46 protein-coding genes and 6 pseudogenes (1 of these 52 cut by a window edge) are annotated in these 57,036 nt (G+C 70.7%); 19 read left to right on the top strand and 33 right to left on the bottom strand.

Going from position 1 to position 57,036, the window contains the following annotated elements; translation table 11 throughout:
* The 3 genes from ACIRYZ_RS23520 to ACIRYZ_RS23510 form a co-directional block, all read right to left on the bottom strand.
* Nucleotides 1–398 carry the 5' portion of a hypothetical protein gene (locus ACIRYZ_RS23520; RefSeq protein ID WP_402947147.1) on the bottom strand. 79 nt of this gene lie to the left of the window's left edge, so the window shows 398 of its 477 coding nt (coding positions 1–398); it begins with the start codon at nucleotides 396–398; its stop codon lies off the left edge, out of view.
* A gap of 275 nt (nucleotides 399–673) precedes the next feature.
* Entirely contained in the window at nucleotides 674–1,738 is a 1,065-nt protein-coding gene (locus ACIRYZ_RS23515) for a DUF3710 domain-containing protein (protein ID WP_402947144.1), read from the bottom strand.
* Nucleotides 1,739–1,770: 32 nt separating this feature from the next.
* The gene (locus ACIRYZ_RS23510) at nucleotides 1,771–2,361 is read right to left on the bottom strand and encodes a polymorphic toxin-type HINT domain-containing protein (RefSeq protein WP_402947422.1); all 591 of its coding nucleotides are present in this window, start codon (nucleotides 2,359–2,361) and stop codon (nucleotides 1,771–1,773) included.
* 111 nt (nucleotides 2,362–2,472) lie between these two features.
* Between ACIRYZ_RS23510 and ACIRYZ_RS23505 the strand changes: the two genes are divergently transcribed.
* Nucleotides 2,473–3,033 carry a hypothetical protein gene (locus ACIRYZ_RS23505; protein WP_402947141.1) on the top strand — a complete coding sequence of 187 codons (561 nt, stop codon included), beginning with the start codon at nucleotides 2,473–2,475 and terminating at the stop codon, nucleotides 3,031–3,033.
* Between the two features lie 76 nt (nucleotides 3,034–3,109).
* Here the strand turns inward: ACIRYZ_RS23505 and ACIRYZ_RS23500 are convergent, their stop codons facing one another.
* Genes ACIRYZ_RS23500 through ACIRYZ_RS23480 form a run of 5 tightly spaced genes read right to left on the bottom strand, consistent with a single transcriptional unit; the run spans nucleotide 3,110 to nucleotide 7,825 of the window.
* On the bottom strand, nucleotides 3,110–4,675 hold the full coding sequence (locus tag ACIRYZ_RS23500; protein ID WP_402947138.1) for an AAA family ATPase: 1,566 nt from the start codon (nucleotides 4,673–4,675) through the stop codon (nucleotides 3,110–3,112).
* Between the two features lie 58 nt (nucleotides 4,676–4,733).
* Nucleotides 4,734–5,315, bottom strand: a complete 582-nt coding sequence (locus ACIRYZ_RS23495) for a hypothetical protein (RefSeq protein WP_402947136.1) — start codon at nucleotides 5,313–5,315, stop codon at nucleotides 4,734–4,736.
* Nucleotides 5,316–5,335: 20 nt separating this feature from the next.
* Nucleotides 5,336–5,521 (bottom strand): hypothetical protein, encoded by a 186-nt coding sequence (locus ACIRYZ_RS23490; RefSeq protein WP_402947134.1) that lies wholly within the window; start codon nucleotides 5,519–5,521, stop codon nucleotides 5,336–5,338.
* Entirely contained in the window at nucleotides 5,518–7,308 is a 1,791-nt protein-coding gene (locus ACIRYZ_RS23485) for a hypothetical protein (RefSeq protein ID WP_402947132.1), read from the bottom strand. Before ACIRYZ_RS23485 ends, ACIRYZ_RS23490 begins: the two co-directional genes overlap by 4 nt.
* Nucleotides 7,309–7,348: 40 nt before the next feature.
* A complete protein-coding gene (locus ACIRYZ_RS23480; RefSeq protein WP_402947129.1) occupies nucleotides 7,349–7,825 on the bottom strand; it encodes a hypothetical protein in 477 nt (158 codons plus the stop codon).
* A gap of 196 nt (nucleotides 7,826–8,021) precedes the next feature.
* On the opposite strand from ACIRYZ_RS23480, the gene ACIRYZ_RS23475 reads away from it, so the two are divergent.
* Complete coding sequence (locus tag ACIRYZ_RS23475; protein ID WP_402947127.1) at nucleotides 8,022–9,914, top strand: caspase domain-containing protein; 1,893 nt, start codon at nucleotides 8,022–8,024, stop codon at nucleotides 9,912–9,914.
* Between the two features lie 7 nt (nucleotides 9,915–9,921).
* Here the strand turns inward: ACIRYZ_RS23475 and ACIRYZ_RS23470 are convergent, their stop codons facing one another.
* From ACIRYZ_RS23470 to ACIRYZ_RS23450, 5 genes and pseudogenes are all read right to left on the bottom strand, one after another.
* Nucleotides 9,922–14,103: a CHAT domain-containing protein gene (locus tag ACIRYZ_RS23470; RefSeq protein WP_402947125.1), complete on the bottom strand. Its 4,182-nt coding sequence runs from the start codon at nucleotides 14,101–14,103 to the stop codon at nucleotides 9,922–9,924.
* Nucleotides 14,100–14,753: an RES family NAD+ phosphorylase gene (locus ACIRYZ_RS23465; protein WP_402947122.1), complete on the bottom strand. Its 654-nt coding sequence runs from the start codon at nucleotides 14,751–14,753 to the stop codon at nucleotides 14,100–14,102. The genes ACIRYZ_RS23470 and ACIRYZ_RS23465 overlap by 4 nt, the downstream gene beginning before the upstream one ends.
* A 4-nt stretch (nucleotides 14,754–14,757) precedes the next feature.
* The gene (locus ACIRYZ_RS23460) at nucleotides 14,758–15,420 is read right to left on the bottom strand and encodes a hypothetical protein (RefSeq protein WP_402947120.1); all 663 of its coding nucleotides are present in this window, start codon (nucleotides 15,418–15,420) and stop codon (nucleotides 14,758–14,760) included.
* Nucleotides 15,417–16,568, bottom strand: a complete 1,152-nt coding sequence (locus ACIRYZ_RS23455) for a hypothetical protein (RefSeq protein WP_402947118.1) — start codon at nucleotides 16,566–16,568, stop codon at nucleotides 15,417–15,419. Before ACIRYZ_RS23455 ends, ACIRYZ_RS23460 begins: the two co-directional genes overlap by 4 nt.
* A gap of 263 nt (nucleotides 16,569–16,831) precedes the next feature.
* A pseudogene (locus ACIRYZ_RS23450) lies at nucleotides 16,832–17,671 on the bottom strand (IS5 family transposase).
* A gap of 1,078 nt (nucleotides 17,672–18,749) precedes the next feature.
* Here ACIRYZ_RS23450 and ACIRYZ_RS23445 point away from each other — a divergent pair.
* A complete protein-coding gene (locus tag ACIRYZ_RS23445; RefSeq protein ID WP_402947116.1) occupies nucleotides 18,750–19,640 on the top strand; it encodes a tyrosine-type recombinase/integrase in 891 nt (296 codons plus the stop codon).
* A gap of 239 nt (nucleotides 19,641–19,879) precedes the next feature.
* On the opposite strand, the pseudogene ACIRYZ_RS23440 reads toward ACIRYZ_RS23445, so the two are convergent.
* Nucleotides 19,880–20,079 (bottom strand): annotated as a pseudogene (locus tag ACIRYZ_RS23440) (DUF255 domain-containing protein); the annotation flags it as partial.
* Here ACIRYZ_RS23440 and ACIRYZ_RS23435 point away from each other — a divergent pair.
* The 3 genes from ACIRYZ_RS23435 to ACIRYZ_RS23425 all read left to right on the top strand — a co-directional run bounded on the left by ACIRYZ_RS23435 (nucleotide 20,035) and on the right by ACIRYZ_RS23425 (nucleotide 22,911).
* Entirely contained in the window at nucleotides 20,035–20,304 is a 270-nt protein-coding gene (locus ACIRYZ_RS23435) for a DUF6192 family protein (protein ID WP_402947113.1), read from the top strand. The pseudogene ACIRYZ_RS23440 and the gene ACIRYZ_RS23435 overlap by 45 nt on opposite strands.
* A 161-nt stretch (nucleotides 20,305–20,465) precedes the next feature.
* Nucleotides 20,466–21,632, top strand: coding sequence for a serine hydrolase domain-containing protein (locus ACIRYZ_RS23430; protein WP_402947110.1), 1,167 nt, complete (start codon nucleotides 20,466–20,468; stop codon nucleotides 21,630–21,632).
* 115 nt (nucleotides 21,633–21,747) lie between these two features.
* Nucleotides 21,748–22,911, top strand: coding sequence for a serine hydrolase domain-containing protein (locus ACIRYZ_RS23425; protein ID WP_402947108.1), 1,164 nt, complete (start codon nucleotides 21,748–21,750; stop codon nucleotides 22,909–22,911).
* A 99-nt stretch (nucleotides 22,912–23,010) separates the two neighbouring features.
* Here ACIRYZ_RS23425 and ACIRYZ_RS23420 read toward each other — a convergent pair whose 3' ends face one another.
* Both ACIRYZ_RS23420 and ACIRYZ_RS23415 read right to left on the bottom strand, forming a co-directional pair.
* Nucleotides 23,011–23,712, bottom strand: a complete 702-nt coding sequence (locus ACIRYZ_RS23420; RefSeq protein ID WP_402947105.1) for a response regulator — start codon at nucleotides 23,710–23,712, stop codon at nucleotides 23,011–23,013.
* A complete protein-coding gene (locus tag ACIRYZ_RS23415; RefSeq protein ID WP_402947102.1) occupies nucleotides 23,709–24,938 on the bottom strand; it encodes a sensor histidine kinase in 1,230 nt (409 codons plus the stop codon). The genes ACIRYZ_RS23420 and ACIRYZ_RS23415 overlap by 4 nt, the downstream gene beginning before the upstream one ends.
* A gap of 342 nt (nucleotides 24,939–25,280) precedes the next feature.
* Between ACIRYZ_RS23415 and ACIRYZ_RS23410 the strand changes: the two genes are divergently transcribed.
* The gene (locus tag ACIRYZ_RS23410; protein ID WP_402947100.1) at nucleotides 25,281–27,530 is read left to right on the top strand and encodes an MMPL family transporter; all 2,250 of its coding nucleotides are present in this window, start codon (nucleotides 25,281–25,283) and stop codon (nucleotides 27,528–27,530) included.
* Between the two features lie 387 nt (nucleotides 27,531–27,917).
* Here ACIRYZ_RS23410 and ACIRYZ_RS23405 read toward each other — a convergent pair.
* From ACIRYZ_RS23405 to ACIRYZ_RS23395, 3 genes and pseudogenes are all read right to left on the bottom strand, one after another.
* A pseudogene (locus ACIRYZ_RS23405) lies at nucleotides 27,918–28,856 on the bottom strand (transposase); the annotation flags it as partial.
* A 58-nt stretch (nucleotides 28,857–28,914) separates the two neighbouring features.
* Nucleotides 28,915–29,826, bottom strand: a complete 912-nt coding sequence (locus tag ACIRYZ_RS23400) for an NADP-dependent oxidoreductase (RefSeq protein WP_402947097.1) — start codon at nucleotides 29,824–29,826, stop codon at nucleotides 28,915–28,917.
* Between the two features lie 119 nt (nucleotides 29,827–29,945).
* The gene (locus ACIRYZ_RS23395; RefSeq protein WP_402947095.1) at nucleotides 29,946–31,490 is read right to left on the bottom strand and encodes an MFS transporter; all 1,545 of its coding nucleotides are present in this window, start codon (nucleotides 31,488–31,490) and stop codon (nucleotides 29,946–29,948) included.
* A gap of 200 nt (nucleotides 31,491–31,690) precedes the next feature.
* Between ACIRYZ_RS23395 and ACIRYZ_RS23390 the strand changes: the two genes are divergently transcribed.
* Nucleotides 31,691–32,380, top strand: coding sequence for a TetR/AcrR family transcriptional regulator (locus ACIRYZ_RS23390; RefSeq protein ID WP_402947093.1), 690 nt, complete (start codon nucleotides 31,691–31,693; stop codon nucleotides 32,378–32,380).
* A 280-nt stretch (nucleotides 32,381–32,660) separates the two neighbouring features.
* Here the strand turns inward: ACIRYZ_RS23390 and ACIRYZ_RS23385 are convergent, their stop codons facing one another.
* The 5 genes from ACIRYZ_RS23385 to ACIRYZ_RS23365 form a co-directional block, all read right to left on the bottom strand.
* On the bottom strand, nucleotides 32,661–34,898 hold the full coding sequence (locus ACIRYZ_RS23385) for a GDSL-type esterase/lipase family protein (RefSeq protein WP_402947090.1): 2,238 nt from the start codon (nucleotides 34,896–34,898) through the stop codon (nucleotides 32,661–32,663).
* Between the two features lie 524 nt (nucleotides 34,899–35,422).
* Nucleotides 35,423–36,631 carry a DMT family transporter gene (locus ACIRYZ_RS23380; RefSeq protein WP_402947088.1) on the bottom strand — a complete coding sequence of 403 codons (1,209 nt, stop codon included), beginning with the start codon at nucleotides 36,629–36,631 and terminating at the stop codon, nucleotides 35,423–35,425.
* Nucleotides 36,628–36,993: a hypothetical protein gene (locus ACIRYZ_RS23375; RefSeq protein WP_402947085.1), complete on the bottom strand. Its 366-nt coding sequence runs from the start codon at nucleotides 36,991–36,993 to the stop codon at nucleotides 36,628–36,630. Before ACIRYZ_RS23375 ends, ACIRYZ_RS23380 begins: the two co-directional genes overlap by 4 nt.
* A gap of 60 nt (nucleotides 36,994–37,053) precedes the next feature.
* Nucleotides 37,054–37,479: an organic hydroperoxide resistance protein gene (locus tag ACIRYZ_RS23370; protein ID WP_402947082.1), complete on the bottom strand. Its 426-nt coding sequence runs from the start codon at nucleotides 37,477–37,479 to the stop codon at nucleotides 37,054–37,056.
* A gap of 125 nt (nucleotides 37,480–37,604) precedes the next feature.
* Complete coding sequence (locus ACIRYZ_RS23365; RefSeq protein ID WP_402947080.1) at nucleotides 37,605–38,654, bottom strand: hypothetical protein; 1,050 nt, start codon at nucleotides 38,652–38,654, stop codon at nucleotides 37,605–37,607.
* 190 nt (nucleotides 38,655–38,844) lie between these two features.
* Here ACIRYZ_RS23365 and ACIRYZ_RS23360 point away from each other — a divergent pair, with 190 nt between their 5' ends.
* The 3 genes from ACIRYZ_RS23360 (at nucleotide 38,845) to ACIRYZ_RS23350 (ending at nucleotide 42,528) form a co-directional block, all read left to right on the top strand.
* A complete protein-coding gene (locus tag ACIRYZ_RS23360) occupies nucleotides 38,845–39,831 on the top strand; it encodes a helix-turn-helix transcriptional regulator (protein ID WP_402947077.1) in 987 nt (328 codons plus the stop codon).
* A 247-nt stretch (nucleotides 39,832–40,078) separates the two neighbouring features.
* Nucleotides 40,079–40,981: an MBL fold metallo-hydrolase gene (locus ACIRYZ_RS23355; RefSeq protein WP_402947075.1), complete on the top strand. Its 903-nt coding sequence runs from the start codon at nucleotides 40,079–40,081 to the stop codon at nucleotides 40,979–40,981.
* Nucleotides 40,978–42,528, top strand: a complete 1,551-nt coding sequence (locus tag ACIRYZ_RS23350) for a carboxylesterase/lipase family protein (protein WP_402947072.1) — start codon at nucleotides 40,978–40,980, stop codon at nucleotides 42,526–42,528. Before ACIRYZ_RS23355 ends, ACIRYZ_RS23350 begins: the two co-directional genes overlap by 4 nt.
* Before the next feature lie 41 nt (nucleotides 42,529–42,569).
* Here ACIRYZ_RS23350 and ACIRYZ_RS23345 read toward each other — a convergent pair.
* Both ACIRYZ_RS23345 and ACIRYZ_RS23340 read right to left on the bottom strand, forming a co-directional pair.
* A pseudogene (locus ACIRYZ_RS23345) lies at nucleotides 42,570–43,169 on the bottom strand (fatty acid desaturase family protein); the annotation flags it as partial.
* Nucleotides 43,170–43,490: 321 nt separating this feature from the next.
* Nucleotides 43,491–44,435: an SDR family oxidoreductase gene (locus ACIRYZ_RS23340; protein WP_402947069.1), complete on the bottom strand. Its 945-nt coding sequence runs from the start codon at nucleotides 44,433–44,435 to the stop codon at nucleotides 43,491–43,493.
* Nucleotides 44,436–44,546: 111 nt separating this feature from the next.
* Here ACIRYZ_RS23340 and ACIRYZ_RS23335 point away from each other — a divergent pair, with 111 nt between their 5' ends.
* Together ACIRYZ_RS23335 and ACIRYZ_RS23330 are read left to right on the top strand one after the other, a co-directional pair.
* The gene (locus ACIRYZ_RS23335; RefSeq protein ID WP_402947066.1) at nucleotides 44,547–45,113 is read left to right on the top strand and encodes a TetR family transcriptional regulator; all 567 of its coding nucleotides are present in this window, start codon (nucleotides 44,547–44,549) and stop codon (nucleotides 45,111–45,113) included.
* Between the two features lie 81 nt (nucleotides 45,114–45,194).
* Entirely contained in the window at nucleotides 45,195–45,500 is a 306-nt protein-coding gene (locus ACIRYZ_RS23330) for a hypothetical protein (protein ID WP_402947064.1), read from the top strand.
* A 197-nt stretch (nucleotides 45,501–45,697) separates the two neighbouring features.
* On the opposite strand, the gene ACIRYZ_RS23325 is transcribed toward ACIRYZ_RS23330, so the two are convergent.
* Nucleotides 45,698–45,883 carry a hypothetical protein gene (locus tag ACIRYZ_RS23325; protein WP_402947061.1) on the bottom strand — a complete coding sequence of 62 codons (186 nt, stop codon included), beginning with the start codon at nucleotides 45,881–45,883 and terminating at the stop codon, nucleotides 45,698–45,700.
* Nucleotides 45,884–46,109: 226 nt separating this feature from the next.
* Complete coding sequence (locus ACIRYZ_RS23320; RefSeq protein WP_402947058.1) at nucleotides 46,110–47,003, bottom strand: NADP-dependent oxidoreductase; 894 nt, start codon at nucleotides 47,001–47,003, stop codon at nucleotides 46,110–46,112.
* Between the two features lie 70 nt (nucleotides 47,004–47,073).
* On the opposite strand from ACIRYZ_RS23320, the gene ACIRYZ_RS23315 reads away from it, so the two are divergent.
* A complete protein-coding gene (locus ACIRYZ_RS23315; RefSeq protein WP_402947056.1) occupies nucleotides 47,074–47,649 on the top strand; it encodes a TetR/AcrR family transcriptional regulator in 576 nt (191 codons plus the stop codon).
* A gap of 243 nt (nucleotides 47,650–47,892) precedes the next feature.
* On the opposite strand, the gene ACIRYZ_RS23310 is transcribed toward ACIRYZ_RS23315, so the two are convergent.
* From ACIRYZ_RS23310 to ACIRYZ_RS23295, 4 genes are all read right to left on the bottom strand, one after another.
* Nucleotides 47,893–48,405 (bottom strand): DinB family protein, encoded by a 513-nt coding sequence (locus ACIRYZ_RS23310; protein WP_402947053.1) that lies wholly within the window; start codon nucleotides 48,403–48,405, stop codon nucleotides 47,893–47,895.
* A 243-nt stretch (nucleotides 48,406–48,648) separates the two neighbouring features.
* Nucleotides 48,649–50,259 carry a DHA2 family efflux MFS transporter permease subunit gene (locus tag ACIRYZ_RS23305; RefSeq protein ID WP_402947050.1) on the bottom strand — a complete coding sequence of 537 codons (1,611 nt, stop codon included), beginning with the start codon at nucleotides 50,257–50,259 and terminating at the stop codon, nucleotides 48,649–48,651.
* A gap of 523 nt (nucleotides 50,260–50,782) precedes the next feature.
* Nucleotides 50,783–51,127 carry a VOC family protein gene (locus ACIRYZ_RS23300; RefSeq protein ID WP_402947047.1) on the bottom strand — a complete coding sequence of 115 codons (345 nt, stop codon included), beginning with the start codon at nucleotides 51,125–51,127 and terminating at the stop codon, nucleotides 50,783–50,785.
* Nucleotide 51,128: 1 nt separating this feature from the next.
* The gene (locus tag ACIRYZ_RS23295) at nucleotides 51,129–51,305 is read right to left on the bottom strand and encodes a ribbon-helix-helix domain-containing protein (RefSeq protein WP_402947045.1); all 177 of its coding nucleotides are present in this window, start codon (nucleotides 51,303–51,305) and stop codon (nucleotides 51,129–51,131) included.
* Between the two features lie 56 nt (nucleotides 51,306–51,361).
* Here ACIRYZ_RS23295 and ACIRYZ_RS23290 point away from each other — a divergent pair, with 56 nt between their 5' ends.
* From ACIRYZ_RS23290 to ACIRYZ_RS23270, 5 genes and pseudogenes are all read left to right on the top strand, one after another.
* Nucleotides 51,362–51,835, top strand: a complete 474-nt coding sequence (locus ACIRYZ_RS23290; RefSeq protein ID WP_402947042.1) for a cupin domain-containing protein — start codon at nucleotides 51,362–51,364, stop codon at nucleotides 51,833–51,835.
* Between the two features lie 246 nt (nucleotides 51,836–52,081).
* Nucleotides 52,082–52,663: a PadR family transcriptional regulator gene (locus ACIRYZ_RS23285; RefSeq protein WP_402947039.1), complete on the top strand. Its 582-nt coding sequence runs from the start codon at nucleotides 52,082–52,084 to the stop codon at nucleotides 52,661–52,663.
* Nucleotides 52,639–52,869: pseudogene (locus tag ACIRYZ_RS23280) on the top strand (FAD-dependent monooxygenase); the annotation flags it as partial. The gene ACIRYZ_RS23285 and the pseudogene ACIRYZ_RS23280, both read left to right, overlap by 25 nt.
* A 25-nt stretch (nucleotides 52,870–52,894) precedes the next feature.
* Nucleotides 52,895–54,868 (top strand): IS630 family transposase, encoded by a 1,974-nt coding sequence (locus ACIRYZ_RS23275; RefSeq protein WP_402947419.1) that lies wholly within the window; start codon nucleotides 52,895–52,897, stop codon nucleotides 54,866–54,868.
* Nucleotides 54,796–54,990: pseudogene (locus ACIRYZ_RS23270) on the top strand (zinc-binding dehydrogenase); the annotation flags it as partial. The gene ACIRYZ_RS23275 and the pseudogene ACIRYZ_RS23270, both read left to right, overlap by 73 nt.
* A 207-nt stretch (nucleotides 54,991–55,197) precedes the next feature.
* Here the strand turns inward: ACIRYZ_RS23270 and ACIRYZ_RS23265 are convergent.
* Nucleotides 55,198–56,115, bottom strand: coding sequence for a glutaminase (locus ACIRYZ_RS23265; RefSeq protein ID WP_402947036.1), 918 nt, complete (start codon nucleotides 56,113–56,115; stop codon nucleotides 55,198–55,200).
* Nucleotides 56,116–57,036: the final 921 nt, after the last annotated feature.

Below are 57,036 nucleotides of genomic sequence, written 5' to 3'. Positions count from 1 at the left end.
GGGAAGCTCCCGGTCATCCCGACCACCAGCAGAGTGCTGCGGTCCGACCCGGCGGACCCGTAACCCGCCACCGACACCTCCCGGTAGCGGCTCAACGCGGTCAGGTTCTTCTGGAGGCGGCCACGCTCCGCCGCGACCACCCCGTCGTCCGGCATCCGCTGCTCGTCGCCGATCCGGTCCGCCAGGACGATCCGGTGCGCGGGCGGGGCTCCCGCACCGGTCACGGTGGCCACGGTCAGCGCAGTGAACAGGGAAACGACCACCGCACCCGCGATCCACGCCTTGCGGGGCACCCTGCGGTACCAGGGCAGCGGGGCCGCCGGCTCCAGGGTATTGGCCCAGATCGCTCGGAGGCCGCTGGGCTTCTCGGACGGCTGCTCGGTCTCTGTATCCGCCATGTCACCTCATTCATAGAAAAGGTCCAACAGATTGCCGGACAGTACGCCAGCACTGCGGCCTGGCCGAAGAGCGAGTCCTCGGCCAGGCCGCAGCGCTGTCAGGCGGGAGGCTGGACCTCCCGCGCGGCCCTACACGGAACTTCGGCGGGCGTGGGCGTGGTCGCGGACGCTGCCCCGGCAAGCCTCAGAGCGCACCAGGACCTGAACCCGAGCCTCCTGGGCGCCCGGCGCGCAAGGCGTGTACGCCTTCCAGGTTCCTCGTGATCGGGCGGTGACTACCCCGGTAGGGACAGGGGCAGGGGCAGGGGTGTGCGGGGTGCGCGGGGATCGGAACCGAGGACCACGACCACCTCGGCAAAGAGCCGGTCCGCCAGCTCACGGCTCGCTGGGGAGAAGACGTCCTCCCCAGTGACGTCGGCCTTGCAGAACCAGCCCGGCCCATCAGCCCCCAGCACGCGCCGGAGATGGAGCTTCCGGACGCCGTCCTCCTCGAACGGGAACTGGAGCCAGACTTCGGGCCCCGCAGGACCGGAGGCCTCTTCCAACAGGCTTCCGCGTTCCAACACCGTGGGGTTCTGGATCAGACCGGACCTGATCCGGTCCCAGCGGTCCTCAGCGCCGGCTGCGCTGAACGCCGAGAGCGTGACCTCGATGCCACCGACGACCAGCGCGACGGAGGTGATGACCCCGCCGTGTCGGAAGGGCCGGATCTCCATCCCCTCCACCACTGGGACCAGCAGGGCGCCCAGGTCCAGCCGGCCCTGTCGGGGCTCGGCCAGTTCTGTGACGTCCCATGGCCCGGTGGCGGTCCCGCGTTCGGCGGCCTCCGCCTCGGGGACCGCCTTGCCGGGGTCGCCGGGGCGCATCGGGTACGGGAGTCCCGCGCGGTGCGCCGAGAACCGCTCGACGTCGGTGATCAGGTCGATCAGTTCTGCGTCCGACAGCTTCAAGTCGTTGACGAGGCCCAGGAACAGGTAGAGCTCGTAGGTGACGAGCTCGTGGTGCGAGGGCTTCGCCACGGCTCCGTCGTCGGCGTCGCCTGCGGCCCACAGGATGACGGAAACCGCCTTGTCCGCTGAGTACTTGACGTAGTTCCGACTCGATTCCAAGGGCCATGGGCGCTTCCGCGCCATGAACTTGAGGATCTGCCGGAGCTTCACGGACCGGCCGAACCTCCGCTCGACGATCCGGCGGAACGCTTCCTCCAGCAGGTCTTGCCAGGTTTCGCCTTCCTGCGCATCCTGCCGGAGTTCGGAGGACCAGCGCTCGTAATCCTCGTCATCCCCCCGGGTGAAGGCGTACAGCATCCGCCCGTTCGCGGTCCGTGGACCGAATTCCATGATCGTCCTCCGCTTCTCTGTCACCGCCCGCCTCAGCCCCGCTTAAACTTGCTGGCGAATGCCACGACCGAGATGGCCAGTTCGAGGATTCCGCCCACGCTGGCGTGCTCCTTCCCTTCCGGCAGCGAGGATCCCGTGTCCTTCAGCACAGTCCCGATCAGACTGTCGGCACCGTCCACGCGCTTCCCGGAGTCATCCGGTTCGTCCTTGAACTTCTCCGCCGTCGCATCGCCGGGCTTCGCGCCCTTCTCCTCGACCTTAGTGTCGGGGTTCTTCTCCGGCCAGGTGCCCGGCAGACGGGTGAAGTCGGTCGGGCCGGGCGCCTCCTCCGCGCCCTCTCCCGGCGGGCAGTTGTGCACGAGCACCGGGGTGTCGTCGGTGACCACGTAGTAGGTGTGGAGGTCGTCGACGCTCAGGTTGTCGGCCGTCTGCGGCGGAGTGTCGTAGGTGCGGCCGGAGACGACGGTGACGTGCCCGTGGTCCGGGGTGGTGAGCTGGTCTCCGGGCCGGAGGTCTTCCGCCGCAGTCCAGCGGTGGGTGGTGTCGTCCCAGTAGGGGTGGTGGGCGGTGGAGGTGAGCTCGGTCTCCGGGCCCGGGGTTCCGTTCCCGTCGTCCTTGGCCAGAGGTCGGCGTCGGCTTGTGGACCCAGATGGTGCCCGAGGTGATCAAGGAGAGTTCTGGAACCTGCGGGGACGGATCAACACCTTCACCATAGCCACCGACGACACCATCCCGTGGAGTCGCTCCATCCCCTGGCTCCGGGGAGCTACGAAGGGTTTCTGATCGAGAGTTTCCCGGTCCTGCGCCGTGCCCGCGGCCAGGGCCGGGCCCGGTCCCTGCGGCTGGACACATCGAAGTTCGTCGTCTCGTCCAGGCAACCCGCGACCGCGCTCAACGAGTTCGCCTCTATCCAGAGAATCATCGGACCCGGCGAGGTCATCGACCGTCTGCCGGACCTGCTTGAGGCGATCGGCACGGGAGAACTGGGGATAGCCCACTTCGCCTGCCGCAACTCCTACCGCCCAGACTCCGGGTCGAGCATCGACCTGGCCGGCGGACCACTCATACCGGAGTTGCTCAACAGTGCAGCCGCCCAGCGCAGTCTGGCCCGCAGCAACCCGCTGGTCTTCCTCGACGCCTGCCGTTCCTCGGGAGCCTCCCCGGACTTCACCCAGATGATGGGATGGGCCCAGCAGTTCCTCACAGCCGGCGCCGGTGCCTTCATCGGCACGCTGCGGGCGGTGCGCAGCGACAAGGCCACTTCCTGGCTACGACACCGCATCCTCCTCGCCTGAATCACGAACAGTTACCACCGATTACGGGACAGAGCCGTTCAAAGTACAGACCCCTGGCGCACGCATGGGCTGGCGGTTACTCGCTCATGAAGACGACGCGGCGGGGTGTACCGGAGGTGCCGGACGTCGTGGTGGTCGTGGTGCGGCCGGCCGGGACGGCTCGGTCGCGGCCCCAGGTGCGGATCTCCTCGATCTGTTCGGGGTTGGTCCGGCTGAGCGGCGTGGTGTTGGCGAAGGTGTCGAGCACGAACGACGGGAGCAGCTTGGCGGCTCCGCCGTTGAGGTGCACCTCGGCGCCGACCTCGTGGAGGGCGGCTTCGATGTCGGAGCCGGCGAATCCCTCGGAGAGGTCGATGAGACGGTCCACCTGGTTCGGGTCGGGCTCGACCTTGACGTACTTGCGGTAGTAGAGATCGATGATCTCCTTGCGGTCCTGCGCGTCGGGGAGGTCGACGAAGAAGAGTTCGTCGAAGCGACCCTTGCGGAGGAGCTCGGGCGGGAGGCTGCGGACGTCGTTTGCGGTGGCGACGACGAACGCGCGGGAGTCCGACTCCTGGAGCCAGAAGAGGAACTGGCCGATGATGCGCTGCGGCACGCCGGACATGTCGTGGCTGCCGGCCAGCCCCTTCTCGATCTCGTCGATCCACAGGATGCACGGCGCCACCCGGTCGGCGGTCTCCAGCGCTTCCCGCATCCGGCCCTCGGACTCGCCGAGGTACTTGCCGTGGATGCTCGCCATGTCGAGTCGGTAGAGCGGGAGTTGCCACTGCGAGGCGATGGCCTTGGCGGACAGCGACTTGCCGCAGCCGGGCACGCCGACCAGCAGCACGCCGCGCGGCGGCCGCAGGTCGGTACCGCGCAGATCGGCGTGCATCAGTTCGTGCTTGCGCTGGAGCCATCCCCGCAGGCTGCTCAGGCCCCCGACGGAGTAGTCCGAGGCCTTGAGCTGGACCCGCTCGAGGCCGGCGAGGTCGCTGAAGATCCGGTCCTTGGCCCGGGCCAGCGCGAGGACGTCGTCGCGCTGGACCGATCCCTTGGCGACGATGGTGGCCATCAGGTTGACCGCTTCGGCCTCGGTCACGCCGAGCAGAAACTCCGAGGCGCGGCGCGCGTCGTCCTCGTTCCATTCGATCGGCACCACGCCGTGGTGGTCGTCGAGGAAGCTCTTGATGGTGCCGTACATCTCGTCGGCGTCCGGCAGTTCGAGCTGCAGGCTCATGCCGAGCCGTTGCAGTCCGCTCCAGATCGGGCTGTCGGTGATCAGGACGATGCTGCCGGCGTTGGCGTCGGCCAACCGGGCGAGTTCGGCGACGTGCCGGGTGAAGTGGGTGTCGGTCTCCAGCCCGTCCGGGTCGACCAGGATCAGGGTGGCCTGCGGGCGGCTGGTGAACTGGGCGGCAGCGAACTCCATCGCGCCGGTCAGGGAGCGGTCGTCCTGGACGGTGGCGTTGGAGCGCAGGTCGCGCAGGCCAGTGGCCCTGGTGTAGATCCAGAACGGCTGGCTGCTACGGCGCGACCGGGTCGCCACCTCCTTCACCAGCCGCAGCGCCCGCTGCTGCTCGATGGTACGCAGGCCGATCACCGGTACTCGCGCGGTGAGGTAGTTGTCGAGGTCGTCTCGACTCTCGGCGTAGTTGGACATCTGGGCCTCGGGTCTCGGTTCGGCGGGACGGCGGCAGGACGGCGGGTCGAAGACGCGGTCAGCCCGGGACGATGCGGCGGCGCGGCCCGTCGGCGGGGTCGTAGGACCAGCCGCCCGGGTCGGCCGGGGGCGTGGCGGTGATGACGGCGGTGAGCGGGTTGTCGCGCAGGGTGCGGCGGCGGGCGTCGACGGCCTGTTGGTCGTGCTCGCGCGACGCCCGGCGCTCCAGCTCGCGTTCCAGGTCCTGCTGGGCCCGGCGGGTCTGCTCGTCGATGATCGCGGTCAGCTTCTCCCTCAGGTCGGCCGGGAGCTGCGGGTGGCCGGCGAGCGCCCGGATCCGGTGCAGCCCGGTGCGTGCCTGGGCGAGGGCGCGGCCCGCGGCGAACTCGTCGTCGGCCGCGTTGACAGCCGCGACGAGCGCGTCCGCCCAGGCCTGGAGGCGCTGTTGGAGCGCTTCCCTGATCCGCGCCCCGAGCCGCTGCCAGGTGTCCTCGGGGAAGTCGGTGGGCGTGAGCGCGGGCAAGCCGGTGTCGTCGACCGGCTCGCCCGCCGACCAGCGTTCCAGGAAGTCGGCCCAGGCGTGGTACGGGCCGCCGAGTGGTCCGGGTGTTCGTACTGCCTGCTGCCTGGCCGGTGTCACGCGCCGCCGCCAGGCCGGTGTCACAGCCCGCTTCCGGGGCGGCGCACCGTCACCTCGCCGGGCGGCAGCGGTTCCCAGTCCGGCAGGCCCTCGACGATCCGGCGCCGCCGGCTGGTGGCCCGCTCCGTGGTGGGCTTGGGACTGGCCGCCCACGGGGAGGCGGCGGGGCGACGCGGTGGTGGCGGGGCAGGGTAGGGCGTGGTCACTGCGTTCCTCCGGACTGCGGCGTGGCGGCGGCGGGTCGGACGGTGCGCCCGTCGAACGGGCTGTGGGCGTGGCCGGCGGCGGCCAGTGAGCCGATGAACTCGCGGGTCCGGGTCTCCACCTGGTCCGCGTTCCGGTAGGCGGTCTTCCAGTCGGTGTACTCGGCGCACGCGCCGCGCAGTTGGTGGATGGAGTCGTTCTTGGCGCGCGCCAGCAGTTCCTTGGCCGAGTCCGTGGCCTTCCGGGCGGCCTCGGAGCGGGTGTACAGCACCCCTCCGCAGATGCCGCCGGCCAGGACCGCCAGGCCGAGGGCGACCGCGATGTTCATCGGGCCGACGACGAACAGCAGCAGCGCGAGCGCGCCGCCGAGCATGACCAGCTGGCGCTGCAGCGGGTAGGCCAGCGAGGCCAGGAAGGGGGCGGTGTGCTGGTCCCAGTGCTGGGCGAGCGACTGTTCCAGGGCGGGGAGCGGGGTGTTGAACGAACCTGCCCACTGCGGCAGGTTGAAGACCTGGGCCCCGACGGTGTGGCTGGTGGCGAACACCGCGTGGACGTCCGGCGGTTCGGCCATCCGGTAGTCCCGGCTGAAGCCGGCGTGGGCCTGCGCGAACCACTCGTGGCAGGCGGCGACGGCGAGCCGCTGGGTGGAGGCCGAGGCACCGATGGCCGAGGGGTTGAGTGCCGCGGTGGACTGGATGGTGAGGTAGTCGAGCGTCTCCTCCAGCGAAGCGGAGTCCACGTCCACGGCCTGCCTGGCGGCGTCCAGGTCGCCGTCGCACGCCACCACCGCCTGATTGAACGCCAGGTCGCGGCGGAGCGGCAGCTCCTCGTTGTCGTACTCCGAGACCAGCCGGTCCAGGATGTCGTCGATGGCGTCCTCGAGCCGCTCGGACGGGAGGGACTCGCCCGCCATCATCGCGGTGTACTTGGCGAGGATCGCCTGCTGGGCCCGGGCCGAGGCGAGTACGGCGTCCAACTGCGGCCACTGCGGGGACACCTGGGAGAGCCGGGGGAACTCGCCGGCGGCCGATGGTGCGCGCAGGCTGTCGATCTCCGCACGCCACCGACGTACCTGGGCGGCCCGGGCCTCGTCGTCGCCGAGCAGGGTCTCGCGCCACCGCCCGAGCGTCTCGTGCAGCATCTCGCGGCCGCCCGCGCCGAAGGCCCCCTGCGAGATGGACTCCAGGATGACCGCGAACTCCCGACCGAGCGCGGCCGGGTCCTGGGCGACCAGGTAGTGCCGCAGCCACCGCACCGCGGCCTGCTGGCGGCCCTGTCTGCGCAGCACCAGCGCGAAGAGGAGCGAGGTGCGCTCCGGTGAGCGCCGGAACGCCTCGTCCACCGCCCGCTCGCACAGCGCCGGGTCGTCGGCGGACCAGGCCGCGAGGGCGACCAGGGCGGGCGCGAGCCAGTAGCGCGGCGTCTGGATCATCAGCTGCTCGCTCACCGAGGTCACCGTCGCCTCGGACACCAGGCCGAGGTCGAAGGCCTGCAGCATGCCGACGGCGGTGCGCCGGACCACCTTGTGGTGGCCGAACTCGTGGTCGACCTTGTCCTGGATGACACCGATGCGGGTCTCGGCCCGCTGCACGTTGGCGGTCAGCTGGGACTGGTGGACGAAGGCCAGGAAGTCGGCGCGCAGTTGCTGCAATTCGCTCTGGGTCTGCTGCTGCGCGATGCCGACGGCGGAGACCTGACCGGACACCTGGCCGACCTGCTCGGAGAGCCGGTTCACGAGTCTGTCGACCTGCGCCACCTGGTTGCGCAGGACGTAGTCCACCTCTGTCATGCGGGTCTCCGTTCACGGTGGAGCAGTCGGCGGGGCGGGTTCACGGGCGTACCACGCTGCCGTCCGGGAGCACCGGCAGCACCAGGCCGCCGTCGTACACCTCGACGAAGGCGTAGGCGCCGGTGCGCACCAGCATCCGGGCGGCCGCGAAGGGGTGGGGCATCGGATCCCCGGGGGCGAAGTGGTCCACGATCGAGTGGAAGAGGTTCAGCTGATGGTCGACGTACGGTGCACCGAGGTAGCAGGTGGCGAGGAAGCCGAGCGGGACGTCGCCGAACTCGGTGGTGTAGTGCTCCTTGAGCCAGTCGGCCAGCTCGCTGCAGGCGGCCGGGTCGAGTCCGGCGTCGAGTCGGCGTACGGCGTTCAGGAAGCCCACCGGCCTCGCGCGCAGCCGGTCCGCCCCGACGCGGGTCTGTGGCGGTCGCCCGCCGGTGGCCGGACCGCTCGCCGCAGCCCGACCGGGCGCGGTCGCCTGGCCCGGTCGCACGACGCGGCGGGGCTGCTCAATGAAACCCATGAATCCCCCGATGACCATGGAGTGACACCGCGCTCACACCGCGCGGTCGAGAAGGGAAGGATAGTGATCGCACTGCCATATTGCGAAGCCGTGCAGGTGATCGCACGCGCATGGCCGGATGACGACCTGTTCCCGCCCACCATTCGCCCGGTCGACCGGACCGCCGGGGCGGTGTCCGCCTGGAACACTTCTGCCCATGAGGACGGTTTTTGCACTCCTGGTGGGGATCAACGACTACTCGGCGCTCGGCCGCGCTTCGCTCCAGGGGTGCGTCAATGACGCGGCTGCTGCTGAGCATTGGCTGGACGCGAAGGTGACGGAGCCGGTTGTGCGGACGCTGCTCGACACCGACGCCACCGTGCGTGCGGTCACCGACGGCATCCGCGGGCATCTCGGGCAGGCGGGGCCACAGGACACCGCACTGCTCTGGTTCTCCGGCCACGGGACCGAGTTCGACGCCACGGCCGAGCAGCTGAAGGTCGAATCCACCGGCTGCTGCCAGGCCCTGGTCTGCGCCGACGGGCCGTTGCTGGACAAGGAGCTGGGGGCCCTGCTGGACGAGGTCGCCGCCCGCGGCGCCCATGTCGTCGCGGTCCTCGACTGCTGTTTCTCGGGCGGCGCGACCCGGGACGCCGAGGGCAGCGCGCGCTTCCTTCCACCGGATCCGTCCTGGGGGGCGCTCGCGACGGCCCGCGACGTCACCGGTCCCGCGGCCGGGCCGGGTCACGTCCTGCTGGCCGCGAGTCGGCTGAACCAGCCCGCGTTCGAGGACTGGTTCGACGGACGCAGGCACGGCGTGTTCACTCACGCACTCCTCGGCGCGCTCGGCGAGCAGGGCGGCCCGGAGCTGAGCTACCGTCGGCTGATGGCGGCCGTGCAGTGCCGGGTGCAGGGCTCGGGTGAACGCCAGCACCCGGTCCTGCTCCCCCTGGAGGCCGGTGGCCCTGCCGACCGGCCGTTCCTCGGCGGGGCCGTTCGCGCCCCGAGCCCTCACCTGCTCCGCCACGGTGCTTCGGGCTGGGAGGTGGACTGTGGAACCGTCCACGGGCTGCGCGGCGGCCCGGACGCCGGCGGTACCGAGTTCAGCGTCGAGCCCGGGCCCGGCAGCCAGGACCGGCACCTGCTGACCGCCCGGGAGGTCAGGGTCGACCGGACCCTGGTGGAGCCGTCCGGCTGGTCACCCGATCCGGCGCTCAGCTACCCGGTGACGCTCTCCGCGCTGGCCCTGCCGCCGGTGTCGGTACTGGTGGAGGCACTAGAACGCCCCGCGGTAGCTGACGAGTTGACCGACGCCCTGCGCACCGCCCGCTCGCCGCTGCTTCGCCTCGTGGACGATCCGCGGGACGCGCCCGGGACGCTGCTGCGGGTCGTCCTGGACCGGGCGGAGGCCCGGGTGCTGTTCCGGGACGGATCCCCCGCCGTCCCGGCACTGCCGTGGGACGGTACCGCCGACGCCCGGCGGATCGTCGACTGCCTCGTCCACCTGGCCGGTTGGCATCAGCTGCGCGACCTCGCCAACCCCGATCCCTCGCTCGGATCCCACGTCCGGGTCGAGGTGACGCCCTGGGGCAGCGGTGGCCCGATCATGCCCGAGGGCTCCGGTGAGATCGTCTGCAGTTACGGTCGCGGGCCGGGCGGCTGGCAGGAGCCGAGGGTGTCCGTCCGCATTCACAACCGTTCGACGGGCAAGACCCTCTGGTGCGTCCTGCTGAACCTCACGGACAGCTACGCCAGCCGATCGGTCCTCTTCCCCGGGGCCTTCATCGCCCCCGGCGGCACCGGTTACGCGCTGGACGGCGATCCGGTTCACCTCAGTCTCCCGTCCACCCGACCGGTCCGGCCCGGCGCCTACGTCCGTGACTGGCTCAAGCTGATCGTGGCGGAGGGCGAACTGAACACCGTGCCGTTCCAGTTCGGGCCCTGGGACCCGACGCTGCCCGCGGACCGGCAGACCGGCCGGTCGACGGACGGCGTGTTCCGCCCGCTCGCCCAGGGCGGCAGCCGGGACATGCTGCCCGGCCGCCCAGCGGCCTCCCCCGGCCGCTGGGCGGCGCTCACCCTCCCGCTCCGCACGGTCGTCCCGGACTGATCCGCCGTCACTGCCCCAGGTGGGTGAAACCGGCCCAGGCCGAGAGGTCGTCCGGCTCCACCGCGGCGGCGCGGGCGGCCAGCGCGCCGGGCATACCGGGCGGCAGCCGGCGGTCCGGGTCGAGCATCCACAGCTGGGCCCGGCGCAGTGCCCGGCCCGCCTGTTCCTGCTCCCGGCGCAGGAAATGGTGCGTCATGAACATCAAGACCGAGGTGGCGTCGTCGGGAACCGGCCACAGCGAGCCGATCACCGATCGGGCTCCGGCCACCAGGAACGCCGTGGCAAGGCTGTACGCCTCGTTGTGGCCGCGCCCGGACACGTGGCTCCGGCAGGCCGCCAGGACCACCAGCTCCAGCCCGTCGCCACCCCGCCCGGCCGCCTCGGTCAGCTCCTCGGCGGCCAGCTCACCGCCGCTGAAGGAGAGGTACGAGCTGTAGCGCTGGTTGGCGGCCACGGTGGCATGGCAGGCCAAGTGCAGGACGCCACCACCGCCGCGGCGCAGCCAGGCGAGCACCTCGGCCGGCGTGCCCGGGCCGTCGGCCTCGCCCGCCGCGCGCCGCCCGAGGAAGCTGCCCCGCGGGTAGAAGGCCCGCTGCACCGCGTCCGCCTCCTCGCCGGCGTAGCGCAGGTCCCCCGTCGGATTGCCGACCACCAGGGCGGCGCCGGTGTGCGGTGTGGACGGCCGGGCGGCCACGTCGCACAGCAGCCGGGCCGAGGCGGCGTACGAGATCTCGGCCTGCTCGACGGCGTACCGGCGGCGTCCGGTGGCGTCCGGCTCCGACCAGGCCGCGTGCCACGGCACCACGCCGAGGGCGCCCATGGGCACCAGGATCAGCGACGGCGGGCGGGTGCGGCCGGGTGGTGGCACGAGCATGTCCAGCAGTGGCTTGACCGCCGCGTACCAGGCCCAGGAGCACAGCCGGTCCAGTTGCCGGCGCAGCGAGGTTGAGTCGGGTGCGGCAGCGTGCGGGGCCGGCCCCATGTCCCGGACGGACCGGCCGGCCGGGGTGTAGGCCCGCAGGGGTCCGGCGTCCTCCTTCAGCAGCGGCAGCGGCAGCCAGTGCGCGCCACCGTCTGCGGTGACCAGGACCGCCGCCCCGCCGCGGTCGTCGGAGGCGGGCATCAGGTACACCAGGGCGTCCGCCCGGCAACTGCGCAGCGCCTCGCCGATCTCTGCGGGGGCCGGGGTGCCCAGCAGCCGGGCCGACGGCCCGCCGTCCGGGCCGAGGGCGGTCAGCGCGGTCAGGACGCGGCGGCGCAGTTCGCTCGGGACGCCGCCGGACCCGGTCAAGCCGTCCGCTCCGCCGGGCGGTTCGGAGCCGCCCGCGGCCCGCCACTCCTCCGCCAGGTCGGGCCGGCCGGTGGCGGTCAGCAGCTGGGGCACTGTCATCGCGGTGTTCGCGGCGTGCAGCACCAGTCCGCGGCAGGCGTCCAGTGCCTGGACGGCGGCGTCGGGGACGTCGTCGGCCAGGCACCAGGCGGCCACTTCCAGGGCCGCGGCGGTGGCCTCGGCCGCGCCCTCGGCGGCGTGCCCGGTGCCGGACTGGAGCAGCGCCGCCCAGGAGTGTCCACGCAGCGACTCGAGCCCGGCGAGGCGTCCCCGGCGGCGGTCGTCGCGGGCCGGGTCGGCGCGCAGTCGGTAGGCCCGGCCGAGGGTCAGGCTGCACACCGCCCACAGCCGGTGTTCGGGGCCGCCGGCCAGCCGGGCGGCCCGCTCCAGCAGGTCGATGCCAGTCCCCAGCTCGCGGCGGTCGCCGCTCCGGGAGGCCTTGGCGCAGTGGGTGCCGCCCAGCGTGAAGGCGTAGCGCAGCCAGTCGTCGCTTCCCTCGTCGGACAGGTCCAAGGCCTCCCGGAGCAGGGTCATTCCTTCGTCGAGAAGCCGGGGGTCGGGCCGGTCCATTGCCCGTGCGGTACGGGCGATACCCGCGTCCCCCAGCACCCAGGCACGGCGGTCGCGCGGCAGCCGGGCCGCTTGGCGGCGCAGTTCGTCGAGGGTGGCACCGCCGTGGGTCGCCATGGCGGCAGTCGGCAGGCCCAGGTTCCTGGCGAGCTGGTCGCGGCCCATCCGGGCGTTCTCCAGCATCGTCCACAGCTCCCCGCGGGCGGGGTCGTCCGGGTCGAGCGCGCCGTGGACCTCGGCGAGGCGCGCGATGGCCCGGTCGCTGCCGGCCAGGTCACCCTGCCGCGCGTACCGAATGGCCTCGATGCCCGCGACCTGGCCGTCGATGAGCGACCGGAGGTAGGGGGTGGTGCCGGGCCGGTCGCGCAACCGGGCGATGGCACTCCCGGCCGTCTCCACCTCGTCGAGGCCGCCGCGCAGCTGACCTCGGTGGCCCTGGACGAACGAGCGCAGCAACTCGATTCCGTCGGTCGTCCGCCCGTCCTGGCCGGTGCGCAGGTCGCGGGCCGCATCGAGGTGCTCCAGCGCCCCGTCCAGGCTCGACCCGTCTCCGGCCGTCGCCTCGTTCAGGCCGATCCAGCCGGCGATGGCGTGGAGGCTGCTCAGCCCGGCGGCATCGCCCTTCCGGTGCTGCAACGCGGCTTGCAAGAGCGCGGTCTTCTGCTCGGTGGTGACGTGCGTGCCGTGCGGATCGAGGAACGGCACCATGCCGAGCAGGAACGCGGCCGACTCGCCCGACTCGCGGCTGTCCGGGTCCGCTCCGCGCCAGGTCCGGTACAGCCGGTCGAATTCCGCGGGCAGCCGGTCGAGGCCGCCGATGTCGTTGGCGAGCCCGTTGAACTCCTGATCGCTGAAGTTCAGGAAGGCCCCGCCGTGTTCGACGTCCGCCATCGTCCCCATGGTGGCGCGGTGGGCCTCCTGGAAGAGGGCGTCGACCTCGGGGCCCGCCTCGGCAAGGCCCTGGCGCACCAGCTCGTGTCTGACCCAGCCGTGGCACATGACGGCCATCCGCCGGAACTCGGCGCCCTGGCTCTCGTCTTCGAGGGCACGCCCGCTGGCCGCGGCGAGCACCGGCAGGCGCGCCGGGTCGCCGTCCGCCCGGTAGCGGGCCCACTGGAGAGTCGCCACCAGCAGGCCCAGCGGTGCGGCCGAGCCGCCGTCGCGTTCGGGCTGCCAGCAGTCGAGAGCCCGCTGCAGCAGGTGGAGCGCCCGGTCTCGTCCGGCGTCGTCGTCGCGCTCGGTGGCACGCTGGTAGAGCAGCCGTCCGAAGCAGTCCAGGTACGTGGGCAGCAGTTCGTCGACGGCATCCGGCTCGGCGAGCAGTGGCGCCAACTCCGCCTCGGCGGGCCCGATCTGGGTGCTGTCGTCCCAGTGCCACCACAGCATCGCCCGGATGTAGACCATCCGGGCCATTGCCTCGCGGCCCCACCACGGTCGCCCCGCGGATCGCTCGCCGGCCTCGACCAGCGCTCGGCCGAACTGGGTCCGGGCCTCCGTCAGCAGTTCCCGGTCCCGGGCGCGCTGGCCGTGCACCATCTGGGCGGTGGCGAGTCCGTAGCGCAGCAGCGGGACGTCGCTGTCCGGCGTGGCCGCCTCGAGAGCCGCGCGGTAATGCCGGACGGAGGCCTGCGCGTCGGGCAGGTCACCGCCGGTCCGGTACCGCTCGTGGTGCAGTGCACCGGCCTCCCCGTGCAGTTCGGCGGCCTCCGGGCTGCCGGGTGCGTGGTCGTCGAGCGCGGCGTCGTACCGGCGCAGCGCCTCGGAGAGCAGAGCCGCCCGTTGCGGGGCGGGCCGGTCGTCGGCCTGCACCCACCGCAACCGGGCGAGCCGGGCCACCAGGTACCTGCCGAGCACCCTGAGGTGCTCGAACGACGACCCGGCGACCGGTTCGGCCAGGCCATCGACCAGCAACGCCCAGGCCCGGTCGAGCAGTTCGGGTTGCGGCCGGTCGTCGTACCGGAACAGCAGCACGCGAGCGCGGAGGATCCGCCAGGCGTCCCAGATCTCCTCGTCGTCGATCTCCTCGTCGCCGGGCCGGGCGAAGGCCCGCTCGAACGCCTCGTCCGCCAGGTCCAGGTCCTCCGGGCGTGCCTGCCGCAGGAAGAGCTGGTAGCTGAAATCCCCGGCGACCGCCCACGCCGTCGGCGCCTGCGGGTCGTCCGCCCGCAGACCCGCCAGCTGCTCCAGCAACTCGTCCCGCTGGGCGCGCAGTTCGTCGTCGGAAACCTCGTCCGGGTCCGGGTCCGGGTCCCGGTCCCGGACCGGGTCCATCGCCCCCTCCGGCGTCACGGGGCGATCCTCGCGTGGTAGGGCTCCAGCAAGGAGTTGAGCCGCCTCTCCCCCTCGGCGGTGTCGAAGTCGACCGGCGGGACGCCCGTCTCCTCGATCACGTCCGGCACGCAGCGGTCACCGAACAGGACCACCACCCGGTCGCCGGGCTCGCGCTTGGACGGCCAGAGGAAGCCCTGCGCCCACGGGTCGGTGTGCTCACGGATCCAATGACCCCAGTCACGGGTGAACGGGTACTCGCCGGCCTCCGCCTGGACCAGCCAGGAGTCCTGGGCGACACTCGCCAGCTCCCGGCCGGTCACCAGGGACACCACGTCCAGCTCTGCGGCCAGCCGCAGGAAGGACAGCCGGCGGCCGCGCATCGCGACCCTCGGCACCAGCCGCGGCGTCCCGCCCGGATCGAACGGAACCGACCGCAGCAGCGACTCGCACACCGCCGACTCGGCGGTGAGCCCGGCGTAGAGATAGCCGAACGGGTCGCACCTGGTCGCGTCGAAACGGCCGCCGCCGTAGAGGCAGTGGGCGGGTACGGGATTGAACGCGGTCGCCGGGTGGCGGGCCGCGTGCAGCCGGTACAGCGGGGTGCCGGCCGGCAGGGTCAGCTTGGCGGGCGTGCCCGGCAGCACCCGCGGGGGCCTGGTGTTCGCCATCCGGTTACTCCTCCTCCGACAGGTACCGTGCCGCGTCCACGAGTTGGCCGTCCCGCCCGGCGCCGAGCAGGTCGGCGGGGTTGCCGCCCAGCCAGCCATTGGCCGACAGCCACCAGTCCGCGACGCCCCACGGGTCGCGTTCGGCGTCCAGAACGGTGTTGACCTCCACCACCGTCGGCAACGGCGTGCCCGCGACGCCGAACTGGAAGCCGGGCAGCCGCAGCCTCCCGCCGGGCCCGGTCAACCTCAGCAGCCCGGCAGCGCCAGGATCACCGCCCAGCAGCCGCACCTCGTCGGGGTCGAGCGCCGGTACGGCCAGGATCCTCGCCCGGATCGGGCCGAGCACCGGGCCGACCATGCGGTGGCCGTCGAGCACCAGCACGGCCAGGTCGTCCGCATGGAAGCCGAGGTGCGACCGGTCCTGCGGGTCCCCGGCAAACCGGGCACCGGACGCGTCGTCGAGCCGTCCGGACTCGGCGTCCGGCAGCGCTTCCAGCAGCAGCCGGGCCGCCTCCTCGGCCGCCTGCAGCCGGGCTGGCCCGTCCTGCTCGGCGGATCTCAACGCCTGCAGCCGCGCCTCCAGTTGGCGGCCCGACACGGGTTCCATCAGGCCGGCCAACCGGTCCCAGTCGGCGGCGGCGGCCGCAAGCACCTCGTACGGGTTCATCGGGTCCTTCCGGCGACGGCCTTCACGACGGCGAGTTGACGTTCAATCAGGTCTGCGGCGGCGGGCCGCCGCACCACGAGGTGCACCTCCCACTGCGCACCGCGGATCAGTTCGGCCTCCACCGCGGCCCAGAGCATGCCGAGACTGACCTCGTACGGCAGCCCGCCCCGGCCGGAACCGAGCAGCGGAAGACAGATCGAGCGCAGCGGAGGATCGAACTGCCGGCGTTCCTCGGCGAGCACGGCGAGCGCCCGGGCGACCGCCCGGGTCACGTCCGCCGGCAGCACGTCGTAGTCGTTCGTCCCGAGGCGCGGGACCGCCACCGCGGCGTGATAGATCCGCCGAACGCCCTGCTCCACCAGCGCCCCCGCCCCGACCGCCGCCACGGTTCCCGGCAGGACCGCCCGGCCCGGCGCCCCGTGCCGGACGGCCCACCTCCGCAACTCCTCGTGCACCAGGTCCTCGACGAGCTCCCCGGTCGACCCGCGCAGCGCTCCCACCCGCCGAAGCGACGCCGACACCGACGACTTGTACGGCTCCGGCAGCGCCAGATAGGTGTTGGTCGGCGAGACCACGACGTCCACATCGCGCAGCAGATCGACGGGGTGGACGTGCACCGTCACCAGCGCGGTCCGCTCGCCCACCCGGACCCGCAGCGACCGGTGACCCGACGACGCGGGTGAGAGCGGCCCGACATCCCCCGCCTCCCCTGCCTGGTCCGCCTGGCGCGACTGCGCTGCCCGATTCGGCTGCCCCGCCCGCGCGGCCATCCGGATCACCTGCTCGGCGACCTCACCCAGCACCAGCGCCTCGTGGTGCTTGCGGAATCGCTCCACGCTCACCCCGTACACGCCCGCGGCATGCTTCCGACGGTCGGCGGGCGGCCAGTCGCGAGTGCCCTGGGCCAGGCCGAGGCTGTACTCGGCGGCCGTGTGAAGGTTGCCGGGATCGATTCGCGTCACCGCCAGCCGCAGCAGCCGCTCCACAGCGGCGGGCCGCGACTCCCGCCCGTCCGGCAGGTCGATCATGTCTGCGGCCCGGGCCAGCGCCGGGAGCTCCAGCTCACGCAGCCGTACCAGGCCGACTCGCCGCAATTCCCGCACCTCCCTGAGAACTGACGTGTGGTCCGGCAGGTCGCTGTGCAGCATGCCCGAAAGGATCGCACCGTGCCGACGGCGGCGACAAGCTGGATCCGCCCTCCCATCCAACCACCCCGCCCGGGCGGCTTCGGGTCGCTTTCCGGGCGCACCTCGGGCACCCGCCGGACAACGGCACGCGGATCGCTCCGCGGGTCGAAGCCGATCTGCAGAGCCTCTGGTGATCGACGGCAGCGTCCCCGGGCCGGATGCCGACATGGTGGGGCCGTCGACGGCGGCGAGGCTAGTGGGCGTTTCGTCCGTGTTTCCGGGGTTCAGGTTCCGCGCCAGGTGGGGGCGGTCTCGCCGGTGAGGCGGCGGGTCATGAGGCCGATCATCGCAACGTGGACCATGGCTTCGGAACGGGCCGGTAGGGCTTCGTAGTCGCGGGCCAGGTGTCGGTGGTTCATCAGCCAGCCGAAGCTGCGCTCGACGACCCAGCGGCGGGACTGGACCACGAACCCCCTGGCGGCGGGGTCGCGGCGGACGATCTCGACGTCGATGCCGAGGGCGGCTCCGTGTTCGATGACGGCGTTCTTGTAGCCCATGTCGGCCCAGGCTTTGGTGACCGTCGGGTGGTCGGCGGCCACTTGGGTCAGCAGCTACCGGCCCGCGGTGCCGTCGTGCACGCCGGCGGCGGTCACCAGCACGGCGAGCAGGAGGCCGAGGGTGTCGGTGACGATGTTCCGCTTCCTGCCGACGATCTTCTTTCCGACGTCGATGCCCTGGGTGGAGACGGGGACGTTCGTGGAGGTCTTGACGCTCTGGGAGTCGAGGATGCAGGCGGTGGGCTCCGGGTCGCGGCCTTCGGCGGTGCGGACCAGCCGCCGCAGGAGGCCGTTGAGCTGCTCGAACACTCCCTCGCGCTGCCAGCGGGCGAAGTAGGCGTAGACCGTTTCCCAGGGCGGGTAGTCGTGTGGGAGGTAGCGCCAGGGGATGCCGGTGCGGTCGACGTACAGGATCGCGTCCAGCAGGTCGCGCAGCTCGTGCTCGGGCGGCCGGCCGAACGCGAGGGCGCGTTCGGTGCGGGCTTTTCGCCACGCGGTCAGCGTGGGTTCGACCAGCGCCCAGCGGGCGTCGGACAGGTCGCTCGGATACGGTCGGCGATCCGTCATGATGACGGCATACTGCGCGATTGCCGCTTTGACCAGAGACCGCGGCGCCCGGCGGACAAGCACGACTCGACCCGGCATCCTGGGATGAGACAGGAGGAACGGCGCAGTTCCGGCGGACATTCGTGCAGTGGTGGCGCTGCTGTCCCAACAGCCTCCGGAGCCACCGCAGGCGGCTCGACTGAACGGTGCGGAATCCAGTATCAACCAGCTCCCACACGGACAAAACGCCCAGGTACTGGGCGTTTCACCCTGATTCCGAGGTTCATCTTCCGCGCCAGGTCGGTGTGCTCTCGCCGGTGAGTCGGCGGGTCATGAGCCTGATCATCGCGACGACCACTCCCGCACCCACCCGGAAAGGCCCGCAGCACACCGGCCCGTGCCACGAGGACGCTTGAAGGAACGTCACAGTGGCACCACGCCGATAGCCGAGCCGACGACCACCCAACGACCACCAACGGAAAAGGCCGTTTCCACCATCCGGTGGAAACGGCCTCCGACCTGCGAAAATGCTGGTCGGGACGACAGGATTTGAACCTGCGACCCCTTGACCCCCAGTCAGGAAAGGCTCCCATATTCCTGCCTGAAATGCGCTCGCACACACGTCGTGCATGTGCAGATGAGCATGTTTCGCGCACCTCGTGCGGCAGCACGCATGACGTGTGGTCCCCAGCTGGTCCCCAGATCAGGGGCTTGACAGCCGCCACACCCACCACTCCCACAACTCTGGACACGCCATCACCACTTGATCCTAGGAGGAGTCCCATGACGCAGCGTCCCAAGCGGGGCAGGGTGTACCGGCGGTGCGGGTGCACTGAGGAGAACAGCAGGAAGCAGTTGAGTCCGCGGTGTCCACAAGTGGCCGCCGACACCGCGCATGGCCGGTGGACGTACGCGGTCGACCTGGCGCCCTAGGACGGCAAGCGCCGGACTCGGCGGCGGGGCGGGTTCGCCAGCCGGACGGAGGCGGCCCGGGAGATGGCGCGGGTACTGGATGCCGAGTACCGGGGCGTGTACGAGGACCGCACGCTGCGCCCCGAACACCTGGGCGGGCTATCGGGCCTGTATCGAGCGCGACCTGGTGCCCGCGTTCGGCGGCACGCTGCTCGTCGACCTGCGGCCCAAGCACATCGACGCCTGGGTGGGCGCGCAGCTCGCCGGCGGCCGCGGGCGCACCACCGTTCACCATGCGGTGGCCATGCTGCACAATGCCCTGAACCACGCGGTGCGGACGTGGCGCCTGCGCTACAACCCGGCCAAGCACTCTGTCCCCGCCAAGCCCCGCGCTGCTGCCCGCAGCTGCTGGACCCCCGACCAGGCCGCAGCCTTCCTGCGACACAACACCGAGCACTACGCCGACCGGCTCACCGACCTGTTCGAGGTCATGCTCGGCACCGGCATGCGCCGCGGTGAGATCCTCGCCCTGCACTGGTCGGACGTGCATCTCATGGACCGTCAGCTCTACGTCTGCTGGACCCTGACCGCCGTGAACAACGGGAAGATCCACCTCGGCGAGCCCAAGACCGAGGCCAGCCGCGCCTGGATCAGCCTCTCCCCCAGGGTCATGGCCGCCCTCCAACGTCAGGCCGCTCTCCAGATGGCGGCCCACCCGGAGGGCAGGCTCGAAGGCCTGGTCTTCGCCCGCCCGGATGGCGAGCCGCTGCGCCCACAGTGGGTCCTCGACCAGCTCCGCAAACGCACCGCCGAACTCGACCTGCCGAAGATCGGCCTGCACGACCTCAGACGCACCGCGGCCAACATCATGATCGCCGCCGGCATCCCCCTCGCCGTCGTCTCCAAGACCCTGCGCCACTCCAACCTCGCCATCACCGTCGACCTCTACGGCCACCTCCTCAAAGACTCCGCCGACGATGCCGTCAAAGCACTCGCCTCCGCACTCGACCGGGCGGACGCCGAGGTGGCCTGCCCGGCCGGTCGCTCGGCCCGCCACGGCTTCGGCAAGGCGGCGTGACCGGACCGGGCGTCAGGTCCCTTCGCGGGTTTCCGGTTGGAGGAGGTCAAGCAGCAAGTCCTGTGCTGCCCGGTCCGGAAGGGCGAGCGCGACGGGGACCGGAAGCGCGCACGCCGGTATGGACCGGACTGCCCGTGCCGGTCCTGGCGACAGCGGGCGAGGTCCAGCGATCGAGTGTCCGCGCAGACATCACCCACCGACGAACCAGCTCCGACCGGATCGACCTCGGCCAGCCAGGGGTACAACTCGTGCGCCATCACGTGACACCAGCGAATTCCCAGAAGCATAAGTGGCAGGACGCATAGCCCACACTCAAGAGGATGGGCACGTCCCGCCGCTTGGCTTCATTGATCGCCTCCTCTCCCCATGGACACCAATCCACCGGGTTGGAGGCGTGCTGGAGCAGGTACGGCGACGTCGCGTTCGCGAGTCGGTTCATACCTGCATCGGCCCACGAGCCGGAGCGCAGGCGCTGCAACTGACGTCCGGGTTCCCGGACAGGAGCCACGACTACCCAGGTCGGCGAACAGGACGTTACGAGCACGAGACGGTCAACCGCGACCTGTCCCGGGTCCGGAACGCATCCGACTGGGTGGAGTCCGCGGTCACGACCGGCAGCTCGAGCCTGGACGAGGGCCCGGCCGCGCTGCTGCGGGGCGAGTAGCGGCACCAATGGCCAGGAGTACGGTCCTGGCCGGGGCCCGCTCCCGGAGTCTGCTCCCGGGCGCGGTTTCGTCCTGGGTACGGACGAACTTTCCTGTCCCCGAATGGTCCTCTTGATCAAGGCCGGGAATCACCGGCGCCATTCATCGGAGGGGTCCTTTCGTGTACGAGCATGCACCGCACCGCCGCTTCCCGCTCTCCCGCCGGGGCAGCCGGCACCGCGCGGCGGCGGTCGTGACCGCCCTGGCCGCCGTGGGCATCACGGTCGGGGCGCTGGCACCGACCGCGGCGTTCGCGGGCGGTCGACCGGACAGCGTCCAGTCGAACCTGAACACGCTGGTGAAGGACGACGGCGTGCCCGCCGCACTGGCCACCGTCAAGGGCCGGGACGGCCGCACCCACAACTACACCGCCGGCGTCGGCAACCTCATCACCAAGGCCAAGGTCCCGGTGGACGGACAGATCCGGATCGGCAGCAACACCAAGACCTTCACCGCCGTCGTCGCCCTCCAGCTCGTCGCCGAGGGAAAGATCAGCCTCGACGCCTCCGTCGACACCTACCTCCCCGGCCTGCTGCGCGGCGACGGCATCGACGGGCGCAACATCACCGTCCGTCAACTGCTCCAGCACACCAGCGGACTGCCCGACTACGTGGACAAGGGCGCGATCCTCGCCGATCCGAAGCGGTACTTCGAACCGCGTGACCTGCTCGACGCGGCGCTCGCCCAGAAGGCCCACTTCGCCCCGGGCGCCCGCTGGGAGTACAGCAACACCAACTACCTGGTGGCGGGCCTGATCATCCAGAAGGTCACCGGGCGGCCGCTCGGCGAGGAGGTCAACCAGCGCATCGTCGACCGCATCGGCCTGCGCCACACCTACTTCCCCACCCCGGGGGACATGACCATCCACGAGGCCCACCCCGAGGGGTACAACCAGGACGCCGACGGCTCGTTCCACGACTACACCGAGCTCGACCCGTCCTGGGGCTGGGCGGCGGGCGCCGTCGTCTCCACCAACAGCGACATCGTCCGCTTCTACACGGCGCTGCTCGGCGGCCGGCTCCTCCCCGCGGCCCAGCTCGCCGAGATGCGCACCACCGTCCCCGCGGACGAGGTGGGTCCGGGCGTCCGCTACGGGCTGGGCCTGATGAGCACGCCGCTGTCGTGCGGAGGCGTGTTCTGGGGCCACGGCGGGACCATTCCGGGCTACTACACCGCCGGGGGCGCCACCGACGACGGCCGCGCCGTCAACCTCGCGGTAACCATGATCCCGGGTGACGCGGCCGGGAAGGGCGTGGAGGCCGCAGTGGACTCCGCCCTGTGCCACTGACCCCGCCCGATCCGGCCTGAGCATCGGCACCGGTACGACCAGCGGGTTCTGCGCGCACCTGTGCGCAGAACCCGCGCGCCATGCCATTTCCGCCCTCCAGCAGAGGAGTTCCTCCATGAACGAGCACGTGCAGCACAACCGGGCCCAGCTGTGCCACCGTGGCCGGCGCGGGTTGGCGGTGGCCGTGGCCGCCGTGGCCGTCACGGTCGGGGCACTGGCACCGACCGCCGCGTTCGCGGGCGGCCGGCCGGACAGCGTCCAGTCGAGCCTGAACGCGCTGGTGAAGGACGACGGTCTGCCCGCCGCGCTGGCCACCGTCAAGGGTCGCGACGGCCGCACCCACACCTACACCGCCGGCGTCGGCAACCTCGCCACCGGGGCCAAGGTCCCCGTGGACGGGCAGATCCGGATCGGCAGCAACACCAAGACCTTCACCGCCGTCGTCGTCCTCCAGCTCGTCGCCGAAGGAAGGATCGGCCTCGACGCGTCCGTCGACACCTACCTGCCCGGCCTGCTGCGCGGCGACGGCATCGACGGACGCAACATCACCGTCCGTCAACTGCTCCAGCACACCAGCGGCCTGCCCGACTACACGGACGCCCCCGCGCTCTCGGACTTCAGCACGATCCAGCACCGCTACTTCGAGCCCCGCGAGCTCCTCGACGGCGCCCTCGCCCAGAAGGCGCGCTTCGCCCCGGGCACGCGCTGGGAGTACAGCAACACCAACTACATCGTCGCCGGACTCCTGATCCAGAAGGTCACCGGACGGCCCGTCGGCGAGGAGATCACCAAGCGCGTCATCGACCGCATCGGCCTGCGCCACACCTACTTCCCCACCCCGGGGGACATGACCATCCACGCGGCCCACCCCGAGGGTTACAACCAGGGCGCCGACGGCTCACTCCACGACTACAGCGAGATGGACCCCTCGATGGCCTGGGCGGCGGGGGCGATCGTCTCCACCAACAGCGACCTCAACTCGTTCTTCACCGCGCTCCTCGGCGGCCGGCTCCTGCCCGCGGCGCAGCTCGCCGAGATGCGCACCACCGTCCCCGCCGAGCTCCTGGGCCCGGGGATCCGCTACGGGCTGGGCCTGCAGAGCAAGCCGCTCTCCTGCGGCGGCCTCCTCTGGGGCCACGGCGGGACCATTCCGGGCTACCGCTCCCGCGGCGGGGTCACCGACGACGGCCGCGCCGCCAGCATCACGGCCACCACCATCCCCGGCGATGCCGGGGCGCAGCACATGGCGGACGCCCTGGACGCAGCCCTCTGCCACTGAACCACCCCCGGCGCGTTCGGGTTGCCGGACACCGGGCGGACGGCCCCGCAGCTTCCGTTATCGGGAGCCGCGGGGCCGTCCGCGAAGTACTGCTGCGCTTCAGCCCGCCGGGTTCGCGCTCCGGGGCTCCACCAGGCCCGTCTCGTAAGCCGCGATCACCGCCTGGGCACGGTCGCGGACACTCAGCTTGGCGAAGATGCTGGTGATGTAGTTCTTGACCGTGGAGACGCTGATGCCCATCGCCGACGCGATCTCGGCGTTGTCGAGGCCGGTGGCCAGCAGGTGCCACACCTCGATCTCACGGGGCGTCAGTTCACCCAGGTCGGACACCGGCACCAGCGATGGCGACTGCGGCAGGCGGGGTGTGGTGACGTACGTGGAGATCAACCGGGTGAGCAGGCGCGGCGCCACCGCCGCCTCCCCGGTGTGCACGGTGCGCACGGCCGCCGAGAGCTCCTCCGGGGAGACGTCCTTGGGCAGGAACCCGGAGGCGCCGGCGCGCAGGGCAGCCACCACGTACTCGTCCATGTCGAAGGTGCTCAGCGCCAGGACCCGGCATGCGGGCAGCTCCCGCGCGATCCGCTCGGTCGCCTGGACCCCGTCGAGAACCGGCATCCGGATGTCCATCACCACGACGTGCGGCCGGTGCTGGTGCGCGAGGTCGACCGCTTGCTGCCCGTCGTCCGCCTCGGCCACCACCTCGAACGCCGGGTCCGGTGCCAGGATCAGGGCCAGGCCCCGCCGCACCAGCGGCTGGTCGTCCGCGATCAGCACCCTGATCCGCTCCGGGGTTCCCGTCATCCGAGCCGGTCCTCTCCGTCGGCCGGCGCCGCCGGCAGGCTGGCCATCACCCGGAAGCCACCACCGTCGACGCCGCCGGCCACCATGCTGCCGCCCTGCAGCGCGACCCGTTCGCGCATGCCGATCAGACCGTACCCGGTACGGCCTGCCCTCGCTCCGGCCGCGCCGCCCGCCCCCGTCAGGGCTCCCACCAGGGTGTCGGCCGGCGCGGCGGCGCCGTTGTCGGACACCTCGACGGTGACCCGGTCGGGGTGGTACGTCAGCTGAACCCGCGCCTGGGCCCGGCCGGCATGCTTGCGGGTGTTGGTGAGGGACTCCTGAACGATCCGGAACACCGCGAGGCTGGTGCTCGGCGGCAGCGGACGCTCCTGCCCCAGAACGGCGAACTCCGTGGGCAGACCGGCCCTGCGGGACTCCTCGACGAGTCCTCCGAGGTGCCCGACGCCGGGCTGCGGCGCGGACGGCGCCCCGTCCGCCTCCTCCCGCGCGTCGCCGGCCCGGAGCACGTCGAGGAGCTGGCGCATCTCGCGCAGCGCCATCCGCCCGGAGCCCTCCAGCGTGACCAGGGCGTCGCGCACCACCTCGGTGTCACCCCCGAGGTTCGCTCTGGCGCCGCCGGCCATCAGCTGCATGGTGGTGATGTGGTGGGCCACAATGTCGTGCAACTCCCGTGCGATGCGGCGCCGTTCCTGCGCCACCGCGCGGTCGGCCAGCATCCTGCGCCTGAGCTCCACCTCGTGCTGCCAGCGCTTCAGCACCTCGGCCGAGACGATGACCAGCGCCGCGGCGAGCACGTTGACCGCCACTTCCCCCGCCGGAGGGGGCAGCGGATGCCCCTGCCCCAGGAGTGGCACGGCGGCCGCCAGCAGGGCGGCCGGCGCCGCCATCGCGATGCCGCGGGAGCGGGCCACGGCGAACAGCGCGACGCACAGCGTGCCGTTGAAGTGCTGCGGCACCGGCCCGCTCAGGTTCAGTGCCAGGCCGAGGACCAGCACACCCGCCAGTGACGCCAGCGGGTAGCGGCGCCTGGTGAGCAGCGGCATGGCCGCCAGTACGAGCAGGACCAGGGCGGTCAGGGCGATCGGCTGACTTCCGTCCAGACCGCCGACCGTGTAGCCGAGGAGGTCCAGGGCGGCCGCCCCGACGGCCACCAGCGCGTCACTGGCCGTCCAGGGCAGGCCGTCGGCTCTCGGCGACGGCGGCAGGGGCCGGTGGTGCGTCGACATGCTGGGTGCTGGTCCTTTCTGTGGCCGGTCGGCACTGGCCTTCGCCGGTTCGCCGCGGCCGTCATCCGTGAGGCGTGTGCCGTTCCCGCAACGGCCTGCCCCCCCCCGGGGGGGGGGGGGGGGGGGAAGCCTCCGCGGTCCATTCTCGCAGCGGCTCCCGGCCCCGGGCAGGCACCCCGGACCGATCCCTGACCAGGCCCCTGGTCCTGGTCAGGGCCGTGTGCCGGGCCCAGGTCCTGACGGCGTTCTCCTCCCCCGCTCGGACGAGAAGGCCCGGTACGCCGTGATGGTCTGGAGACGTGCCGGGACTCCCCGGTTACAGCACCACAGCCGGAGGACATCGTGATCCGTGCCCTGACCGGATTCTCCACCAGGAATCCGTGGAAGGTGATCGCCGTATGGGCGGTCCTGGGAATACTCCTGACCATCCTGAGCCAGACCCTGATCTACCGGGTGACCCAGACGCAGACGGCCGACTTCCTGCCGAAGAGCTACGACTCGGCCGCCGCCATGGAGATCGCCCACGACCGCTTCGGGACGAAGCCCGACGCCAACCCGGTGACCATCCTGGTCGCGCGGACCGACGGCCGGGCGCTGACCCCCGCGGACCAGGAGCAGATCGACGCCGGGGCGAAGCGGCTGAGCCGCCTCAAGGTCACCATGCCCAAGGTCAAGGACGCGGCGCCCCTTCAGCACGACTACTCGCAGATCCCCCAGGTCGGCCCGGCCATGACGGCACCTGACGGAACCTTCGAGCTGCTCTCCGCCAACCTCACCGGAAACTCCGCCGACCCGGGCCTGGAGAACACCTTCCGGGCGTTCCGGGACAACGCCCGGGCGGAGTTCGCCGCCCAGAACCTGCGCACCGGCTTCACCGGCGCACTCGCCGAGCAGGTCGACTCCGCCGACGACGGGAAGGCCCTCGCAACCATCACCGCCGCCTGCATGGTCGGCCTGATCGTGCTGCTCCACGTCCTCGTGTTCCGCAGCGTCCTGGCCGCCCTGCTGCCGCTGATCTCGGTGGCCCTCATCAGCGGCGTGGCCAGCGGCGCGGTCGTGGGCACCGCGCTGCTCACCGGCATCAAGATCGACACCTCCGTACCGAGGCTCATCGGCGTGGTGCTCCTGGGCATCGGCATCGACTACTTCCTGTTCATGATGTTCCGCTTCCGCGAGCAGTTGCGGGCCCGACCCGATCGCCACCACCGCGCCACCGCCGCCGAGGTCAGTCAGAAGGTCGGCACCGCGGTCACCTCGGCCGCGCTGACCATCGTCGCCGCCTTCGCCACCCTCGGGGTCGCCAGCTTCGGCCAGTTCCGGGTGCTCGGCCCGGCCGTCGCGGTCTCCGTCCTGGTCATGCTGCTGGCCAGCCTCACTCTGATGCCCGCCGTGCTCGCGGTCTGCGGACGCAAGCTCTTCTGGCCCTCACGCGCCCTCAAGGCCGAACCCCGCCCCGGCACCGCAGCCCGGTTCGCCGACCTGGTGGCCCGCCGGCCGCTGACCATGGTCCTCGCCTCGCTCGCCCTCCTGGGCGCCCTGGCCGCCGGGCTGGCCGGGATCAGGATGGACTACGGCCTGGGCGGCGGCCCGCGCACCGCGTCCCAGACCACCGCCCTCGAAATCTCCCGCGCCCTGCCCGCCGGCGTGGCGGACCCAACCAGCGTCTACGTCGAGACCAAGAACGCCGGCCCCCTCTCCCCCGGCGCCCTGGACGGCCTGACCCAGCGCCTCACCCGGGTCGCCGGCGTCGGCCAGGTGGCCAAGCCGGTCCTGAGCGAGGACCGGCAGGCCGCGCGGATCGACCTGTTCCTCACCGAGGACTCGCAGTCCCAGCGGGCCCGCGACCTGGTCTCCGGCCCGATCCGCGCAGCCGTCGCCCAAAGCACACCCACCGACCTGACCGCGCACGTCGGCGGCACCCCGGCCGTCTTCGCCGACGTCTCCACCGCAGTCGACCGCGACCTGCGGCTGGTCTTCCCGGTCGCGGCGGTACTGATCGGGGTGATCCTCCTCCTGCTGCTGCGCAGCCTGCTCGCACCGGTGGTCCTGATGCTCTCCGTCGGCCTCGGCTTCGCGGCCACCCTCGGCGCGGCCACCCTGCTGTTCCAGCACGGGATGGACAAGCCGGGCGTCAACTTCATGCTGCCCCTGGTCCTGTTCCTGTTCGTGGTCGCACTCGGCACCGACTACAACATCCTGATCAGCGACCGGATCCGGGAGGAGATGGAACACCCCGGGCCGCCCCGCGCAGCAGTCGCGCGCGCCCTGCGGCACACCGCCCCGGCCATCGCGACGGCGGGCCTCGTTCTGGCCGGCTCCTTCGGCAGCCTCGCCGTGACCCCGGATCCCTCCACCCAGCAGATCGGCTTCGCCACCGCGCTCGGCATCCTGCTCTCCGCGTTCCTGCTGTCCATCGTCCTGGTGCCCGCTATGGCCGCGATCCTCGGCCGCGGCCTGTGGTGGCCCCTGCGCCCCGGACGCACGACCGCCCAACCCACCGGCCGGCACCACACAGGCACGCCGCTATCGCCGCAGTCGCCGCCCCGGTCCCAGTGGCCCGCGCCGCAGCACCAGGACACCTACTACCCCTAGAAGACAGATGCAGGTCCTGGTGTGGTCCGGGCTGCCGCCGCCAGGCGGTGGCTCGGATTTGCCAGGTGGTGCCGCCGTGGTGGAGTCCGAGGTTCGCTGATCAAGGGAGATCAGCAGGTCAGCGCGCTATTCATGAGCCTGTGGTCGCAAAGTGGTCGTCCCGCGAGCGCAGACCGGGAGTGGAAGGTCCCGCGCGCTCGACCCTTCGAGGCGATCACCATGCGCTGCTCACCCGCCCCGCCGACAACCGAGACCGCGGACACGTCTACCGGCGTTGCGGCTGTCGCGACGACCAGCCCGCCTGCCTCGGGATCAGGAAAGTGCTGCCGAGAAGTGGCAGCACCTACGTGTCGGCGCACGAGCTCAACATGCTGTCTGCGGGTCGACGGCACCGGCGCGAAGGGTGCCGTCCTGTTCCAGTGCGGGGTGCCAGACCCGGCCGGGCAGGACCCGGATGGCTTTGCGGATGGGTTCGGTGACGGCGTGTCCGACGGAGAAGGTGATCTGGATGCCGCATTTCCGCAGGCCGCGCAGGTGGGTGAGGAACGCTTTCGAGCTGCCCGCGCTGTCGGCACGGATCAGGATCGGGGTGCCGTGGCGGTGGGCGTCGGGGATCTGCGCGAGGGCCTGGGCGAGGACGGCGATGTGGTCGGCGGCGGTGTTCGGTCCGGCGTTGCCGGGCCGCAGGATCCCGGCGAGGGCTTCGCCAGTGTTGTCGAGGGAGCAGAGCAGCGGGTGGTAGCCGAAGCCGCGTTTGTAGGTGGCGGCGGCCTGTTCCTTCTCGGAGTGGCAGGTGACCAGGGTGGCGTCGATGTCCAGGACCAGGCCCGGCAGTTCACGTCCTCCGGCATGGGCTGCGGGTATCGCGCGTCCGGTCTCGTCCGCCTGCAGCCAGGCGACCTCGCGGGCCTGGGCCCTGGCTGTCCGTAGTGCGTTCAGGGCCGCTTCGTCGATGCCGGCGAGCACACGCCAGGCGGTCGGGGTGGAGGCGACGGGCCCGAACACCTCGCGCTGGTCGCGCAGCACGGCGAGGTCGGCGATCGCTTCGCCGCCGTCAGCGAGCATCACCGCCAGGTCCACCGCGACGCGGCCGGGGTCATGCCCGGCCCCGCGTGGCCGCAGCCGGTGCAGGACATCGCTGAAGGCGCTGGTCAGCGAGGTGGCGCCGGCGAGATCCGCGAGCAGACGCGAGCCGGCGTGGTTGGCCACCCCGTTCCCGTCGGCGCTGACGACGAGCCTGGGCCGGGACCGGGTAGTGTGCACGCAGAAAGTGCCTTCCTGCTGGAACGACTGGGACCTTAGACAAGCCTCATCGTTGCAGCTCATAAGGCACTTTCGCTTTTCTGATCATGGTCCGAGCGTGACTCCAGATGAAGCGCGCAGGCTAGCTGACGATGAGCACGAGCCTGCCTCGGATGCGGCCGGTCTCGCTGGCGCGGTGTGCTTGGGCGATCTCTTCGAGCGGGAAGGTCTTGTCGACTGGCATCCAGAAGCGTCCCGCTTCAATGAGGGTGCCGATGTCGTTCAGTGAGTGGAAGGCGTTGCCGTCGGTGAATCCGTTGCTGAAGTGCACGCCGTACTCCTTGGAGCCTGCGAAGTCGGCGAGGGTCACCACGTTGGTCGAGCCGCCCGCGAGGTCGATCAGGTCATGCAGGACGCCGTTGCCGACGACGTCGAGCGCGGCGTCGACGCCGTCGGGGGCCAGGGCGCGGACCCGGTCGGCCATGCCCTCGCCGTAGGTAACCGGCTCCGCACCGAGCAGCGCGAGGTATCCGGCGTTGCCGGCGCTGGCGCAGCCGATCACCCGTGCGCCGCGGGCGGCGGCGAGTTGGACGACTGTGCTGCCGATCCCGCCGGAGGCGCCGTTGATGAACAGCGTCGTCCCGGCCTTCACGTGGAGCTGGTCGAGGCTGCGGGTCGCGGTCTCCAGCGCGACGGGCAGCGCTGCGGCGTCGACGAAGCCGAGGGCGGGCGGGATGATTGCGCGGTAGGTGAGCAGGGCGAACTGGGCGGCGCCAGCCTGGGTGTCGGAGACGCCGAAGACGCGGTCGCCGACCTTCACGTCGGTCACCCCGTCCCCGATCTCGTCCACGACGCCCGCAACGTCAGCGCCCGTGGTCTGCGGGAGCGGGTGGCCGAAGTTGAGCTCGCCGCTGCGCAGTTTGGGGTCGGTGCCGCTGATTCCGGCGGCGTGCACGGCGACGCGTACCTGGCCGGGGCCAGGGTGCGGGTCGGGAAGGTCGACGATCTCCAGGACTTCGGGGCCGCCGTACCGGCTGAACTGGACTGCCTTCATGATTCTCTCTTTTCTCGTGCGGTTTGTGCGGTCGAGGCTTACTGGACCGGGGCCGGGATTCTGGTGGTCTGTGGCTGTCCGGCGTGGCGCCGAACTGCTTCCCTGGCTGTCTTGGTGGCTCAGTGGGCGAGGGCGGGTTGGTCCGGTTCGCCGGCGGGCAGGCGGCCGCTGCGGAACAGGGCGGCGGTCAGCAGGGCGCCTGCGAGGAATAGGGCGGCGGCGACCCAGAACACGAAGTGGTAGCCGGCGAGGGTCGCCGCGGTCCTGGTGGCGGTCTCGGCCGCGGTCGCGGCGTGTGCGGTGAGGTAGTGCGAGGTCGCCATCGTGTCGAGGGAGCTGAAGGCGGCCAGCCCGATGGCGCCGCCGATCTGCTGGGTGATGTTCACCATCGCGGATGCCACTCCGGCCTCGTGGGAGCGCACGCCGCTGGTGGCCGCGTTCTGCCCGGGGCCGAAGATCAGCCCCAGGCCGAGGCCCAGGACCAGCAGGGGCGGGAGCACGCCGGTGGCGTAGGTCGAGTGGGTGCCGAGCCCGACCAGCATTGCCATGCCGATCGCGGAGAGCAGGCAGCCCACCGGCACGATCGGGCGCGGCCCGATGCGCGGCAGCAGTACTGCGCCGGAGATGATCGCTCCCACCATCACCAGGGCGATCATGGGCAGGAAGGCCACACCGGTCGTGATCGGCGAGAAGTGCAGCGTCTCGGCGAGGTAGTAGGTGACGAACAAGAACACTGCGAACCCGCCGGTGCCTGAGATCCCGATGGCCAGGAACGAGGCGCCCCTGTCGCGGTCGAGCACCACCGGCAAGGGCAGCAGCGGGTTGCGGGCGCGCCGCTCGACCAGCATGAACACGGCGACGAGCAGGATTCCCAGGGCGATCGGTGCCAGCGTCCAGGCATCGCTCCAGCCCTTGGTTGCGGCGTTGCCGAGGCCGTAGACGATGCCGACCAGGCCGAGCAGGGCGAGCACCGTGCCCGGCAGGTCGAGCCGGGTCCGCTGCGGCCGGGCGTGGTCGACGAGGAAGAGCAGCGCGCCGATGACGGCGAACGCCGCGATGATCACGTTCACGTACAGGCACCAGCGCCAGGAGAGGTCCTGGGTGAGGATGCCGCCGAGCAGCAGGCCGAGCGCACCGCCCGCACCCGAGATCGCGCCGAAGACACCGAACGCGCGCCCGCGCTCGCCCGCGTCGTCGGCGAAGGTCACCGACACCATCGACAGTGCCGCTGGTGCAAGCAGGGCCGCGAAGCCGCCCTGGGCGATGCGTGCGATCAGCAGCACGTCGAACCCGCCCGCAGCGCCACCGAGTGCGGACGCGGCAGCGAAGCCGACCGCGCCGAGGATGAAGATCCGCTTGCGTCCGAACAGGTCGCACAGCCGACCACCGGGCAGCAGCAGGCTGCCGAACGCGAGCGCGTACCCGGTCACCACCCACTGGCGGTTCGCGGTGGAGAAGCCCAGATCCAGCTGAGCGGTGGGCAGCGCGATGTTCACGATGGTGGAGTCCAAGATGATCATCAGCTGGGCCAGGCTCAGCACGACCAGGGCGATCCAGCGGTTCGGGGAGCGCGGTTCCGCACCCGCCCGGCCGTCCTTGGTCAGGGTTGCGGAACCTGTTGGCCGTTCCGCTTGTGCGGCCGCCTGTGGCACCTCGGGGTTCATGTCGACCCTTCCTTGGGTTTGCGGCAGCGTCGGGCACCGCGCCGGTGTGGACGCGTGTCGCCGATCACCAGTAGAGCGGGTGGGGGCTGCGAAGGAGCTGTTGACCATCCCGGCTCATCTACCGTCGCACGGCTAACTTACCAGGGTCAAGTTAAACTTACCGTTGGTAAATTAGGCTACCGCTGGTATTCTCGGTGACCGTGACCACGGAAGATGCCCCCACCGGCGAGAGCGTGTGGCTGCGCGATGCGGGCGAGCGCCCACCGCGCCGCGCCACCCCGCTCACCCTTGAGCGGATCGTGGCCGCCGCCGTCAGTGAGCTCGACGCGCACGGAGCTGAGAAGCTGACGATGCGGCGACTGGCCCAGCGACTCGACGTGAGCTCGACGGCGCTCTACTGGCACGTCAAGACGAAGGAAGACCTGCTCGACCTCGCGACGGACCACATCATCGGCGAAGTACCGCCACCGGCCCCCGACCTTGAGCCGCGCGCCGCGATCTACGCGCTACTGCTCGACTGGCATGCCGTGATGGTGGCCCACCCCTGGTCGCCCGGCTTCTTCAGCCGACCGCTGCTGGGGCCGAACGTCCTGGCGCGCACGGAGTACCTCCAAGCCGAACTGACCAGCGCCGGCCTGTCCGGCATCGACCTCGCCTGCGCCACCCGGCTCCTGGTCAACTTCGTCATCGGCGCGGCGATGGCCGACGCCACCTGGCGCTGGCTGGACAACCCCGCCGTCCTCGACAAGGCACGCGCCCACATCGCCGACCGCGCTCACCTCTACCCGACGCTCACCACCTCAGGCTTCATCGAAGCGCCCTGGAGCGACGACGAACTCTTCAGCCGCGCCGTCGAACGTGCCCTCGAAACGGTCATCCCCCCAGCCTGACCCGAGCCCGCCCCGCACGGAACGGCCTGCACCGCCAGGGCCACCGCGACGCGACTACTTGCCATTCGTCCAGACCTCTCAGATCCTCCCCTCGCTCTACTCCGCAGCGGCAGCCCGAGGCGGCGCCGGGGCGTCGGGGATCCGACGGGCAGAGCCCCGGGACCCAAGGGGCAGGGGTTCCGGGGCTCTGATCGTCGTCCCCGCTTGAGGCGTTCCTGGTGGGCTTGACGGTGGTGCCGTCGGTGCGGGAGACCTGGCGGCCGGTCGGTGCCGGGGGTGTTCAGGCGCCGATGGTGACGGTCCCGCCGTATCCTGGGAGACCTTGGCCGACGGCGTTCCAGGTCACCAGCCAGACTTGGTAGTGGTGGCCGCGCACCAGCCCGTCGATGTGCACTGACAGCCCCTTGACCGCGGTGCCCTCGATGTATGCGCCGGGGGTGTCCCTGTCCCAGATGATGATCTGGTAGCGGTCGATCGTGTCGGTGTAGGGGCCTGTCGCCGCGTTCCACGCGGTGTCGAGGCCGGTGGCGGTGGCGTGGGCGACGATTCCGGTGGGCGGTGGGGCGGTTTGCGGGTGTGCCACCGCGGTGACGATCGGGGACCAGTCGGACTCCCCGTCAGTGGCGTTGAGGGTGCGGACCTGGTATTCCCACTGCCAGCCGTCGGCGGTCCACGAGGTGTCGAAGCGGTTCGCCGGCGGCGTGGACTCGGTCCAGTCGAAGCCCCGGCCCGCGAGCCTGGACCGGACGGTGTAGCCGCGGGCGCCGTAGACCTTGTCCCAGGTCACCGTGATCCCGGCCGGGTTGGCCTCGGCTTTGACGTTGCTGGGCACGGGGGTCGGCCGGGCCGGGACGTTCGTGGGGACATCGGGCACGAAGGATCCGATGCCCCAGCCGTCGTGCAGGGTGCGCTCATAAGCCTGGGCGATCTGGTACTCGCCCAGTGCGTTGGGGTGCAGACCGTCGTAGCCGGCCGGGCAGCTGTCGACCCCGCAGCTGTAGTTGCCGGCCCAGTCGACCAGTTTCACGGGGGACGTGGCGGTGCTCCACGACGGGATCGCGGCCTTCAGCATGTCGTTGTAGGCGGCGGTCTTGACGGGCAGGTCGTCGCGGCCGCCGATGTGGGTGCGCTGGGGGACGTTGGCCAGGGCGATGTCGAGGTCGGGTTTGGCGGCCCGGGCCTCGTCGACCAGCGTGTGCATGCTGTCGAGGGTCCCTGCGGAGTCGCTGACGAACCAGCCCATGTCGTTGAACCCCAGCCCGACCAGGAGAAGGTCGGGCTGGTACCGCTCCACCTGAGCCCTGATCAGGTTCTTGTCCTGGGCCGCCTGTCGGCCCCAGACCGAGAAGTGGTCGCTGTCGAAAGGCAACAGCCCCTCGGCGTACGAGCCGCCGGCGCGGACTTCGCCCGACGTGGCGGAAACTTCTCCCTGCAGAAGGGGCGGGGTGGGGGGTGTCGGGGCATCGGGCTCCCGGGTGCCCTTGTAAGGGCCGGCGAAGTCGACGGAGACACCCTGGTTGAGGAACCACTGGTACAAGCGGTAGCGCCAGGTCCAGTCGCCCTCGCGACCCTGGCTCATCGAATCACCCACCACCATGACCTTGAGCGTCCCGCTCGGAAGGGAGCCACCCCCTTGGCCGCCCACGCCCCGCTGGAGTAGTTGGAGTCGTGAGACCAGGGCTGTGGCCATGCCGTTGCTGAAAAGATTGGCCATGAATGTGAGCGGGGTTTCCCAGAACTTGTATGCCGCCGCCCAGCGTCTCAGCGTGGTCTGGATGTTGGCGATGATGCTGGCGGACTCGGCGCTGGCGAATTGCACGAGCGCTCCGCCGAACCCTCCCGCGACCGCACCCCAGATCGCGCTGCCCAGCGCGGCCCCCCAGACTTCCGCGTCGATCGGCTTCTTGTCCAGGGCAGCGCTGATCACTTCGCCGATGCCCGCCGACAATCCCCCGGCCACGGCTCCGCAGACCGGTGCGGCGGCAGGAGCTCCCACGTTGAAGGCGGCCAGGCACGCCGCCCCGACGACCGTTGCTATCAGGACGATGGACAGGCCGGTGACGAACTTCTTCCAGAACCCTGACCACCAGCTCGCCCAGCTCGCGGCGGCGATATCCGGCGACGGCACCACGATCACGAGGCTGTGGCCGACGACTCGTATGGTTCCGTCGTAGTCGATGCTGTTGTCGGTCTCCAGCGGGTAGAGCCCCACATCGACCTGCTCGGCCCGCCGAACGAAGGACTGGGCCAGAGAAATCCCGTGGGCCTGATCTGCGTGGGTGGTGTCGACCACTTCCTGCATCTTCTGCTGCAGCTGATCAGGATGGTCCGTCAGGGCGAAGTCGATGGTCGCCACGACGTCGCTGTCGCTGTTGGCCAGTGAGCGAAGGCCCCCGGAATCCCCCGCGCAGCCCACGCGGACCCCCGCGCCGTTGCGGTCGAGCGGCTTCTCGTCGAAGGACGTGGCATTCAGGGAGCAGCCGGTGGCATTCACCGCGGCGGCGGCCTGCTGGCTCACGTCCGGCAGGGCGGTACCGGTCACCGTCAGCGCCAGTGAGAGGCCAAGCGCGATGAGGAAGCCACCCCCAAAACCTCTTCTTCTGGTCGAACCTGGCCTATTCATGCTTTTCAACACTCCTGTTGCTTTTCGGCCGGAAGCGAGCAGGGTGAGCTGAGACGGGGTGCCGCTTCCAGGTCCGGGGATATGCGTGGCGGTACCGGCGTTGCCCGTGGAACGCGGCGTTCAACTTCCGGCGCGGGTCAAGAACGAGGCAGATCCGGTGGGTTCACAAGGCTCGAATTTGCGCGGGCTGTGCCGGGTGTAAAAGATCGCCAGCCAGGCGACCCTGTCTCAGGCGATCCGGGCCGATTCGCTCGGTGGTGTAGAGCGTGGCCATGGTGTCTCCATTCACAGGTATTCGGATCACAGGTATTCGGATCACAGGTATTCGGATCACAGGTATTCGGAAACGGTGGACGGGTTGCGCGGCCAGCAACGAACGCAGACCGGAGCGCGCGTCGGACTGCGATCGGACGGGCGGTCTACCGACGTCGGCTGGGACCCGCCGACGCCTCAGTGGGACCGTCGAGGTCCGGCTCCTCTTCCGCCGCGTGCGGCATACGCAAGAACAGGGTGTCGAACGCCCCAGCGCCGTGGTAGGTGAGGGTGACCGTTGGGCTCTCGTCCTCGGTGTGCCTTGCCCAGTCCACTCTGGGGTCCCGTTTGACGGGGTGGGGGAACGTCAGGTGCTGCGGTGTGTACGGGGGTTGGGGTGCGTACGGGGCGTAGGCCGGGTACGGCGGTATTCCGGTACGGCGGTGTCTGCCCTGCTGTGCCGTGGCTTGTTCCACGCCGCCGCTCGTCACCACGACCGTGACGCCGACGATGATCAACAGGAGCCCGGGCACGGTCGCGGGCTTGATGCCCTGCCCCAGGAACCACCACGCGGCGAGCGCCGCCACGGGGGTCTCCAGCAGGAGCAGGACGCTCATCGTCGTCGCCGATGTCCTGCCGAGGCCGAAGTTCAGCGAGCCGAGCCCCAGAATCTGGGGAAGGACGAGCAGACCCAGCAGCGACAGGTGCGTGGACCTGTCGAAGCCCGTCAGCGGGATGTGGGCCGGCCGGCAGACGACCAGGAGTTCCAGACCGCAGACCAGCGAAGTGACCGTCGAATACAGCGGTGTGCTCACATCCGCGCGCGACCGTTCACTCAGCGCGGTGTACCCGGCCTGGGCGACGGCCCCGACGAGGGCGAGCAGGTCACCCAGCAGCGCCGTACCACCGGACCTGATGTCGAAACCGCCCGCCGCGACCGCTCCCACCACGGACAGCGCGAGACCCGCCCAGGTCCGCCGGGACGACCGGAGACCCTGCCCCGCGGCGATGAGAGCCTGCCAGACGGGCTGGGTGGCGACGAGCGCCGTGGACATGGCGACCGAGGTCAGCCGGGTGCTCGTCATGAACGCCGCGAAGTGGAGGGCGAGCGCGGTCGCCGCGAGGAAGCCGAAGACCAGGGGCCGCCACTGCTCCCGGCGCAGGAGGCCGCGTTCTCCCCGAGCGACGCGCACCACCTCGCGACGGCGCAGTAGGAGCAGGAGAGGCCCGAGTACGGCGAAGCCCAGGCAGTTGCGCCAGAAGGCCATGGCGAGCGGCGAGGCGGAGGCGGCGGCGGTGAGCGGGGCGGTGGCCGAGACGGAGACCACGGTGACCGCCATCGCCACCATGGACAGCGGATCGAGCTTGGACTTCACGCCTTCGTCCCGCCGTCCGCGGTCGGCGTGACGGCGGCGGATGCCGGGGTTCCGATGCCGTCGCGCGTGGAACGCGGCGGCGGCACATGGGCGTTCGCGTGGCGGTACGACGCGCCGTCCTTCCCGCCGCGGCCGCCATCGAAGACCTCCATGCCGTGCGAGCCCAGCCGCATTCCGTGGCGAACTCGCACGAACTGCCACAGGGCTGCGGACATCGCGGGTATCGACGTGCCGTCGGTGGTTGCCGCACCGGCGTCCGGCAGGTGAACGGCATCGCCCGCGAGTATGTGCAGGTGTGGAGGCAGACCGTTTTTGTCGAACGCAGCGAATGGGTCATCGGTTGCATGACCAATATTGATCACTGGGTACGCGGTTTCTGTGTTGTGGGAAGTGGGGGCGGCGACTCAGGGCTTCGACGGCGCCTACTGGACCGTGGCTGTGAGCCTCACCTCGATGTTGCCCCGGGTGGCGTTGGAGTACGGGCACACTTCATGTGTGGCCTTCATCAACTGGTCGGCCGTGGACTGCTCCAGGCCGGGCAGGTGTGCGGTGAGCGACACAGCCAAGGTGAAGCCGCCGGTATCCAGTGCAAGCAGGCTCACCTTCGACTGGACGGTGGAGGCGGACAGTTCGACGCCCCGCCCGCCGGCGATCAGGCGGAGTCCGTTGTGGAAACAGGCCGCGTATCCGGCGGCAAAGAGCTGCTCCGGGTTGGTCCTGTCGCCGCCGGGGCCGCCCATCTCCTTCGGGACCGCCAGGACTTCGTCCAGGACGCCGTCGAGGGAGCGGACTTCGCCGTTACGGCCGTCGCCGGCCGACAGGGCCTCGGTGGTGTACAGCGCGGACATGTCGGGTTCTCTTTTCGTCGATGCCACGGATAGTGGGCAGAGGTGGTGGAAATGATCAGGCCGGTGCTTCCTCGTCACCGGCACGACAGTGAGGTTCATGGGGTACGCGCCGGCCGGTGGTGCGGTCAGCGGACGTCCACCTGGCGCAGGGTGAAGCCGTCATTCGGTCCGCCGGCCAGCAGGGCGGCCAGGCCGCCGCTGAGCGCGTAGGTCATGCCCCGGGGGCCGGCCGTGACGGCGCTGGTGACCGGGTCGGTGACGGTGTCGGTGACCGTGACGGTGGCGGACTTCCATTGGTGGGCAGGGCGGACCCGCTGCACGACGGCGGCCTGTCCGCTGAGCAGTCCGCTGCTGATCGCGGCGATCGACCCGTCCGGCAGGACCCGGATGCCCGCGGTGATGGTCTTGAGCCCGGTGGAGAGCTGGACCTTGGCGGCCTGTTCGGGGTGGTGGACCGGCACCCGCACCAGGCTGCCGTCGGCCATCGCGAGGATGAGGATGTTTCCGGGCATCCATGCGACGGCGCTCATGCCCACGTCGTTCAGGAAGCCCGGGATGTCCAGCTTCCCGGCCAGCAGGTCGTCGCGCAGGAGGATGGAGGCGTGGCCGTAGCGGTCGATGCGGAAGATCGTCGGGGTCAACTCGTCCACAGCGTACGCCGTGCCGTCGGGAGCGATCGTCACGTCGGACAGCAGATGCTGCTTGCCGTCGTTCGCGACCTTGTCCAGATCGGCGTACCACTGACGGCGTCCGCTGTGGGCGTCGTAGGCGGCGACCCCCGCGATCCGGAACTTCGTCGCGGGCGTGGAACGGTCGGCCAGTCCGTAGTCCACGTTGGTGGCCAGGATCCGGTTCCGTTCCGAGTCCACCCGGACGGCCTGCACGGACACCATGTCCTTCTCGTCGACGAGGGTCCGCACCGTCCCGTCCAGACCGACGGAGGAGATGGTGCTGTGGGCCAGCGAACCCACCACGAACGTCCTGGAGTTGGGGTCGTAGTCCACGGAATGAGGGAAGACGCCAGGACCCTTGGCGGCGACGACGCCGGGTGCCGCCGTACAGGAGTGACTGTGGCCGGGCGTGGCGGCATACGCGCCGGTGGCGCCGGTCAGGGTGGTACCGAGTGCGACGGTGGCGGTGAGGGCCACGGTGATCGCGGAGAGCTTCAGCCTCATGGGTCGTGCTTCCTCTCTGCGGGCGGCTTGCGCTGACCCTTCGAACGCCCCTCGCTCAAGGGCAAGTTGAGTTGAGTCGAGGTCAACACTGCGTTCTGCTCGTGGCTCCGAGTGTGGTGGCACCGGCCGCTCGTAGCCTGCCCTTGCCAGGGGCAGGCTGTCTGGCGTCCCGTTGCCGGATACTCGGTGCATGACCAAGAAGCTGCGGTTGGGAGAGTTCCTCAGGACGCGCCGAGCGCAGTTGCAGCCGGCCGATGTGGGTCTCCCGGATTTCGGAGAGCGCCGTCGTGTGCCTGGGCTGCGCCGTGACGAGCTGGCCCAGCTCGCCGGGGTGGGCCTGTCCTACTACACGCGACTGGAACAGGGCAGCTCGCTCAACGCGTCACCCGAGGTCCTGGAGGCTCTGGCCCGCGCCCTCGGTCTCGACGAGGTGGAGCGCGCCCATCTGCACGACCTGGCCAGCGCACCACGCCGCGCCACCACCCGGCCCAGGCCCGCGCCGGAGCGGGTCGGCGACACCACCCGGCAACTGGTTGACGCATTCGGCGACGCACCCACGGTCGTGCTCGGTCGCCGCAGCGACGTACTCGCCTGGAACCGCACCGGACACTCGTTGTTCGCCGGGCATCTGGACCCCCGAAGCCCCGATCAGCCCGACCAGCGCCCGAACATGGCGCGGCTGGTGTTCCTGGACGCGCACACCCGGGACCTGTTCGTGGACTGGCCGAAGAAGGCCAGGAACGTGGTCGGCAAGCTCCGGCTCGCCGCCGGGCGGCATCCCGACGATCCCCTACTGGCCTCGCTCATCGGCGAACTGGCCATGAAAAGCGCGGAGTTCGCCACGATGTGGGCCGAGCACGGGGTCAGGAAGTGGGCCCTCGCGGCGTACCGCATGCACCACCCGGTCGTCGGCCGCATGGAGCTCAACCTGCAGTCCCTGAACGTCCCCCAGGATGAGGGCCAACGCATCGTCGTGGCCACGGCGGGCGCGGACACCGCGTCCGCGGCGGCGCTCTCCTTGCTCTCCCGACTCGACACCCCGACCGCACCGGGCACCGGGCACCGGGCACCGGGCACCGGGCACCGGGCACCGGGCACGCCGAAACCGCGGAACCGCGGAACCCACGCCGACGGTCGCCAACAGCCCTCGCTGAATCTGAATCCTGGAGCAGCCTGACCGGAGACTGAAGGCCGGCCGCACATACTCGCCGCTCTCAACCACCCCAACACCGTCGTCCGTATTCGTCCTGACGGGCACCACACCACTGTCCTGACCGCAGCGGATGGTCTGCAGAACCCCACGTCGATCGAAGTACGCGGCAACACCGTGTACGTGCTGAATGCTGCCTACGTCACGGCCGCGGACCCCAATGTCCTGGTCGCCTGCCTGCGCGACCTCCGCTGATCCCCAGAGGGGAAATCCTGTGGATTCCTTCAGTCTCGGTGGCGTCGAGGTGACGCGCGTGGTGGAGTTCGAGACCCCCACCCGCCCGCCGGCGGCCATGTTCGCGGACATCGGCCCTCAGGTGTGGCACGACAACCGCTCCTGGCTCTCCCCCGACCACTGGGACCAGGACGCGGGGCTCCTGATGACCCGGATGCAGGCGTTCGTCCTGCGCAGCGGGGGCGCGACGATCCTCGTGGACACCGGCGTCGGCAACGGCAAGTCACGCCCGGACACACCGGCGTTCGACCATCGCAGCACCGACTTCCTGGCCCGGTTGGCCGCCGTAGACGTCCTACCGGAGGATGTCGACCTGGTGGTCAACACCCATCTGCACGCCGACCACGTCGGGTGGAACACCCGCCTGGTGGACGGGGAGTGGGTACCGACGTTCCCCAACGCCCGGTACCTGATGCCGCGCGCCGACCACGACTTCTGGCACCCGGACAGCGCCCGTCCCGCCCGGACGGCAGCGGCCAACGCGAACGTCTTCGACGACAGCGTGGCACCGGTCGTACGGGCCGGCCAGGCCGTGTTGTGGGAGGACATCCACGACATCGACGGTGCCCTGCGTCTGGAGTACGCGCCGGGCCACACCCCGGGCTCCTCGGTGCTCACGCTGCGGTCGGGCGGCGAACTGGCGGTGTTCGTCGGTGATGTGCTGCACAACCCGGTGCAGATCATCGAGCCGGACGCCAACAGTTGCTTCTGCGAGGACCCGGCCGCAGCGCGCGCGTCGCGGCGACGCGTGCTGGACCGGGCCGCCGACCAAGGTGCGCTGGTCTTCCCCGCGCATCTGCGGGGCGCGTCCGGGGCACGGGTGCGGCGGATGGGCTCGTCGTACGCCGTCCAGTCGTGGGCACCGTTCGGAGAGCGGGTGTGAGCGGCGCGTTGATAGTCCGTACGACGAGTGGACTGGTCCGCGGCACACTCCACGCCGGCGTACGGACCTTCGCGTCGATCCCGTACGCCGCCCCGGTGACCGGTCCCGCCCGGTTCGCCGCGCCCGCCCCGGCCCCACGGTGGGACGGGGTACGCGAAGCCACCGTACCCGGCGGAACCGCTCCCGCCCTGGCCCGTTCCGGTTTCGGCGGCCTGGACCTGTCCCCGGTGCTGGGGCCCGGCTGGATCCCGGACCCCGGCTATCTCACCGTGACCGTCACCGCCCCCGAGAACCCCTCCGGCGGGCTGCCGGTGCTGGTCTTCGTGCACGGCGGAGGCCTCATCTCGGGAACGGGACAGGCACCGCTCTACGACGGGTCGTCCTTCGCCCGCGACGGCATCGTCACCGTCACCCTCAACTACCGCCTGGGAATCGCCGGGTGGCTCGACGTTCCCGGCGCGCCGGCCAACCGCGGACTGCTCGACGTCATCGCCGCGCTGCGCTGGGTGGCCGAGAACGCCGCGGCCTTCGGCGGCGCCCCCGACAAGGTGACCGTTGCGGGCCAGTCCGCCGGGGCGATGATAGTCGCCGCGCTGCTCGCCAACCCCGACGCACGGCGCGAACGACTGTTCAGCCGGGCGATCAGCCAGAGTGGCAGCGGTACGGCGGCGATCAGCGAGGAACAGGCCGCGCTGACCACCCGGGCGGTGGCCGAGGCGCTGAACACCCGGGCAACGCCCGCCGACCTGGGCGCGATCGACGACCGGTGGCTGGCGAAAGCACTCGGCACGATCGGCCCGGTCGTCGTCATACCGGACGGTCCTCTCGACACCTCACTCGGCGAGAGTCCCGTGAAATGCGTCATCGACGGCCGGTCGCTGGACCGGCAACCCGCCGAGGCCGTACACGACGGCTACGGCGCCGACGTGGATCTGCTCATCGGCACCAATCGCGAGGAGGCCAACCTCTACACCGTGCCATCGGGCGCCGCCATGACCGAGACCCAACTTCTCGCACTCGCCGAACGGCGCCTGACCAACCCTCGGGAACGGCTCACCGCCTACCGAACCGACAAACCGGCTGCCCACCCCGCCGAGTTGGCGAGCCGACTCATCACGGACACCTTCGCCCAGGGCAGCCGACTCCTCGCCGACGCCCACGCCCGCCACCGGCGCGCTCGGACCTTCGCCTACGAGTTCGCCTGGCGCTCGACCGCCTTCGGCGGCGCGCTCGGCGCCTGCCACTGCGTGGAACTGCCGTTCGTCTTCCACCACACCGACCTGCCCGCCCTGTACGGCGACACCGCCCTGCTCGGCCCCCACCGACCGCCGGCCGACCTGGCGGACCGCACGCACGCGGCCTGGACCGCGTTCATACGCGACGGCGCCCCGGGCTGGACTCCGTACGACCTCGCAGCTCGCGCCACCGCCGTTATCGACGAGCGGTGGAGCATGATCAGCACCGTCGGTCATGGTGACCGCATCTCGAACGCCTCCGGCTCTCACCTCTGTACGAGTAGAGCGACTGCGCGCCGACCTGCTGGGTAGCGCGACCGATCTGGACGCCGCGTAGGAGCTGGTTCGAAGGCCAGCGGCCCGGTGACGTACTCCAGCTCGTACTCTTCGAACAGCGCGCGCACCTTCACCGCGACCTCGGCGTACCGGTTGCTCGGCAGGTTCGGGAACAGGTGGTGCTCGATCCGGTGCGACAGGTTGCCGGTCATGAAGTGCATGGCCCTGCTGCCGCTGATGTTCGCCGAGCCCATCATCTGGCGCAGGTACCACTGGCCGCGCGTCTCGCCCTCGATCGACTGACGCTCGAAGACCTGTACGCCCTCGGGGAAGTGCCCGCACATGATCACCGAGTGGGACCAGATGTTGCGGACCAGGTTCGCGGTGAACGTTGCGGCGAGCGTGGTGAGGAACGACGGGCCCGACAGCAGCGGGTGGATCACGTAGTCCTTGAGCACCTGCTTGCGGATCTTGCGGCCCACGGCCTTGGCCCGCGCGCGGAACTCCGGGTCCTCGCGGCGGTGCTTGTGCAGGTTCTTGCCGAGTTCCAGGTCGTACGCCGCGATGCCGTACTCGAAGAAGCAGGCGTTGATGAAGTTCCACAACGGCTGGCCGGGGTGGAACGGGTGCCACTTCTGGTCCTCGTCGACGCGCATGATGCCGTAGCCGAGGTCGTTGTGGGAGGCCGCCGGGCCACTGCGCGCGTTCGGCGTCCGGGGCGACGCCGACGAGGCGCTCGCAGGGCGTCGACCTGCGCTTCGCCCGGGAAGGCCTGCTTCCCGGTCAGGCGGATATCGCGCACGGCCTCTACCCCCGCATCCGCCGCGGTGGCGCAGCAGGCAGAGTTCACCCCCGGCCGGCAGACGCGCGGCAAGGACGGCGCACGGTTCGACTGGTACACCCGTGGCCTGCGCACCGCCGTCCAGTGACGGCCGGCGGTGGTGGAACGGCCCGTAGGTCAACCGGATGTGACACACCACCACCCGACCGCGGAAGCGTCAGGAAGACGTGGTCGGCGCTTCGCTGTTCTGGCCGTTGAGCCGGCTGTTGAGGTCGCGGTCCTGCGCGAGGTCCGCGAGGAGACCGGGGCGGGTCGGCGTCCAGCCGAGGGCGTCGCGAGTGATCTGGCTCGAGGTCGGATTGTCGAGCCCGGCGAACATGCTGAAGTGACCGAAGTGCTGCTGACGCTCCTGGCTCGTGATGGCGCGGACCGGGATGTCGAGGTGACGACCGATCAGCTCCGCGATCTCGCGGATCGTGATGCCCTCTTCCGCGACGGCGTGCACCCGCGTACCGGCGGCCGCGGACTCGAGCGCGAGGCGGTAGAGGCGGCCGACGTCGCGCACATCGGTGGACGGCCAGCGGTTGTTGCCCTCGCCGGCGTGGCCGGAGACGCCCGTCGCACGGGCGATCGCGATCAGGTCCGAGACGAGGCCGTACCGCCCGTCGCCGTGCACGGCGGGCGGCAGACGGACGACCGACGATCGCACGCCGTCGTCGGCAAGGGCGATGACGGTGTTTTCGGCATCGATTCGCAGGCCGCCGGGGCGGGTGTCGTGCTCGGTCAGCTGCCCGTCGAAGCCCGCGAGCGCGAGTGCGCCGGTCGCATTGGTGCCGACGAAGGGCTTGCCCGTCCCGATCAGGGGGGTGCTCATCGCCGCGATCGCCCGCAGATCCGCCTCGACGGCTTCCGTCAGGTTCCCCGACTGCTGCATGTCGTGCTTGAACGCGAGGTGGATGACGCCGTCAGCCTGGTGAGCCGCGGCGGCCAGGCCCTTGAGGTCGTCGAGGTCGCCGCGGAACACCTCTGCGCCCAACGACCGGACGACAGCGGCCGAGCTGTCCGAACGGGCCAGGCCGATGACGGTGTGCCCGGCGGAGACGAGCTCGGGAATGACGGCTGAGGCCACGTGTCCGGAGGCTCCCGTGACGAAAACGCGCATCGCTTGACCCTTTCGATGACTTCGCCGAGGCGGCGAGCATGAGAGTTATTGCAGTGACTGCAATCACCGTAGCGCGTGACTACAGTGACTGCAATCACTAGACTCGGCACCATGTCACGATGGGCACCCAACGCTGTCGACCGCCTCCAAGAGGCCGCCATCGACCTCTTCGAAGAACGGGGGTTCGACCGGACCACGGTCGCCGAGATCGCGGAACGGGCAGGCCTGACCGAGCGCACGTTCTTCAACCACTTCGCCACCAAACGCGAAGTCCTCTACGGCCCGCGCTCGTTGCGCCAGCAGCAGGTCGTCGGCCGCGAGATCACGGAAAGCCCTGACGCGCCGGCACCGCTGGACACCGTCGTGCGTGCTCTGCAGGTCGCCGCCGACGAGGTCTTCGAGGGGCTGCGCACGGCATCCATGCGCCGACGGAGGATCATCGCCGCCAGCCCCGAGCTGCAGGAGCGCGAGGACGGCAAGCGAGCAGCGCTCACCGCCGTCATCGCCGAGGCCCTGCAAGGCCGTGGCCTGGAGCCCGACACGGCGCTCCTCACGGCTCGCGTCGGCGTCCTGGTACAGCAGACCGCCGAGCAACGGTGGGCGGAGCCAGCTGAGCGGCGACCGCTGCGGGACCTCCTCTCGGAGGCGCTGCTCACGCTTCGCACGATCGTAGATTGAAGCTTCAACCGCTGCCAGCGGCTACGCCGCGGTGACTCCCGGGAGACTCGATGGACGGGGCCAGGGACGCAATAGCTGTCCGTGAAGTGGCCGAAGGCCGACGCAGCCGACAACCATGAACGCATCATCGCGACCACCCGCGAGGCCCTCGCCGCAGAGGGCGTGGACCTTCCCATGCGCGAGATCGCGCGGCGTGCCGGTCTGGGCATCGCGACGCTGGACACAGCAGGTCCTCGGGTGCTGTGCGCGGCGCCCCTGACGGCCGCCGGCCAGCGCCCCGGCCGCCGGCCGTCAGGGGCGCACGCCCGGGAGCCCGACCCACTCCGCCCGAGTGGTCGACTCGACCACGTGGCGGGCGCGATCGGCAGCGCTCCGCCCATTCCTTGATGGTCCCCGTTGCTCGGCCGCCCACCTTGATGGTCCTCCCGGGGTGGGGTTCCATACCTTGATGGGCCGCCAAGGTATGGATTGGATACCTTGGCGGCTCGGTCACGGCTGGATAACGTCGCAGGTCAAAGCATTGGTGAGGGCGGGTCGGGCACCTTGACGCCCGACCCGCCCTCGTTCCTGCTCCTGCCGGACCTCTACAGCTGCGTCCAGCCGCACGGCCGCCGGTCCGGGCCGCCGAGCGGGTGCCAGACAGGGGCGGCCGGGCCGCGCTGGATGAGGTCCTCGATGCGGGCGGCGCCGGCCGGGACGGTGGCGAGCAGCTCGGTGACGACGGCCACCGGGCTGGCGGGCCGCCGTGGCCACGGTGCTTCGAAGTCCATGCCTTCCTCGGGCTCGATGGCGCGGCCGTCTTGATGACCTGGGGCAGGAGCCCCCGGACGTGGCCTCCCGGAATCCGGGAAACGCCTGCCTCGGTGCTGCCTCCGCACCGGCGGCGACCGGCCCATCCGGGGAGGCGTAGCCGCCCCGCCCCGGCCCCGTCCGCCGTGGTTTCACCGCCCGCTACCGACTGTCCGTTCGACGCGGGGACGCCGGGCGGGCGGCGGCTCAGACGATCAGGACCCGGCGTCCCCGGGTGTGGCCGGCGCGGCTGTCGGCGTGCGCCGACGACGCCTCGGTGAGCGGGTACGACTTCTCGACCGGGATGTGGAGCCTGCCCCGGGAGATGAGGTCGAGGGCCTCGGCGAGTGCGTCCGGCACGCTCCCGGCCACGCCGGAGAACCGGACGCCCAGCTGCGGCGCGCCGAGGTCGGCGATGGAGACGACCTTGCGCGGGTCCCCGGTCAGCTCGACGAGTTCGCGGATCACGCCCGAGCCGGCCAGGTCGAGGGCCGCGTCGACCCGGCCCAGGTGCCGCACCCGTTCGACCCAGCCCTCGCCGTAGGTCGTGGCGAGGGCACCCAGGCCGCGCAGGTAGTCCTGGTTCGCGGCCCCGGCCGTGCCGATCACCGTGATGCCGCGCTCGCGGGCGATCTGCAGCACCGCCGACCCGACGCCGCCGGACGCGCCGCTGACCAGCAGCGTCTGCCCGGGCCGCACGCCGACCTCGCGAATGATGCGCAGCGCGGTCTCCACCACGGACGGGTACCCGGCCGCCTCCTCGAAGGTCAGTCCCGCGGGCATGCGGGCCCAGGCCGACAGCACGGCGAACTCGGCGTACGTGTCGGAGCCTTCGCCGAACACGCGGTCGCCGATCTCGACCCCTTCGACGCCCTCGCCGACCTCGTCCACCACCCCCGCGGCGTCCAGCCCGACCCCGGCGGGCAGCTCGACCGGATGGGCTCCCAGGACCTGGCCCTCCCGGATCCTCCAGTCGACGGGGTTCACACCCGCCGCCCGTACCGCGATGCGTATCCGGCCGGGGCCCGCGTGGGGCTCCTCGGCTTCCACCAGTTGCAGGACCTCGGGACCGCCGAACTCGGCGAAGCTCACTTTTCTCATGCGACCGAACATAACCCTAACCGTTATGGTTTCACAACGGTTAGGGATTCGTACCTGGTAGTGTCATGGCATGACCGAGCTGCCCGGACGCCGCGAACGCAAGAAGGCCGCGACCCGTCAGAAGATCGCCGACACCGCGCTGCGGCTCTTCCTGGAGCGCGGGTACGACGCCGTGGGCATCCGTGACGTGGCGGCCGAGGCCGACGTGGCCGTCACCACGGTCTTCTCCCACTTCGCCTCGAAAGAGGCCCTGGTGTTCGAGCGCGACCAGGACTTCGAGCAACGCCTCACACGGGCGGTCACCGACCGGCAACCGCACGAGCCGCTCATCCCCGCGCTGCACCGCGAGGTCCAGGCCCTGGTGCGGCACTGCACGGCGGAGGACAGTGCCTCCGTCCGGCGCATGATCGAGGGATCACCCGCCCTGCGGGAGTACGAGGAGTCGATGAGCCTGCGTCACGCGCAGGCGCTGGCAGCCGCTCTGGCCGCCGACCCCCACCTGTCCCGGAGTGCGACGGCCTGCCGGGCGACCGCACGGTTCGCCATCGACGCCTACGCACTGGCCTGCCAGGCGGACGATCCCGCAGCCACGGTGGACGAGGTCTTCCGGATGATCGAGGCGGCCTGGGAAGCCACCGCGCCCTGAGCCGGGGGCGCCAGCCCGCTGCGGCCGGGCCGGGGCGGGCACGTGCGGAGTGCCCCAGGCGGCCGCTCCTGGCTAGGGCTACAGCTCCCAGGCTCCGCATCGGGCCCGGTCGCGGTCTGACTCGAACCTCGGCGGTCACGCCCGGTCGGCAGGCCAGTTCACCTGCAATGAGGGAATCGGGACCGCCTGTGGGCCCGCGCGTCACGTCACCACGGGGCAAGGGTTCTCTGATTCCGGCCGGCGCTATACGCCGGTGGCGCCGTCGATGCGTTCCCTGACCAGGTCGGCGTGGCCGTTGTGGCGGGCGTACTCCTCGATCATGTGGACGTAGATCCAGCGGAGGCTGACGTCCTGCTCCGTGAAGCGGCCGGTGTCGGCCAGGGCGCGGCTGGCGCAGTGCTCGCGGGCGCGGGCGATTTCCGCGTGCCAGGTGGCGAGAGCGTCGCGCAGGGTGGCGCCCTCGGCCAGATCGAAGCCGCCGTCGGGACCATGCGGGTCAGCCTCTGGGTCGTAGATGGGCGGGGCCTGTTCTCCGGCGAATACCCGGCGGAACCAGTTCCGCTCCACCTCCGCCATGTGCCGGACGAGACCGGTCAGAGTGAAGCCGGACGGCGGCACGGCCGCGACGGCAGCCTGCTCGTCGTCCAGGCCCTCACATTTCATGGCGAGTGTCGCGCGATGAAAGTCAAGCCAGCTTTCGAGCGTGGTGCGCTCGTCGGCGTTCAGGGGCGGCAGAGGGCGTTCGATAGTGGCCACCCGGTCGACTATCGTCACCGGCCGAACCTGTTGGCAGGCAGCCTCACAGCAGGGCGAACGTTGCCTGATGCGGCACTAGCTTAGTGGTCGGCTCCGGAAGTCCGTCGGGGGTTGACTGCGGAGCCGACCATGCGCCTGAGTGCCGGTCAGAGGTCGGGGCCGGTGCCGGCCGCCGCCGGACGGCTGCTGGCACAAAGGCGGCAAGGGCGACTGACTACAGCACAGCCACGGTCGACGACGGCCTCAGCCTAGGAACTCTTGGCGCGTTGAGGCCGAGGTGCTGAGGTCGACTGGTTCCGGAGCGGTGCGCGGGCTGCCGACCTGTCGGCGTCGTACCAAGAAACACGAGACGGCACCGATCGCGATCACGATGATGGGCAGTGCCAGGGTCGGCCGCATCGCGTGGACAACCGCGTGTTCGAACGTGGACGCCGCCACCTGATCGATGTGATGGGCCAGGCTTGTCGGCGTTCCCTGCGGCGGGTGGACCACCGCGCCGTTCCGCCCGGCGCCGACCTCCTGGCCGCTCTTGGCGGCGTTGCGGAAGTCGGCCAGGAACTGGCCGCGGACGTCGGCCGGGAGGTCGGCAGCACGCTTCGCCGCTTCGTCTTGCAGCGAGGTGGCCAGGCGGTTCTGCAGTACTGCGCCGACTGCGGCACTGCCGATCACTGTGCCGATCTGGCGGATCGTGTTCATCACGCCAGATGCCGCTCCGGCCATCGTGGGCTCCACGTTGTACATGGCGACCGTGACCATCGGGCCGAACACACAGCCGATGCCCACCCCCGCCGTGACCAGGGCGGGCTGGAACTCCCACCAGGCGCGGCCGACATCGGTGACCTGGGTGAGCCAGGCCATGCCGGCCGCGAACAGGGTCAGACCGATCATCAGGACGTACTTGCCGCCGATCCGGTCCGCCATCCGGCCCGCGACCGGCGACAGCACCGCTGACACCACCATTGCCGGCGCCATCACGAGTCCGGCTGTGAGGGCGCTGAAGTTCAGCACCGACTGCAGATAGATCATCACCGGTAGGAACAGGCCGAGCATCCCGACCTGGACGGTCGCGGACACGAAGCTCATGACCGCGTAGTTGCGGTCGCGGAAGAGAGCGAAGGGCAGCAGCGGTTCGCGCTGCTGCCGGGTGCCCTGGTGGATCAGGAACAGCACCAGCAGCAGGGCTGCCGTGCCCAGCAGCACCCAGATCCCGGCGTTCCAGTCATACCGCTGGCCCTCGGTGAGCGCAAAGGTCAGGCATACCAGCGTTGCCGCGGCAAGTACGACACCCGCAATGTCCAGCTTTCGGTGGTTGCCGTGCCGGATGTCGGGCACGAGCGTGACGGCCATCGCCAGGACGATCGCGCCTATCGGAACGTTGACGAAGAAGATCCATCGCCAGCCGGCCGTGCTGACCAGGAACCCGCCGAGGGTGGGCCCGGCGATCGTGGCCACGCCCGCGACTGCGCCCCAGACGCCAAGTGCGGTGCCCCGGCGCTCGGCCGGGAACGTGCCGATGATGATCGTCATCGTCTGCGGCATCAGCGCCGCCGCGCCCAGGCCCTGCACGGCCCGGGTGGCGATGAGCTGGGCCGGATCCTGGGCCATGGCGCACAGTACGGATGCCACGGTGAACAGCGCGACACCTCCGATGAACATGGTGCGCGGCCCGCGCACGTCGCCCAGTCGGCCGAACGTGATCAGCAGTGCGGCGAGGACGAGGATGTAGACATTGATCACCCATAACATCTCGTCCAGTGACGCGTGCAGGTCGCCGATCATGCTGGGGATGGCGACGTTGACGGCCGTCAGGTCCAGCAGTGTCATGAAGAATCCCAGGCTGAGTGTCAGCAGCACCGCCCAGGGATTGCCTTGCCATCTGCTCATTCGTGTCCCGTCCTTCGCTCCTCGTATCCCCACGGTCAGTGGCGCAGGCGCCGCCACCGGGTGGGCCGAAAACGTCTTGTTGTGCCGGATGTCCTCGCCCGGTGCCCGCGTACGGGGCCCCTCTCGTGCGCTGTTGCCGGCAGGCGTGTGACCTGGGCTGTGGGCGGGCGGGACAGCGCCTGGCAGGGCAGGCGGGTGCCTGGCGACTCACGGTTCTTGTGCGGGCTGCTCCAGGAGCCCGTGAAGCCGCTCGCCGGCTCGATTGTCGGTCTCCGTCATGGCATAGCCGGTGCCGTTCTTCGGAGTTCGCCTCGGCGGTTCGATCAGGCCGTACTCACGAACAGGGGGTTCAGCAGCGCGCTGCTGAACCCCCTGCGGGCGCGATGACCACTGCCGGGCAGGGCGAAAGCCGTTACTGCTGCAGGATTCGCCGGGCGGAGCGCAGGCACCGTCGGCCTGGGCGAATCAGCCCGCCCGGACGAGAGGGAGAACGTCAGTCCTTGGCAGGGGCCTGCAGACTCCACAGCCGCCCGTCGGGGTCGCGGACGGTCATCTCCCGGGTTCCGTAGTGCGTGTCCTGGAACGGGGTGACCACCTCCACAACCGGATCGGGACGGAACAGGTCCGCATCGGGCACCTTCAGCGCGACCTGCACGCCGGGCTCCCGGTCCTCGGGGATCTCGACAACGACGAGGTAAGGGCCCTCGCCGTTGCGGAACACGCCGGAGCCGTCGCCGGTGGAGGGCTCCAACTCATAACCCAGTTCCTGGAAGAACTTTGCGCTCTTCCCCCAGTTGTGGGTCTCCACGAACACCGCCTCGAACCCTTCGGTTGCCATGTCATGACTCCTTTCCGGAAGAGGGCTGCCGCTGCCCGTGGGCGTCGAGGTAGGCACGCAAGGCGTCTGCGACCAGCGCGGACAGCGACATGCCAGTCTCGATCGCGTGATGCTTGACCTGCCTGATCAGCCCCAGCGGCAGATACACGTTGAACTGTTTGACTTCCGTATCACCCATAGGTCGATACTAGCTCACTAGATTGCTAGCATCCTAGCCCATGGAAGGGGACGCTCGTGTCAGTTTTCGGAGCCGATCCGCACGACCCGGTTGTCGTCCGCGCAGGCGACGCCGAGCAACTGCCCGAGATCGGCCACTGCCTACTGGCTGACGCCAGTGCCACCAACGGTGCGCTCAGCGCCCACCGCATCCAACTCGCCCGCGGCGCCGATGGCGCGGTCCCGCACCGGCACGACCACTCGTCCGAACTGTTCTTCGTCGTCGACGGAAAACTCCAGGTGCTTGTGGGGTCGAAGGTCATCACCGCCGGCTCCGGCGACTTCCTGGTCATCCCGCCGCGCTGTGACCACGCCTTCCGCGCCGCCCCGGAGAACACTGCCGATGCCCTGATCGTGATCACCCCTGGCATCGAACGATTCGACTACCTTCGGCAGGTCGTCAGGATCCGCCGGGGCGAAGCCAGTCGCGACAGCCTGCTCACCGAGCAACTCCGCTACGACACCCACTTCGTCACCAGCCCTGCCTGGTAAGGCGAGACCATCGCCTCCACCACCGCACCGGCGGCAGCACCCCAGCTCTGTCACTTCTCGTCAGGAAAGTCGCACGCGACGCCGTTGCCGCCGGCAGTGAACGCAAGTCCTGGTCCGCGAGCGGCGCCGCTCGCGAACCTCCGCCGCACGGGCGTCCTGCGAGCCGCTGCGCAAACCGCCTGTCAACGGCGGCCCGAAAGCTATATAGTCGGATTCGAATAGACGAATTCGACCAAAGGGACTGCCGTGGCTGCCCGCGCTCTGCGCACACCGACGACGACGGCCGTGCTCGGCCTGCTCGCCGAAAGCCCCAGACACGTCTACGACATGCGCGTGACGATGCGTGAACGCGGTCACGACCGCGTGCTGGAGATCAAGAGCGCCTCGCTCTACGACGCACTCCGCCGCCTGGCCGCGGCCGGAATGGTCGAGACCGCGGAAACGATCCGCGACAGCGCCCGGCCGGAGCGGACCGTCTACCGCATCACCCACACCGGAACCCAGCAGCTCCTGCAGTGGCTGCGCGAGCTCCTCAGTGACCCGGCACGCGGCCGCATCGCGTTCACCGGCGCCCTGATGTGCATGTACGCGCTGCCCCAGGAGGAAGTCGCCGACCTCCTGGACGGCCGAGCCGATCGCCTCGACGAGGAGATCGCAGCCACCGACGCCACCACCCGGACAGCCCGATCACAGGGCCTTCCCCTGGTCTTCCTGTCCGAGGACTCCTACACCCAGGCGCTTCGCCGCGCCGAGCGCGACTGGTCGCGCGCTTTCGCAGACGACCTGCGCACACGACGGCTGACATGGCCCGAAAGGACATTCCCGTGATCTCTGAGACCCTGCCGGACCCGCAGGACAAGCAGCCCACTCCGGCAGACCACCATGCCAGCACGAGACCGCTACCGGCACGAACGGCGGTGGCCGTGGTCGGCGGGAGCGTGGTGGGGCTGACCACGTCGGCGCTGCTGGCCCGAGCCGCAGTGCCCTGCGTACTGGTGGAAAAGCACCCCGCGCCCTTGATCCACCCACGCGCACGGGGCTTCTCCCCCCCCCCGGAGCATCGAGGTCTTCCGCCAACTGGGCATCGAGGCGGAGATCCACGCCGCGGCGGGGCTGGGAAGCGACGACCCGACAACTCCCGCCATGCGCGCCGCCACCCTCACCGACCCCGACCCCCGCTTATTCGAAGCGGGCGCGATGGAGTCCATGACCGACATCAGCCCCTGCACCGCACAACCGGTCCACCAGAACCGCGTCGAAGAGGTGATCCGCCGCCGCGCGGTCGACCTGGGGGCCGACATCCGCTTCGGAGTGCACGCGGTGACGGTGGACCAGGACACCGAAGGAGTCACACTCCACCTCAGGGACCGCAACGGCAACGAGCAACTCCTGCGCGCGGACTACCTCGTGGCAGCCGACGGCGCCTCCAGCCGGATCCGCCAGCACTGCAACATCGGCCTACGCGGACCGGGAACACTCGCCCACGTCCTCAGCCTCATGTTCGAAGCAGACCTCGACGGCCTCCTGCAAGGACGCCGTTTCAACGTCTGCTACCTCGACCACCCCAAACCCGGCACCGTGGCCGCAGCCGCCGCCCGCACGGCCACGAGCTCCTCATCCTCCTCGACCCCGATTGCGATTAGCAGGTCCCGCTGCTCCTCGGCCAGTTCGGGCGGACATCCTGCCGGACAGGCAGGTGTCGGGGTGCGGCAGGATGCGGCCTGTCGTGATCCGCTTCTCGCGATCGGCCTTCCTGCCTTGCCCGTTGCCTCCGCCTGCCCGATTACTTTGACCGCCTCGGAACGCGAGCGGCTGAAGAAGATGGCCTACGGCCACAAGACCGAACACCGGCTCCGTCAGCGCGCCCAGGTTGTCCTGCACGCGGCCCGGGGCCGCTCGAACGCCCGCATCGCCCGGGAGACCGGGCTGCACCTGGACACCGTCCGTACCTGGCGGGGTCGGTTCGCCGGGAACCGACTGCCCGCCCTGTCCGACCGCAAGCGGTCCGGGCGCCCGCCCCGCTTCACCACCCTGCAGGCCGCGCAGGTCAAGGCCCTGGCCTGCCAGCTGCCCGCCGAGAGCGGCGCGCCGCTGTCGCGCTGGTCCTGCCCGGAACTCGCCCGCGAGGTCATCGACCGCGCCATCGCCGACACGATGTCCGCCTCCACCGTGCGACGCTGGCTGAAGGAGGACGCGATCAAGCCCTGGCAGCACCAGTCCTGGATCTTCATCACCGATCCCGCCTTCCGCCCGAAGGCCGGGCGCGTGCTGGACCTGTACGCCCGCGTCTGGGAAGGCACACTGCTCGGCGCGGACGAGTACGTGATCAGCGCGGACGAGAAGACCTCCATCCAGGCCCGCTGCCGCTGCCACCCCACTCTCGCACCGGGGCAGGCGCGGTCGATGCGAGTGAACCACGCCTATGGCCGCGGCGGTGCACTGGCCTACCTGGCCGCCTACGACGTCCACCGCGCGACGGTGTTCGGCCGCTGCGAGAAAACCACCGGCGTCGACCCGTTCATGAAGCTGGTCACCCAGGTCATGAGCCAGGAGCCCTACGCCGGCGCGAAGCGGGTGTTCTGGTTCGTCGACAACGGCTCCTCGCACCGCGGCAAGGCCGCGGCAGACCGGTTGACCGCTGCGTTCCCCAACGCCGTACTGGTGCACACCCCCGTGCATGCCTCCTGGTTGAACCAGGTGGAGATCTACTTCTCCGTCGTGCAGCGCAAGGTCGTCTCGCCCAACGACTTCACCGACCTTGCTCAGGTCGGGGATCGGCTCCGTGCCTTCGAAGACCGCTACAACGCCACGGCACAGCCGTTCCAGTGGAGGTTTACCACCTCCGACTGGACGATCTGCTGGCCAGGCTCGACCGATACACCGCCGATCACCCAGAAGAATCCTCGTTTCGCCTCGCCGGGTGATCAGCCCCCGAAGGACTTCCGAACTCGACCACTTAGCACAGCGTCCACTTCAGCAACGGATTTCACGACGGCCCGGCCTACCACGCGCTCGCCGAGGTGGGCGAGTTGATCGAGGCCGGGCGGTTCTGGCTGCCCGTCGACCGGACCTTCCCACTCGCCGAGATCGCCCGAGCGCATCGCGTCAGCGAGCACGGTCACGTCCGCGGCAGGCTGGTGCTGACCGTCAGTTGAGGCCATGACAGGCGGTGGAGGCCGTGCGGAGCCGTACGAGGCGTCGCGCCCGGGCGACCTGCAGAATGCACTCCCACGGGACGTATAGCTGCCGGAGGTGCTCCGCGCCTGGGGGTTGCCGGCCCCTCTACGCGCGACCCACGAGCAGCCAGGGCGGCAGCCTGGAGCACCACCCGGAGGCACGCTTCTGAGCTCCAGGGGCCGCGATCAGAAGACCGACCAACCGGTGAGTGTGGTGAAGGCGTCCAGCGCGGCGATGCCGGCCACGGAGTTGCCGTGCGTGTCGAGGGCCGGCCCCCACACGCACAGGCCACAGCGGCCGGGGACGACGGCGAGGATGCCTCCGCTGACGCCGCTCTTGGCGGGCAGCCCCACCCGGTGGGCAACGTCCCCGGCGGCGTCGTAGGTGCCGCCGACCAGCATGACGGCATTGATCCGCTTGGCCTCGCTGCGGGTGAGCAGGCGGGTGCCGTCGGCGCGGATACCGTGTCTGGCCAGCAGGCATGCCGCCAGCGCGAGGTCACGGCAGGTCATGGTGATCGCGCACTGCTTGACGTAGTGGCGCAGGACGGTGCGCACGGGGTTGGTGAGCTTGCCATGGTCAGCCAGCAGGTGGGCGAGGGCTGCGTTGCGGTGGCCGTGGCGCTGTTCGGAGACGGCGACGCGGGCGTCGAAGTCGATGGCGGGGTTGCCGCTTTCCGCGCGGAGGAACTCTCGCAGGGTCCCGCTGGCATCGCCGGTCAGGGTCTGCAGGCGGTCGGTGACCACCAGCGCGCCGGCGTTGACGAACGGGTTGCGCGGCACGCCCCCCTCACGCTCCAGCTGGGCCAGGGAGTTGAACGGCGAACCCGAGGGTTCCTTGCCCACCCGCTGCCACAGGGCGTCGCCATCGGTGGCGAGGACCAGGGCGAGGGTGAACACCTTGGAGATCGACTGGATCGAGAACGGTGTCCGCCAGTCGTCGGCGCCGTGGACCGACGCGGGGTCGGTGGCCGTGGCGAGGGCGATCCCGAAAGCCGCCGGGTCGGCGCGGGCGAGCGCCGGGATGTAGGCGGCCACCCTTCCTGTACCGGAGACCTGCCGCGCCGCCCCGGCCACCCGCTCAAGCACACTCCCGTACTCCATGGTTCCCCCATGCGGTGCGACACCTTTGTCAGCGCCCGGCCAAGGATGCGCGCGATGCCGGAACACGGGAAGACCGCGCGTTCACATCGGTACAGTTACCGAGAGGACACACTCGTGCACCGAAAGTAGTAAGCCCATGTCGGATGAGACATCCGCACACCTGATCTGGCACGAACCGAGCACCAGGATCCTGCGGCTCGACGAGGTCACCCCAACCCCCGTGATCGTCAAATGCATGGGCCGGACCTACACGGCTACCCTGGTCGACGACGCCGTCGACATCCAGGACCGCACCGACGTCACCAGCCCACGCAACCTGGGAACCGCCCGCCCGGGCCCCACGACGGACCGCTGGGAGGTCACCGACTCCCGCGGGGTCTTGCTGACCAGCACCGCGGACCTCCTCCACACCGTGGCCCTGCTCCGGCAGGCCCAGTGGCCCCCGCGCGACCAGGCGCCGCTGCCACGAGCCAGGCTGAGTCCATGTCACCACGCGAGCCGGGAGTCGACCCAGTCCGTACCGCCCTCGACCGACCGGAGGCACGGCACCCCCCCTGACGCGCGAAGAGCTTCCGGCAAGGTCGGCCCCGGGCCGCCCGGTCGCTCCGCAACCGTGCCTGGCCGCCGGTCCTTCAGGCGGGTCAGCGGCCAGTTCGACCGAATTCCCCACTGGCGGCCACCTGACGGGAATCACCTGACCGCATCCATTGACACGCTCCGTGACCGATCGACCGTACTCGAGAGGGTCCGCGGCCGTCCGTAAGATGCGCGAGATCTTCTCCAGCGGCACGGGGGATCTCGGTGGTGCCGCCGGGGGGGGGGGGACGGCCCCCCCCCCGCGGGGGCGGGGGGCCCCGGGGGCGGGGGGCGCCGGCCGCGGGGGGGCCCGGGGTGGCGCCCCGGGGCCGCCCGGGCCCGGAC

Source organism: Kitasatospora sp. NPDC101155 (assembly GCF_044768305.1).
Classification (GTDB): Bacteria; Actinomycetota; Actinomycetes; order Streptomycetales; family Streptomycetaceae; genus Kitasatospora.
The sequence above is the reverse complement of the archived record's forward strand: the minus strand, read 5'-3'. Positions and strand labels throughout refer to the sequence as shown.

Coding starts and splice junctions, on each gene's coding strand:
- ACIRYZ_RS23515 (WP_402947144.1), bottom strand. CDS start 1,738: ATGGAATTCGGTCCACGGACCGCGAACGGGCGGATGCTGTACGCCTTC.
- ACIRYZ_RS23500 (WP_402947138.1), bottom strand. CDS start 4,675: ATGTCCAACTACGCCGAGAGTCGAGACGACCTCGACAACTACCTCACC.
- ACIRYZ_RS23485 (WP_402947132.1), bottom strand. CDS start 7,308: ATGACAGAGGTGGACTACGTCCTGCGCAACCAGGTGGCGCAGGTCGAC.
- ACIRYZ_RS23480 (WP_402947129.1), bottom strand. CDS start 7,825: ATGGGTTTCATTGAGCAGCCCCGCCGCGTCGTGCGACCGGGCCAGGCG.
- ACIRYZ_RS23475 (WP_402947127.1), top strand. CDS start 8,022: ATGAGGACGGTTTTTGCACTCCTGGTGGGGATCAACGACTACTCGGCG.
- ACIRYZ_RS23465 (WP_402947122.1), bottom strand. CDS start 14,753: ATGGCGAACACCAGGCCCCCGCGGGTGCTGCCGGGCACGCCCGCCAAG.
- ACIRYZ_RS23460 (WP_402947120.1), bottom strand. CDS start 15,420: ATGAACCCGTACGAGGTGCTTGCGGCCGCCGCCGCCGACTGGGACCGG.
- ACIRYZ_RS23455 (WP_402947118.1), bottom strand. CDS start 16,568: ATGCTGCACAGCGACCTGCCGGACCACACGTCAGTTCTCAGGGAGGTG.
- ACIRYZ_RS23425 (WP_402947108.1), top strand. CDS start 21,748: ATGAACGAGCACGTGCAGCACAACCGGGCCCAGCTGTGCCACCGTGGC.
- ACIRYZ_RS23420 (WP_402947105.1), bottom strand. CDS start 23,712: ATGACGGGAACCCCGGAGCGGATCAGGGTGCTGATCGCGGACGACCAG.
- ACIRYZ_RS23415 (WP_402947102.1), bottom strand. CDS start 24,938: ATGTCGACGCACCACCGGCCCCTGCCGCCGTCGCCGAGAGCCGACGGC.
- ACIRYZ_RS23400 (WP_402947097.1), bottom strand. CDS start 29,826: ATGAAGGCAGTCCAGTTCAGCCGGTACGGCGGCCCCGAAGTCCTGGAG.
- ACIRYZ_RS23395 (WP_402947095.1), bottom strand. CDS start 31,490: ATGAACCCCGAGGTGCCACAGGCGGCCGCACAAGCGGAACGGCCAACA.
- ACIRYZ_RS23370 (WP_402947082.1), bottom strand. CDS start 37,479: ATGTCCGCGCTGTACACCACCGAGGCCCTGTCGGCCGGCGACGGCCGT.
- ACIRYZ_RS23365 (WP_402947080.1), bottom strand. CDS start 38,654: ATGAGGCTGAAGCTCTCCGCGATCACCGTGGCCCTCACCGCCACCGTC.
- ACIRYZ_RS23360 (WP_402947077.1), top strand. CDS start 38,845: ATGACCAAGAAGCTGCGGTTGGGAGAGTTCCTCAGGACGCGCCGAGCG.
- ACIRYZ_RS23340 (WP_402947069.1), bottom strand. CDS start 44,435: ATGCGCGTTTTCGTCACGGGAGCCTCCGGACACGTGGCCTCAGCCGTC.
- ACIRYZ_RS23335 (WP_402947066.1), top strand. CDS start 44,547: ATGTCACGATGGGCACCCAACGCTGTCGACCGCCTCCAAGAGGCCGCC.
- ACIRYZ_RS23325 (WP_402947061.1), bottom strand. CDS start 45,883: ATGGACTTCGAAGCACCGTGGCCACGGCGGCCCGCCAGCCCGGTGGCC.
- ACIRYZ_RS23320 (WP_402947058.1), bottom strand. CDS start 47,003: ATGAGAAAAGTGAGCTTCGCCGAGTTCGGCGGTCCCGAGGTCCTGCAA.
- ACIRYZ_RS23315 (WP_402947056.1), top strand. CDS start 47,074: ATGACCGAGCTGCCCGGACGCCGCGAACGCAAGAAGGCCGCGACCCGT.
- ACIRYZ_RS23300 (WP_402947047.1), bottom strand. CDS start 51,127: ATGGCAACCGAAGGGTTCGAGGCGGTGTTCGTGGAGACCCACAACTGG.
- ACIRYZ_RS23295 (WP_402947045.1), bottom strand. CDS start 51,305: ATGGGTGATACGGAAGTCAAACAGTTCAACGTGTATCTGCCGCTGGGG.
- ACIRYZ_RS23265 (WP_402947036.1), bottom strand. CDS start 56,115: ATGGAGTACGGGAGTGTGCTTGAGCGGGTGGCCGGGGCGGCGCGGCAG.